This is a genomic window from Luteimonas sp. A277 (assembly GCF_054052045.1).
Map to the genome: position 1 here is coordinate 113,644 of NZ_JBSVRG010000005.1, position 54,755 is coordinate 168,398.

Annotated in this window: 60 protein-coding genes and 1 tRNA gene (2 of these 61 only partly in view); 16 read left to right on the forward strand and 45 right to left on the reverse strand. The window is 66.9% G+C overall.

Annotated elements, in window-relative coordinates; genetic code table 11:
* On the forward strand, positions 1-299 hold the 3' portion of the coding sequence (mnhG, locus tag ACW7G2_RS06550) for a monovalent cation/H(+) antiporter subunit G (protein ID WP_456973944.1). Its footprint begins 70 nt before the window's first position; only the last 299 of its 369 coding nucleotides appear in the window; its start codon lies beyond the left edge, outside the window; it ends in the stop codon at positions 297-299.
* An 11-nt stretch (positions 300-310) separates the two neighbouring features.
* On the opposite strand, the gene ACW7G2_RS06555 is transcribed toward mnhG, so the two are convergent.
* Complete coding sequence (locus tag ACW7G2_RS06555; protein WP_456973946.1) at positions 311-958, reverse strand: hypothetical protein; 648 nt, start codon at positions 956-958, stop codon at positions 311-313.
* Positions 959-1,042: 84 nt separating this feature from the next.
* A complete protein-coding gene (gene hmgA, locus ACW7G2_RS06560; protein WP_456973948.1) occupies positions 1,043-2,356 on the reverse strand; it encodes a homogentisate 1,2-dioxygenase in 1,314 nt (437 codons plus the stop codon).
* Positions 2,357-2,439: 83 nt separating this feature from the next.
* Here hmgA and ACW7G2_RS06565 point away from each other — a divergent pair, with 83 nt between their 5' ends.
* Positions 2,440-2,796, forward strand: a complete 357-nt coding sequence (locus ACW7G2_RS06565; RefSeq protein ID WP_456973950.1) for a DUF5362 family protein — start codon at positions 2,440-2,442, stop codon at positions 2,794-2,796.
* A gap of 52 nt (positions 2,797-2,848) precedes the next feature.
* Here the strand turns inward: ACW7G2_RS06565 and hppD are convergent, their stop codons facing one another.
* Positions 2,849-3,910, reverse strand: coding sequence for a 4-hydroxyphenylpyruvate dioxygenase (hppD, locus tag ACW7G2_RS06570; RefSeq protein WP_456974151.1), 1,062 nt, complete (start codon positions 3,908-3,910; stop codon positions 2,849-2,851).
* A 142-nt stretch (positions 3,911-4,052) separates the two neighbouring features.
* On the opposite strand from hppD, the gene ACW7G2_RS06575 reads away from it, so the two are divergent.
* On the forward strand, positions 4,053-4,538 hold the full coding sequence (locus tag ACW7G2_RS06575; RefSeq protein WP_456973952.1) for a MarR family winged helix-turn-helix transcriptional regulator: 486 nt from the start codon (positions 4,053-4,055) through the stop codon (positions 4,536-4,538).
* Positions 4,539-4,570: 32 nt separating this feature from the next.
* On the opposite strand, the gene ACW7G2_RS06580 is transcribed toward ACW7G2_RS06575, so the two are convergent.
* From ACW7G2_RS06580 to ACW7G2_RS06595, 4 genes are all read right to left on the reverse strand, one after another.
* Positions 4,571-6,121 (reverse strand): peptide MFS transporter, encoded by a 1,551-nt coding sequence (locus ACW7G2_RS06580; RefSeq protein WP_456973954.1) that lies wholly within the window; start codon positions 6,119-6,121, stop codon positions 4,571-4,573.
* 111 nt (positions 6,122-6,232) lie between these two features.
* The gene (locus tag ACW7G2_RS06585; protein ID WP_456973956.1) at positions 6,233-7,816 is read right to left on the reverse strand and encodes an AbgT family transporter; all 1,584 of its coding nucleotides are present in this window, start codon (positions 7,814-7,816) and stop codon (positions 6,233-6,235) included.
* Positions 7,817-7,898: 82 nt separating this feature from the next.
* On the reverse strand, positions 7,899-8,561 hold the full coding sequence (locus tag ACW7G2_RS06590) for an energy-coupling factor ABC transporter permease (RefSeq protein ID WP_456973958.1): 663 nt from the start codon (positions 8,559-8,561) through the stop codon (positions 7,899-7,901).
* Between the two features lie 15 nt (positions 8,562-8,576).
* The gene (locus ACW7G2_RS06595; protein WP_456973960.1) at positions 8,577-9,437 is read right to left on the reverse strand and encodes a tryptophan 2,3-dioxygenase; all 861 of its coding nucleotides are present in this window, start codon (positions 9,435-9,437) and stop codon (positions 8,577-8,579) included.
* 366 nt (positions 9,438-9,803) lie between these two features.
* Here ACW7G2_RS06595 and pdhA point away from each other — a divergent pair, with 366 nt between their 5' ends.
* From pdhA to ACW7G2_RS06610, 3 genes are read left to right on the forward strand one after another with little or no spacing between them, the layout of a single operon-like run.
* The gene (pdhA, locus tag ACW7G2_RS06600) at positions 9,804-10,877 is read left to right on the forward strand and encodes a pyruvate dehydrogenase (acetyl-transferring) E1 component subunit alpha (RefSeq protein WP_456973962.1); all 1,074 of its coding nucleotides are present in this window, start codon (positions 9,804-9,806) and stop codon (positions 10,875-10,877) included.
* Positions 10,874-11,869 (forward strand): alpha-ketoacid dehydrogenase subunit beta, encoded by a 996-nt coding sequence (locus ACW7G2_RS06605; RefSeq protein WP_456973964.1) that lies wholly within the window; start codon positions 10,874-10,876, stop codon positions 11,867-11,869. The genes pdhA and ACW7G2_RS06605 overlap by 4 nt, the downstream gene beginning before the upstream one ends.
* A gap of 57 nt (positions 11,870-11,926) precedes the next feature.
* The gene (locus ACW7G2_RS06610) at positions 11,927-13,327 is read left to right on the forward strand and encodes a dihydrolipoamide acetyltransferase family protein (protein ID WP_456973966.1); all 1,401 of its coding nucleotides are present in this window, start codon (positions 11,927-11,929) and stop codon (positions 13,325-13,327) included.
* Positions 13,328-13,395: 68 nt separating this feature from the next.
* On the opposite strand, the gene ACW7G2_RS06615 is transcribed toward ACW7G2_RS06610, so the two are convergent.
* From ACW7G2_RS06615 to birA, 10 genes are all read right to left on the reverse strand, one after another.
* Positions 13,396-14,337, reverse strand: coding sequence for an MBL fold metallo-hydrolase (locus tag ACW7G2_RS06615; RefSeq protein ID WP_456973968.1), 942 nt, complete (start codon positions 14,335-14,337; stop codon positions 13,396-13,398).
* A gap of 98 nt (positions 14,338-14,435) precedes the next feature.
* Positions 14,436-14,744, reverse strand: coding sequence for a hypothetical protein (locus ACW7G2_RS06620; protein WP_456973970.1), 309 nt, complete (start codon positions 14,742-14,744; stop codon positions 14,436-14,438).
* Positions 14,741-16,078, reverse strand: coding sequence for a tryptophan--tRNA ligase (locus ACW7G2_RS06625; RefSeq protein WP_456973972.1), 1,338 nt, complete (start codon positions 16,076-16,078; stop codon positions 14,741-14,743). The genes ACW7G2_RS06620 and ACW7G2_RS06625 overlap by 4 nt, the downstream gene beginning before the upstream one ends.
* 181 nt (positions 16,079-16,259) lie before the next feature.
* A complete protein-coding gene (locus ACW7G2_RS06630; protein WP_456973974.1) occupies positions 16,260-16,457 on the reverse strand; it encodes a CsbD family protein in 198 nt (65 codons plus the stop codon).
* Positions 16,458-16,662: 205 nt separating this feature from the next.
* Positions 16,663-16,818 carry an entericidin A/B family lipoprotein gene (locus ACW7G2_RS06635; protein ID WP_456973976.1) on the reverse strand — a complete coding sequence of 52 codons (156 nt, stop codon included), beginning with the start codon at positions 16,816-16,818 and terminating at the stop codon, positions 16,663-16,665.
* Positions 16,819-16,971: 153 nt separating this feature from the next.
* Positions 16,972-17,895, reverse strand: coding sequence for an arginase (rocF, locus tag ACW7G2_RS06640; RefSeq protein WP_456973978.1), 924 nt, complete (start codon positions 17,893-17,895; stop codon positions 16,972-16,974).
* 16 nt (positions 17,896-17,911) lie between these two features.
* Positions 17,912-17,987: transfer RNA gene (locus ACW7G2_RS06645), tRNA-Thr, on the reverse strand.
* Positions 17,988-18,072: 85 nt separating this feature from the next.
* Positions 18,073-18,930 carry an SPOR domain-containing protein gene (locus ACW7G2_RS06650; protein ID WP_456973980.1) on the reverse strand — a complete coding sequence of 286 codons (858 nt, stop codon included), beginning with the start codon at positions 18,928-18,930 and terminating at the stop codon, positions 18,073-18,075.
* Positions 18,931-18,947: 17 nt separating this feature from the next.
* On the reverse strand, positions 18,948-19,688 hold the full coding sequence (locus ACW7G2_RS06655) for a type III pantothenate kinase (protein WP_456973982.1): 741 nt from the start codon (positions 19,686-19,688) through the stop codon (positions 18,948-18,950).
* Positions 19,685-20,680: a bifunctional biotin--[acetyl-CoA-carboxylase] ligase/biotin operon repressor BirA gene (birA, locus tag ACW7G2_RS06660; RefSeq protein WP_456974153.1), complete on the reverse strand. Its 996-nt coding sequence runs from the start codon at positions 20,678-20,680 to the stop codon at positions 19,685-19,687. The genes ACW7G2_RS06655 and birA overlap by 4 nt, the downstream gene beginning before the upstream one ends.
* A gap of 223 nt (positions 20,681-20,903) precedes the next feature.
* Here birA and ACW7G2_RS06665 point away from each other — a divergent pair, with 223 nt between their 5' ends.
* Positions 20,904-21,179 carry a hypothetical protein gene (locus tag ACW7G2_RS06665; protein WP_456973984.1) on the forward strand — a complete coding sequence of 92 codons (276 nt, stop codon included), beginning with the start codon at positions 20,904-20,906 and terminating at the stop codon, positions 21,177-21,179.
* A 25-nt stretch (positions 21,180-21,204) separates the two neighbouring features.
* Positions 21,205-21,951: a M90 family metallopeptidase gene (locus tag ACW7G2_RS06670; protein ID WP_456974155.1), complete on the forward strand. Its 747-nt coding sequence runs from the start codon at positions 21,205-21,207 to the stop codon at positions 21,949-21,951.
* Between the two features lie 122 nt (positions 21,952-22,073).
* Here ACW7G2_RS06670 and ACW7G2_RS06675 read toward each other — a convergent pair whose 3' ends face one another.
* The 6 genes from ACW7G2_RS06675 to ku all read right to left on the reverse strand — a co-directional run bounded on the left by ACW7G2_RS06675 (position 22,074) and on the right by ku (position 29,386).
* Positions 22,074-23,450, reverse strand: a complete 1,377-nt coding sequence (locus ACW7G2_RS06675) for an ATP-binding protein (protein ID WP_456974157.1) — start codon at positions 23,448-23,450, stop codon at positions 22,074-22,076.
* A 102-nt stretch (positions 23,451-23,552) separates the two neighbouring features.
* Positions 23,553-24,239 (reverse strand): response regulator transcription factor, encoded by a 687-nt coding sequence (locus tag ACW7G2_RS06680; RefSeq protein ID WP_456973986.1) that lies wholly within the window; start codon positions 24,237-24,239, stop codon positions 23,553-23,555.
* 50 nt (positions 24,240-24,289) lie between these two features.
* Entirely contained in the window at positions 24,290-24,670 is a 381-nt protein-coding gene (locus tag ACW7G2_RS06685; protein ID WP_456973988.1) for a hypothetical protein, read from the reverse strand.
* A gap of 217 nt (positions 24,671-24,887) precedes the next feature.
* Positions 24,888-25,904 carry a tRNA dihydrouridine(20/20a) synthase DusA gene (dusA, locus tag ACW7G2_RS06690; RefSeq protein WP_456973990.1) on the reverse strand — a complete coding sequence of 339 codons (1,017 nt, stop codon included), beginning with the start codon at positions 25,902-25,904 and terminating at the stop codon, positions 24,888-24,890.
* A 119-nt stretch (positions 25,905-26,023) separates the two neighbouring features.
* Positions 26,024-28,420 (reverse strand): DNA ligase D, encoded by a 2,397-nt coding sequence (ligD, locus tag ACW7G2_RS06695; RefSeq protein WP_456973992.1) that lies wholly within the window; start codon positions 28,418-28,420, stop codon positions 26,024-26,026.
* A gap of 3 nt (positions 28,421-28,423) precedes the next feature.
* Positions 28,424-29,386 (reverse strand): non-homologous end joining protein Ku, encoded by a 963-nt coding sequence (gene ku, locus ACW7G2_RS06700; RefSeq protein ID WP_456973994.1) that lies wholly within the window; start codon positions 29,384-29,386, stop codon positions 28,424-28,426.
* A gap of 207 nt (positions 29,387-29,593) precedes the next feature.
* Between ku and ACW7G2_RS06705 the strand changes: the two genes are divergently transcribed.
* Complete coding sequence (locus ACW7G2_RS06705) at positions 29,594-29,773, forward strand: hypothetical protein (RefSeq protein ID WP_456973996.1); 180 nt, start codon at positions 29,594-29,596, stop codon at positions 29,771-29,773.
* A gap of 4 nt (positions 29,774-29,777) precedes the next feature.
* On the opposite strand, the gene ACW7G2_RS06710 is transcribed toward ACW7G2_RS06705, so the two are convergent.
* The 5 genes from ACW7G2_RS06710 to ACW7G2_RS06730 all read right to left on the reverse strand — a co-directional run bounded on the left by ACW7G2_RS06710 (position 29,778) and on the right by ACW7G2_RS06730 (position 32,811).
* A complete protein-coding gene (locus tag ACW7G2_RS06710; protein ID WP_456973998.1) occupies positions 29,778-30,428 on the reverse strand; it encodes a hypothetical protein in 651 nt (216 codons plus the stop codon).
* 146 nt (positions 30,429-30,574) lie between these two features.
* The gene (locus ACW7G2_RS06715) at positions 30,575-31,006 is read right to left on the reverse strand and encodes a hypothetical protein (protein WP_456974159.1); all 432 of its coding nucleotides are present in this window, start codon (positions 31,004-31,006) and stop codon (positions 30,575-30,577) included.
* Between the two features lie 80 nt (positions 31,007-31,086).
* Positions 31,087-31,515: a hypothetical protein gene (locus ACW7G2_RS06720; RefSeq protein ID WP_456974000.1), complete on the reverse strand. Its 429-nt coding sequence runs from the start codon at positions 31,513-31,515 to the stop codon at positions 31,087-31,089.
* A 107-nt stretch (positions 31,516-31,622) separates the two neighbouring features.
* Complete coding sequence (locus ACW7G2_RS06725) at positions 31,623-32,369, reverse strand: HAD family hydrolase (protein ID WP_456974002.1); 747 nt, start codon at positions 32,367-32,369, stop codon at positions 31,623-31,625.
* A 112-nt stretch (positions 32,370-32,481) separates the two neighbouring features.
* On the reverse strand, positions 32,482-32,811 hold the full coding sequence (locus ACW7G2_RS06730; RefSeq protein ID WP_456974004.1) for an EF-hand domain-containing protein: 330 nt from the start codon (positions 32,809-32,811) through the stop codon (positions 32,482-32,484).
* A 315-nt stretch (positions 32,812-33,126) separates the two neighbouring features.
* On the opposite strand from ACW7G2_RS06730, the gene ACW7G2_RS06735 reads away from it, so the two are divergent.
* Together ACW7G2_RS06735 and ACW7G2_RS06740 are read left to right on the forward strand one after the other, a co-directional pair.
* Positions 33,127-34,302, forward strand: coding sequence for a PQQ-dependent sugar dehydrogenase (locus ACW7G2_RS06735; RefSeq protein WP_456974006.1), 1,176 nt, complete (start codon positions 33,127-33,129; stop codon positions 34,300-34,302).
* A 76-nt stretch (positions 34,303-34,378) separates the two neighbouring features.
* Complete coding sequence (locus tag ACW7G2_RS06740) at positions 34,379-36,478, forward strand: PAS domain-containing protein (RefSeq protein WP_456974008.1); 2,100 nt, start codon at positions 34,379-34,381, stop codon at positions 36,476-36,478.
* 25 nt (positions 36,479-36,503) lie between these two features.
* Here ACW7G2_RS06740 and ACW7G2_RS06745 read toward each other — a convergent pair whose 3' ends face one another.
* From ACW7G2_RS06745 to ACW7G2_RS06780, 8 genes are all read right to left on the reverse strand, one after another.
* On the reverse strand, positions 36,504-37,109 hold the full coding sequence (locus ACW7G2_RS06745) for a hypothetical protein (RefSeq protein ID WP_456974010.1): 606 nt from the start codon (positions 37,107-37,109) through the stop codon (positions 36,504-36,506).
* A 55-nt stretch (positions 37,110-37,164) separates the two neighbouring features.
* Entirely contained in the window at positions 37,165-37,557 is a 393-nt protein-coding gene (locus ACW7G2_RS06750) for a host attachment family protein (RefSeq protein WP_456974012.1), read from the reverse strand.
* A 41-nt stretch (positions 37,558-37,598) separates the two neighbouring features.
* Positions 37,599-37,916: a thioredoxin family protein gene (locus ACW7G2_RS06755; RefSeq protein WP_456974014.1), complete on the reverse strand. Its 318-nt coding sequence runs from the start codon at positions 37,914-37,916 to the stop codon at positions 37,599-37,601.
* A gap of 69 nt (positions 37,917-37,985) precedes the next feature.
* On the reverse strand, positions 37,986-38,438 hold the full coding sequence (locus ACW7G2_RS06760; protein WP_456974016.1) for an FKBP-type peptidyl-prolyl cis-trans isomerase: 453 nt from the start codon (positions 38,436-38,438) through the stop codon (positions 37,986-37,988).
* Between the two features lie 28 nt (positions 38,439-38,466).
* Positions 38,467-39,654: an NAD(P)/FAD-dependent oxidoreductase gene (locus tag ACW7G2_RS06765; RefSeq protein WP_456974018.1), complete on the reverse strand. Its 1,188-nt coding sequence runs from the start codon at positions 39,652-39,654 to the stop codon at positions 38,467-38,469.
* Positions 39,655-39,663: 9 nt separating this feature from the next.
* Positions 39,664-41,235: an N-acyl-D-amino-acid deacylase family protein gene (locus tag ACW7G2_RS06770; protein WP_456974020.1), complete on the reverse strand. Its 1,572-nt coding sequence runs from the start codon at positions 41,233-41,235 to the stop codon at positions 39,664-39,666.
* A 90-nt stretch (positions 41,236-41,325) separates the two neighbouring features.
* A complete protein-coding gene (locus ACW7G2_RS06775) occupies positions 41,326-42,117 on the reverse strand; it encodes a lytic transglycosylase domain-containing protein (RefSeq protein ID WP_456974022.1) in 792 nt (263 codons plus the stop codon).
* 92 nt (positions 42,118-42,209) lie between these two features.
* Positions 42,210-43,151, reverse strand: coding sequence for a DUF808 domain-containing protein (locus ACW7G2_RS06780; protein ID WP_456974024.1), 942 nt, complete (start codon positions 43,149-43,151; stop codon positions 42,210-42,212).
* 228 nt (positions 43,152-43,379) lie between these two features.
* On the opposite strand from ACW7G2_RS06780, the gene ACW7G2_RS06785 reads away from it, so the two are divergent.
* The 4 genes from ACW7G2_RS06785 to ACW7G2_RS06800 all read left to right on the forward strand — a co-directional run bounded on the left by ACW7G2_RS06785 (position 43,380) and on the right by ACW7G2_RS06800 (position 46,634).
* On the forward strand, positions 43,380-44,144 hold the full coding sequence (locus tag ACW7G2_RS06785; protein WP_456974026.1) for a YggS family pyridoxal phosphate-dependent enzyme: 765 nt from the start codon (positions 43,380-43,382) through the stop codon (positions 44,142-44,144).
* A complete protein-coding gene (gene pdxY / locus ACW7G2_RS06790) occupies positions 44,141-45,004 on the forward strand; it encodes a pyridoxal kinase (RefSeq protein WP_456974028.1) in 864 nt (287 codons plus the stop codon). Before ACW7G2_RS06785 ends, pdxY begins: the two co-directional genes overlap by 4 nt.
* A gap of 101 nt (positions 45,005-45,105) precedes the next feature.
* Positions 45,106-45,351 (forward strand): DUF2249 domain-containing protein, encoded by a 246-nt coding sequence (locus ACW7G2_RS06795; protein ID WP_456974030.1) that lies wholly within the window; start codon positions 45,106-45,108, stop codon positions 45,349-45,351.
* Between the two features lie 53 nt (positions 45,352-45,404).
* Positions 45,405-46,634, forward strand: coding sequence for a hypothetical protein (locus ACW7G2_RS06800; RefSeq protein ID WP_456974032.1), 1,230 nt, complete (start codon positions 45,405-45,407; stop codon positions 46,632-46,634).
* 13 nt (positions 46,635-46,647) lie between these two features.
* Here the strand turns inward: ACW7G2_RS06800 and ACW7G2_RS06805 are convergent, their stop codons facing one another.
* The 6 genes from ACW7G2_RS06805 to ACW7G2_RS06830 form a co-directional block, all read right to left on the reverse strand.
* Positions 46,648-47,217, reverse strand: a complete 570-nt coding sequence (locus tag ACW7G2_RS06805; protein WP_456974034.1) for a hypothetical protein — start codon at positions 47,215-47,217, stop codon at positions 46,648-46,650.
* Between the two features lie 135 nt (positions 47,218-47,352).
* Positions 47,353-47,670: a hypothetical protein gene (locus ACW7G2_RS06810; RefSeq protein WP_456974036.1), complete on the reverse strand. Its 318-nt coding sequence runs from the start codon at positions 47,668-47,670 to the stop codon at positions 47,353-47,355.
* Between the two features lie 104 nt (positions 47,671-47,774).
* Complete coding sequence (locus ACW7G2_RS06815) at positions 47,775-48,317, reverse strand: hypothetical protein (RefSeq protein ID WP_456974038.1); 543 nt, start codon at positions 48,315-48,317, stop codon at positions 47,775-47,777.
* Positions 48,307-48,810 carry an RNA polymerase sigma factor gene (locus ACW7G2_RS06820; protein WP_456974040.1) on the reverse strand — a complete coding sequence of 168 codons (504 nt, stop codon included), beginning with the start codon at positions 48,808-48,810 and terminating at the stop codon, positions 48,307-48,309. The genes ACW7G2_RS06815 and ACW7G2_RS06820 overlap by 11 nt, the downstream gene beginning before the upstream one ends.
* 3 nt (positions 48,811-48,813) lie before the next feature.
* Positions 48,814-49,545: a hypothetical protein gene (locus ACW7G2_RS06825; RefSeq protein WP_456974042.1), complete on the reverse strand. Its 732-nt coding sequence runs from the start codon at positions 49,543-49,545 to the stop codon at positions 48,814-48,816.
* 90 nt (positions 49,546-49,635) lie between these two features.
* A complete protein-coding gene (locus ACW7G2_RS06830; protein ID WP_456974044.1) occupies positions 49,636-50,004 on the reverse strand; it encodes a hypothetical protein in 369 nt (122 codons plus the stop codon).
* A gap of 213 nt (positions 50,005-50,217) precedes the next feature.
* Here ACW7G2_RS06830 and ACW7G2_RS06835 point away from each other — a divergent pair, with 213 nt between their 5' ends.
* On the forward strand, positions 50,218-50,931 hold the full coding sequence (locus tag ACW7G2_RS06835; RefSeq protein ID WP_456974046.1) for a pseudouridine synthase: 714 nt from the start codon (positions 50,218-50,220) through the stop codon (positions 50,929-50,931).
* Between the two features lie 19 nt (positions 50,932-50,950).
* Here ACW7G2_RS06835 and ACW7G2_RS06840 read toward each other — a convergent pair whose 3' ends face one another.
* From ACW7G2_RS06840 to ACW7G2_RS06850, 3 genes are all read right to left on the reverse strand, one after another.
* Positions 50,951-52,207 carry an MFS transporter gene (locus tag ACW7G2_RS06840; RefSeq protein WP_456974048.1) on the reverse strand — a complete coding sequence of 419 codons (1,257 nt, stop codon included), beginning with the start codon at positions 52,205-52,207 and terminating at the stop codon, positions 50,951-50,953.
* A 59-nt stretch (positions 52,208-52,266) separates the two neighbouring features.
* Positions 52,267-53,304: an NAD(P)H-dependent flavin oxidoreductase gene (locus ACW7G2_RS06845; protein ID WP_456974050.1), complete on the reverse strand. Its 1,038-nt coding sequence runs from the start codon at positions 53,302-53,304 to the stop codon at positions 52,267-52,269.
* A gap of 667 nt (positions 53,305-53,971) precedes the next feature.
* Positions 53,972-54,755, reverse strand: the 3' portion of a protein-coding gene (locus tag ACW7G2_RS06850) for a PD-(D/E)XK nuclease family protein (RefSeq protein ID WP_456974052.1). It continues 131 nt past the right edge of the window; only the last 784 of its 915 coding nucleotides appear in the window; the start codon falls outside the window, past its right edge; its stop codon occupies positions 53,972-53,974.

Here is a 54,755-nt window from a genome sequence, read left to right on the forward strand (position 1 = left end):
CGTTCTCGCTGGTCAAGCTGAGCACCTTCCTGCGCCGGCTGCACGGCCCCACCAAGGCCAGCACCATGGGCGTGGGCTGCATCCTGGTGGCCTCGATCCTGTTCCACAGCTTCTACGGCACCGGCCTGCACCCGCGCGAGCTGCTGATCGTGGTGTTCCTGTTCCTGACCGCGCCGGTCAGCGCGCACCTGATGTCGCGCGCCACGCTGTCGCTGATGGGCGAGCTGCCGCCCACCCCGCCGCGCCCGCCGGATCCGGACGGAGCGGTGCGGGAAGACGTGGACAACCGCAACGCCTGACCCCGCACGGCTCAGCCGCAGCCCTCGACCCAGTCGATCTGCGGAGGCAGCCCGATCCGCCATCGGGTGCTGCGTCCGTCGGCACCGGTTTCAAACAGCAGGACGGCTTCGCCGCCGGCCGGGTCGGCAACGCGCAGATAGTGCCCGCCGTCGATGTACTTGTGCGGACGCTCTTCGACGCCCTCGCCGTAAAGACCGTGGATCGCGTCTGCCGACAGCCCTGCCCGACCCCCACCCGGCGCTTCGATGTCGGGCGCGGTAACGTCGATCCGCACGAAACGGTCGCCGTCGATCATGAAGGCGATGCGGTCACGATCCTCCTGCAGGCGCGCATGCGGCGCCAGGTAATAGCAGCCGCCGGGCTCGGCCGGCACGGCATCGCCCAGATCGCGCCCCCAGGCCATGCGCACGGCTTCCTGATCGGCGCCGAACGGCGCCATGCCGAAGCCCTGGAAGCCGATGGCGCCATCGGCCGGGTACTTGGGAACCTCGGCTTCGTCAACCTCGGGCGTCTGCGCCGATCGGCCAGCCCCGGCGGGATCAGCGCTGGCCTGCGGTTCCGACTCCGGCGCCGGCTCCGGTTGCGGTTGCGCTCCGGGACCGCAGGCGGACAGCATCAGGCAGGCGCACAGGCACAGCGGCAGGGGCAGGCGACTCATACGGATGGTCCGGTCGGGAGGTCCAGCGCAGGGTCACCCGGCCGCCGTCGAGGCAACGCGAAAACCAGCCCCGGGCGAAGCCGGTCAGCGGGGCGGGGTGAAATGGCGGCGCAGTCCCGCCCAACAGGCCTGGTAGTCACGCTGGCGATGGTCCGCCGCCAGCGCCTGGCTGGTGGGACGCAGAACGGCGCGGGTCTCGAACATGAAAGCCATCGTATCCTCGATGACATCCGGCCTGGACAGGTCCGCGCTGGACGCCTTCTCGAAGGTGGCCGCGTCCGGTCCGTGCCCGGTCATGCAGTTGTGCAGCGAGCATCCGCCCGGCGCGAAGCCCTCGGCCTTGGCGTCGTAGGCGCCGTGGATCAGGCCCATGAACTCGCTGGCAATGTTGCGGTGGAACCACGGCGGCCGGAACGTGTCCTGCGCCACCAGCCAGCGCGGCGGGAAGATCGCCAGGTCCATGTTGCTGGTGCCCGGGGTGTCGCTGGGCGAATGCAGCACCAGGAAGATCGATGGATCCGGGTGGTCGAAGCTGATCGAGCCGATGGCGTTGAAGCGGCGCAGGTCGTATTTGTACGGGGCACAGTTGCCGTGCCAGGCCACCACGTCCAGCGGCGAGTGGCCGATGTCGGCCCGCCACAGGTAGCCCTGGAACTTGGCGATCAGTTCGAAATCGCCCTCGTCCTCCTCGTACGCCGCCACCGGGGTGAGGAAGTCGCGCGGATTGGCCAGGCCGTTGGACCCGATCGGCCCCAGGTCCGGCAGCTTCAGCATGGCGCCATAGTTCTCGCACACATAGCCGCGCGCCGCGCCGTCCGGCAACTCCACCCGGAAGCGCACGCCGCGCGGAATGACCGCGATTTCCTGCGGCTCCACTTCAAGCACGCCCAGCTCGGTGGCGATCTTCAACCGGCCCTGCTGGGGCACGATCAGCAGCTCGCCGTCCGCACTGTAGAAGAACCGCCCGCGCATGGACGCGTTGGCGGCATACATGTGCACGCCCACGCCGGTGCCGGCGCGTGAGCCGCCATTGCCCGCCATGGTGAACAGCCCGTCCACGAAGTCCACGGCAGCGTCGTCCGCCGGCATCGGCACCGGGTTCCAGCGCAGCTGGTCCGGGGTGACCGGGCCATCGCCGAAGTCCTCGTGCAGGCGCGGCTGGTGGAACGGCTTGAACTCACCGTGCATCGCCGCCGGGCGGATCCGGTACAGCCAGCTGCGCCGGTTGGCGTGGCGCGGCGCGGTGAACGAGGTGCCGGTCAGCTGTTCGGCGTAGAGCCCGTGCGCAACCCGCTGCGGCGAATTGCGACCGACCGGAAGCGCATCGGCTACCGCCTCGGTGGCGAATTCGTTTCCAAAGCCGGACATGTATCCCTTGGGATTTGCGGCGACAGTCATGGTCTGTTCCTTTGGCAGCGATTGGCGATTAATCTGAATGCGCCACCGATCGGTGGTTTCAACTCACTCAGGGGAAGCTTTCAATGCAATCGAACGACAATCTGCGGGCCGTCATGGCGCCGCTGGTGAACGGCAAGCTGTGGATGAAGCTGCTTGGCGTCATGATGATCATCACCGGCGCGCTGCAGGTGCTGACCATCGTCGGCATCCTCTGGGCCTGGGTGCCCATCTGGCTGGGCGTACTGCTGTTCCAGGCCGCCGGTGCCGCCGAGGAAGCTTCGGCCAGCGGGGATGTGGCCACTGCAACCCGGGCAACCGACAAGCTGCGCCTGTTTTTCATGATCCAGGGCATCCTGCTGCTGATCTCGCTCATCGTGTTCGCACTGATGCTGCTGCTCGGCGGGGCCGCCATGTTCGCCGGTCTTGCCGGCAGCTACTGACACCGGAATGCCGGGGCCGTGCCGCTGAAGCGGTCGGCCCCGGCCTATACCGTCAGAGCACGCCGCGCGCCATCTGGTCGCGCTCGATCGACTCGAACAGGGCCTGGAAGTTGCCCTCGCCAAAGCCCTCGTTGCCCTTGCGCTGGATGATCTCGAAGAAGATCGGGCCGAACGCGTTCTTGCCGAAGATCTGCAGCAGCTTGCGCTGCTTGGTTTCCGGATCGGCATCGATCAGGATCGCATTCTTGCGCAGGCGCTCAACATCTTCGCCGTGGTCGGGCACGCGCTGGTCGATCACGTCGAAGTAGGCGTCAGGCGTATCGAGGAAGTCGATGCCCGCCTCGCGCATCTTCTCCACCGACTCGTAGATGTCATCGGTGAACAGCGCGATGTGCTGGATGCCCTCGCCCTTGTACTCGCGCAGGTACTCGTTGATCTGGCTCTTGTCGTCGTTGGATTCGTTGAGCGGAATGCGCACCACGCCGTCCGGCGCGGTCATGGCCTTGGACAGCAGGCCGGTCTTGGCGCCCTTGATGTCGAAGTAGCGGATCTCGCGGAAGTTGAACAGCTTCTCGTAGTACTCCGACCACTTGCCCATGTTGCCCAGGAACAGGTTGTGGGTGAGGTGGTCGATGAAGGTCAGGCCGAAGCCCTTCGGGTTCTGGTCCACGCCCGGCAGCGGCTCGTAGTCGGCGTAGACGTCGCTGCTGCTGTCGTCGATCAGGTACAGCATGCAGTCGCCGATGCCCTTGATCACCGGGAAGTCGACCACGCGGGTGTCGGCCTTGTGCTCCATCTTCTCGCCGCCGCTGGCCAGCACGTGCTCGAGCACTTCGGCCGGGGCCTTCTTGAAGCGGATGGCGAAACCGGAGGCCGACGGACCATGGTTGGCGGCGAAGTCGGAGGCGAAGGAATCCGCCTGTTCGTTGAGCAGGAAGTTGATGGTGCCTTGGCGGAACAGGGTGATTTCACGCTCGCGGTGCTTGGCGATCGCGGTGAACCCGAGCTTCCCGAGGTAATCGCGCATGCGCGCACCCTCGCCCGCCGGCGCGGCGAATTCGACGAACTCGAAGCCGTTGATGCCCATCGGGTTTTCGAAGGTGGTGACCTCCATGCCGAGGTTGGGGCCCTGCTGGGTCTGGGTAGTCATGGGGGAACTCCGTGTTTGAGGCCGGGCGCGCCGTGGCGACGCTGGCAAATGGGACGAACCTATGGTTATAGTTTCACTTGTAACCATTTGCAAGGCGCAGCGCAGCATGGCAAAGCCCCCTTCCGATGCGCGCAGGCGCAGCAAGGCCGACGCCAGCCGCGTCATCCTGAAGCTGGAACATTTCCTTCCCTACCGGCTCAGCGTGATCTCCAACCACGTCAGCCAGACCATCGCCGACGTGTATGCGGAGCGCTTCGGCATCAGCATCACCGAGTGGCGGGTGCTGGCCGTGCTGGGGCGCTATCCGGAGCTGTCGGCCAGCGCCGTGGCCGAGCGCACCGCGATGGACAAGGTGGCGGTGAGTCGTGCGGTCACGCGCCTGACCCAGGCGGGCCTGATCCAGCGCGACATCCACGACAGCGACCGCCGCCGCTCGGTCCTGCGCCTGAGCGGCCCCGGCCTGGATGTCTACGACCAGGTGGTGCCCATGGCTTTGGACTATGAGCGCGAACTGCTGGCCAGCCTGGATGAAGAAGAGCGGGCGACGCTTGATCGACTGCTGACCCGCCTGGACCTGGCCTCACGGCCCTGACTCCGGTCCAGGCGGTGTCCGCTCCCGGGGAATCAGACCCTGCCGTCCTTCCCCATCACATCTTCGTGCATCAGCTTGCGCACCAGCGGCGAAATCACGATCACGCCGACGCCTACCCCGATGGCCACCCAGCCGATCTGGGAGTACACCTCGACCACCTGGGTGGTGCTGCCTTCTTCGGACCCGCCACCGGCCGTAGCCCGGGCGATCAGGCCGGCGATGAAGTTGCCCGCAGCGCTGGCCAGGAACCAGGTACCCATCATCAAACCCGCCATACGCGCCGGCGCCAGCTTGGTCATCGCCGACAGGCCCACCGGTGACAGGCACAGCTCACCCATGGTGTGCAGCAGGTAGATCAGGAAAATGAAGATCACCGGGGTCATGCCGCTGCCGCTGGCCATGACTCCTGCCACCAGCACCAGGAAGCCGATGCCCAGCTGGATCAGGCCCAGCCCGAACTTGGCCGGCGTGGACGGCTCGAGGTTGCGCTTGGCCAGCGTAAGCCAGAGCCACGCGAACAGCGGCGCAAGCAGGATGATGTAGATCGAGTTCAGCGACTGGAACATCCCCGGCGGCACCTCCCATCCGAAGATCGTCCGGTCCACGTAGCGGTCGGTAAACACGTTCAGCGAGGAACCCGCCTGCTCGAACAGGGACCAGAACAGCGGCTGCAGACCGATCAGGAACAGCGCGGCGAAGATGCGGTGGCGCTCGACCCGGTCAAGCTTGCTCACCGCCGTGAGCACGATGTACAGCACCACCGCACCGCCGAAAACGGCCAGCAGCAGGCCTACGGCCGACTGGTACTGCACCAGGAACCACACCACCACCACGCCGAGCAGACCACCCAGGTACACCCGCCATTCCAGCGGAATGCCCGCCACGCGCTCGCGCAGCCGCTCGGGATCGGGAGCCTCGCCCGCGCCCATCAGCGTAGGCCGGCCCCACACGAACACAGCCAGACCCAGCAGCATGCCCACGCCGGCCGCGCCGAAGCCCCAGTTCCAGCCCCAGGCATGACCGAGGTAACCCACCAGCAGCGATCCCAGCGCGGCGCCGAGGTTGATGCCCATGTAGAAAATGGTGAATGCGGGATCGCGGCGGATGTCACCCTGACCGTAGAGCTGTCCCACCATCACCGAGATGCTGGACTTGAGGAAGCCCACACCCATGATGATGAAGGCCAGCGCCAGCCAGAAGATGTTGATGAACATGCCGCTCTGCATGTCCGCGGCGGTCAGTTCCGGATACTGCGCCGGCCCGGGCCCTTCAAAAGCCATCAATCCATGGCCGATCACCAGCAGGATCGCGCCGAACTGCACCGCCCTGCGTTGGCCCAGGTACCTGTCTGCCAGATAGCCGCCCACCACCGGGGTGATGTACACCAGCGCCGTGTAGGCGCCGTAGATGACGTAGGACTTCTCCTCGGAGAACATCCAGTGCTGGATGAGGTAGAAGATCAGGATCGCGCGCATCCCGTAGTACGAGAAGCGCTCCCACATCTCGGCGAAGAACAGCACGAACAGGCCGCGTGGATGGCCGAAGAAGGTCTTGCCTTCGGCAGGGATGGGGTTGTTGGACACGGATCTGATACTCCCGGACATGCGGGCCCTCGCGGGCATCACTGGAAATTTACACTACCGACGGCTGCGGTTGCGGTTGGGGTTGCGGAAAATCGCACCCGACGGCGGCCGTCAGGTGCCTGGATACACATAGCTGGAGCCCACGCCCAGCGGGATCCCCAGCGCCCAGAAGGCGATCAGGAACAGGGTCCAGACCACCAGCAGGCTGAACGCGAAGGGCAGCATCAATGACAGCAGCGTGCCCACGCCGGCGGACTTCACGTACTTCTGGCAGAACACCACGATCAGCGGGAAGTACGGCAGCAACGGGGTAACGATATTGGTACTCGAATCACCCACGCGGTACGCGGCCTGGGTCAGGTCGGGCGAGATGCCCAGCTGCATCATCATCGGCACCATGATCGCGCCGATCAGCGCCCACTTCGCCGAGGCGGAACCGATCAGCAGGTTCACCGCTCCCGACAGCAGCACGATGCCGACCAGCGTCAACGACATGTGCAACCCCAAGGACTGCAGGCCATTGGCGCCCTTGATGGCCAACAGCACGCCCAGGTTCGACTGGGTGAAGGCATAGATGAACTGCGCGGCGAAGAACGCCATGACGATGTAGTAACCCATCCCGCTCATCGACTTGCTCATGCCCTCGATGATGCCGCGATGGCTCTTGACGGTACCGGCGACGTAGCCGTACACCACGCCGGGGATCAGGAAGAAAATGAAGATCAGGGCGACGATCGACTGCATCAGCGGCGCGGTGAATGCCAGCAGCGGCTGGGTGCCGGGGGCAAGCGTCGCCGGATCGGCGGCCCAGGGCGTGCCCGCCGGCAACAGGGTCAGCACGAACAGCAGGATGGCAACGGCCATCGCCGCCACCGAGGCCACCAGACCACGCCGCTCGTTGGGCTGAAGCGCCTCCATGGTCGGCATGTCGCCGATATCACCATCCACCTTGGTCGCCTTCAACCGGGGCTCGATCACCCGGTCGGTCAGGAACCAGCCCACCAGGATCACCAGGAAGGTCGAGGCGGTGGTGAAAAAATAGTTGTTGAGCGGGTTGATCTCCATGGCCGGATCCAGGATCCGCGCCGCCTCCTGGGTCAGGCCGGCCAGCATCGGATCAAGGCTGGAGGGAACGAAGAAGGTCGCTGAAAACCCGCCAGAAACACCTGCGAATGCCGCTGCGATGCCGGCCAGCGGATGCCGCCCGGCGGCGTAGAAGATCACCGCGCCCAGCGGGATCACCAGCACGTAGCCGGCGTCAACCGCGATGTGGCTGAGGATGCCCACGCCGATCAGCGCAGGGGTCAGCAGCATCTTCGGGGTCACGCTCAGGATCGCCCTCAGCAGCGCGTTGATGAAGCCGGTGTGCTCGGCCACGCCCAGGCCCAGCATCGCCACCAGCACCACGCCCAGCGGGGCGAAGTTGACGAAGGTCTGCACCATGGTGGCCATGAACGCGGTCAGGCTCGCACCCGACAGCAGGTTGTTGACCGCAACCGGATCACCGGTGCGCGGATCGATCTCGCTGAAGGACCAGCCGGACATCACCGCCGAGACCACCCAGGTCAGCAGCATCAGGATCAGGAACAGCATCGCCGGATCCGGCAGCCTGTTGCCAACGCGCTCGACGACGTCGAGCATGCGCGTCACAACGCCACGGGGCGCGGGCGTGACATCGGGGTCCGGGTGGCTCATTCATGACTCCTGGCTGAAGGTGAATCCGCCGCATGCTAGCAGCCCGGGCGCGTCCGGGTACCCCCCAATAGCCACATTGCAGCTACATCGGCCGCTCCGGCCACAGGTACACCTTGTCGTCAAACGACACGCACCACTGCGGCCGGTACACCACGATCACCGCCATCAGCGTGCCGGTCAGGAAAGCCTCGGCCAGCGCCAGCAGGGGAGTGGCCACCAGATAGGCTGCTGCCGAGCGGCTGCCCAGCCAGGCGACCAGCGCAAACTTGGCCAGCACCGAGGCCGCCATGGCCACGGCGGCGGCGAAGAAGGCATTGCCCATCACGTACACGACGATGTTGTGCGGCAGCCAGCGCCGCACCGCACGCGAGAACACCGCGGTCACCGCCACCGGCAGCGCACCGGTCACCAGGAAATCCATCGCCCAGCCGTGCCAGGCCGCTCCCATCAGCACCCCGGACAGGCTCGCCACAGCCATCACCCAGCACGCCGGGCCCGCGCCCACCAGCAGGGTGGCGATAGTGGCCCCGGTCAGGTGCAGCATCACCCCCTGCAGCGGCGCGGTGTTGAACCAGCGCACCGCCATCAGTACCAGGGCCAGCCCCAGCAATACCCGGACCGCTTCCGGCCCGGCCCCGTGCAGGCGCCGCCACAGCGGCCGCCCCTGCCAGGCCAGCACCAGCGCCGCCAGTGCCCAGGCGACTGATTGCACCCAGAACGGCAGGCTCGGCTGCGTGACTTCCATGGCCGCCAGCCGGACTCAGCCGCCCTGCCCGATCCGCGTGCGGGCATCGAACAGTTCGGGGAAGAAACTGAGGTCCAGCGCCTGCTTCAGGAAGCCGACGCCGCTCGAGCCCCCGGTGCCGCGCTTGAAGCCGATGATCCGCAGCACGGTGCGCATGTGCCGGTAGCGCCACAGCTGGAACTGGCTTTCCAGATCCACCAGGTCTTCGCACAGCGAGTATTCGCGCCAGCAGCCGTCGGTGTCGGCATAGATGGCCGCGAAGATATCCACCAGCGCGTCATCGTGAACGTGCGGCTGCGTCCAGTCCCGCTCCAGATGGCGCTGCGGCACCGGATGTCCCTGACGGGCGAGGTAGCGCAGGAACTCGTCGTACAGCCCCGGCGCTTCCAGCGCTGCGCGCAGGCTGGCCTGGCCCGCAGGATCGTAGGAAAACACCTTCAGCATGTCCGCGTTCTTGTTGCCCAACAGGAACTCCACCGTGCGGTACTGCAGCGACTGGAAACCGGAGGACGGGCCAAGGAGGTTGCGGAACTCCGCATATTCGGCCGGGGTGAGCGTCTCCAGCACCGACCACTGCTCGGTCAGCTGGTGCAGCACCTTCTTGCAGCGCGCCAGCACCTTCCGGCACGGCCCCCGCTGGTCGTTGCGCAGGTATTCCAGCGCGGCGCGCAGCTCGTGGATGATCAGCTTCAGCCACAGCTCCGACACGTGGTGCTGCACGATGAACAGCATCTCGTCGTGGTGCTGCGGCTCCGACACCGGCTGCTGGGCAGCCAGCAGCAGATCCAGGCGCAGATAGCCGCCGTAGGTCAGGCTGCCATCCAGATCGGTATGGATGCCCTCTTCAAGCGGGCGCTGATTGCGGTCTTCAGTCATGCCCGCAGATTACCCGAGTGCCCCGCCGCCACGCGAACACCAGTTCACGCCCCCGGTGCCGACCGTTGCCCCCTCTCTCCGGAGCCGAGCCCCGCCGTGGCCGGGAGGCCTTCGCAGCGAAGTAAAGGAGGAGGCCTCCGCCGCAGGCGGAGGCCGGGGGACATGAGCAGCGAAGGCCTCCCGGCCGCGGCGGGGCCCCTCAAGTCACAGCACACCAGATCACCGCGCAGCAAAAAAGTGCCCACCCCCAGCGCCCCAAAACCCCAAACCAACCAGATTCCGAACCTGAAGTCATGCCGCACCGCGCAATATCGCCATAACCCGGACCAGCTATCATTGCCGTCTTGTCCCGAACTCGTTGATTCCATGACTGTCGCCGCTAAATTCGAGATCGAATACCTGCAATACCTCGGCCAGGACGGCAAACTCGTTGCCGAACTGCCCGAAGCATTCCGGGATCCCCAGACCCTCGTGCCCATGTTCAAACAGATGCTGTTCGTACGCACGTTCGACAGCAAGGCCATCAAGCTGCAGCGTACCGGCAAGCTCGGTACCTATGCCGCCAGCCTTGGCCACGAAGCCGCCCACGTCGGAATCGGCGCCGCCATGCGGCCCGAAGACGTCTTCGCCCCCAGCTACCGCGAATACGGCGCGCAGTTCATGCGCGGCGTGAAGCCCCGCGACGTCCTGATGTACTGGGGCGGGGACGAGCGTGGCAACGACTTCGAAGTGCCGCGCAACGACTACCCGTGGTGCGTGCCGATCTCCACCCAGTGCCTGATGGCCGCCGGCGCCGCCCTGTCGTTCAAGCTGCGCAAGCAGGACCGCGTGGCCGTGGCCTGCTGCGGAGATGGCGGCTCGTCCAAGACCGACTTCTACGCCGCCGTGAACTCCGCCGGCGCGTTCAAGGCGCCGCTGGTGCTGTGCGTGATCAACAACGGCTGGGCCATCTCCGTGCCGCGCTCGGCCCAGACCGGTGCCGAGACCCTGGCCCAGAAGGGCCTGGCCGGCGGCCTGCACTGCCTGCAGCTGGACGGCAACGACCTGATCGCCGTGCTGGAAGGCATGCGCCGCGCCACCGAGCGCGCCCGCAAGGGCGAAGGCGGCACCGTCATCGAGATGATGACCTACCGCCTGCACGACCACACCACCGCCGACGACGCCAGCCGCTACCGCGACGAGGCCGAGGTCAAGGACGGCTGGACGCGTGAACCCATGACCCGGCTGCGCACGTACCTGACTGATGCAGGCGTGTGGAGCGAAGACGAGGAGAAGGCCTGGCTGGCCGAGTGCGAGGAGAAGGTGGACGTGGAAATCAACGCCTACCTCAGCACCCCGGTGCAGCCGGTGGAAGCCATGTTCGACTATCTGTATGCCGATCCGCCGGCCGACCTGCTGGCCCAACGTCAGGAAGCCATCGAGCGGGAGGGCCGGGCATGAGCACCACGCAGGCCAATCCGATCACGTTGATCGAAGCACTGACCCAGGCCATGGCCTACGAAATGCGCGTTGATGAGCGCGTCGTGGTGCTGGGCGAGGACGTGGGCGTGAACGGCGGCGTGTTCCGCGCCACCGCCGGGCTGCACTCCGAGTTCGGCAGCGAGCGCGTCATCGACACCCCGCTGGATGAAACCACCATCGCCGGTCTGACCGTGGGCATGGCCAGCCAGGGCATGCTGCCCATCGCCGAGGCCCAGTTCGACGGCTTCATGTACCCGATGGTCGACTTCATCGTCAGCCATGCCGCGCGCATGCGCTACCGCACCCGCGGCCGCCTGACCTGCCCGATGGTGCTGCGCGTGCCGTGGGGCGGTGGCATCCGCGCGCCGGAGCACCACAGCGAGGCCAACGAGTCCATCTTCACCAACGTGCCAGGCCTGCGCGTGGTCATGCCATCCTCGCCGCAGCGCGCCTACGGCATGCTGCTGTCGGCGATCCGCGAGCCGGATCCGGTGATCTTCTTCGAGCCCAAGCGCATCTACCGCCAGTACAAGGAAATGGTGCCGGACGACGGCGAAGCCCTGCCGCTGGACGTGTGCTACGTGCTGCGTGACGGTACCGACGTGACCCTGGTGACCTGGGGCGCGCAGGTGAAGGAAGCCCTTGAGGCCGCCGACAAGCTGGCCGGCGAGGGCATCAGCGCCGAAGTGATCGACGTGGCCACCCTGCGTCCGCTGGACTTCGTCACCATCGCCGAGTCGGTCAGCAAGACCGGCCGCTGCGTGATCGTGCAGGAAGCCCCGAAGACCGCCGGTTTCGGCGCCGAGATCGCCGCGCGCCTGGCCGAGGAGTCCATGTTCGACCTGGTCGCCCCGGTCGAGCGCGTCACCGGCCCGGACACGCACATCCCGCTGTTCCGCCTGGAAATGAAGTTCCTGCCCAGCGTGGAGCGGGTGGTCGAAGCAGCCAAGCGCGCCGTGTCCCACGGCTGATCCATCCGGACCCTACAACCTGTCGGCGGGCCACGGCCCGCCCTATGGATAAACGCCATGAGCAACAAGAAGACCTTTTTCCTGCCCGACCTGGGCGAAGGCCTGCCGGACGCCACCATCGTCGATTGGAGCGTCAAGGAAGGCGACACCATCCGCCTGGACGACCCGTTGGTGTCCATGGAGACCGCCAAGGCCGTGGTCGAGGTGCCCTCCCCGGTCTCGGGCAAGGTGCTGAAGCTGTCCGGCGAGTCGGGTGACGTGATCATCACCGGCGCCATGCTGGCCGAGTTCGAGATGGATCCCTCCATGCCGCAGCGCGCCGAAGGCCAGGACACCGGCCACAATCACGGCGGCGGCGACAAGGGCGTGGGCAGCCAGGATCCGGCGCCCGATGACCGCGTGGTTGCTTCAGACGACGGCGGTGCGATCGAGGCCGAAGGCGAGCCCGCGGCCAAGGGCGAGGTACGCCAGGATGCCGGCACCGTGGTCGGCGCCATGCAGTCCTCCGACCATGTCCACACCGAGCAGGCCGTGGCCGTTGGCGGCGTCAAGGCGATGCCCGCCGTGCGCGCCATGGCGCGCAAGCTGGGCGTGGACCTGAGCCGGGTGACGGCAACCGGTCCCAACGGCGTGGCCAGCCTGGCCGACGTGAAGAAGGCTGCTGCCGACGGCACCGCCAAGGCTGGCGCCGCTCCGGCGCAGCGCGCGGTGGACCGCGCGGCCCAGGCACCCGCGCCCGCGCCTGCCGCGGCTGCACAGCGTGGCCCCGTGTCGCAGTCCGGCCGTCCGATGCGCACCCAGCCGCCAGGCGTCGCCGCCACCGGCCAGCCGGAGCAGCTCAAGGGCGTGCGCCGCAACATGGCCCGGGTTATGGCCGATGCGCACAGCCAGGTGGTGCCGACCACCCTGGTGGACGATGCCGACCTGCACGCCTGGATCGGCAAGCAGGACATCACCGGACGCCTGATCCGCGCCATCTGCACCGCCGCCAAGGCCGTGCCGGCGCTGAACGCCTGGTTCGACGGCAAGAACCTGACCCGCACCATGCACCCGCACGTGGACATCGGTATCGCCGTGGACACCGATGACGGCCTGTTCGTGCCGGCCCTGCGCAATGCCGACGTGCTTGACGCCACCGGCGTGCGCTCGGCCATCCAGCGCCTGCGCCAGCAGGTCGAAGACCGCAGCATTCCCGCCAGCGAGCTGTCGGGCTACACCATCAGCCTGTCCAACTTCGGCATGTTTGCCGGCCGCTACGCCACTCCGGTGGTGGTGCCGCCGTGCGTTGCCATCGTGGGCGCGGGCAAGCTGAGCCACGACGTGGTGGCGGTGATGGGCGGCATCGAAGTGCACCGCCGCATGCCGATCTCGCTGACGTTCGACCACCGCGCCGCCACCGGCGGCGAAGCCGCCCGCTTCCTCAAGGCGCTGCTGGACGATCTGTCACTGCCGCAGTAAGCCACGACCGGCCCGCCCCGCACCGGGGCGGGCCCCGTCTCCAGGGTTTGAGCTTCAAGCCTTGATCTTCAGGCCGTCGCCGTCTTGCGGCTGCGGTCCAGCCACACGCCCAGCCCCTGGGCGTTGAGCTCGATATCCATCGCCAGAAGCTCCGGCACCAGCTGTTCGGCGCGGTCGATCCCTTGTCTCTGGGCCCGTTCCACGTACAGCCGCGACAGCGCACGGCGCAGCCGGACATTCCGTTCCGGACTGTCCTCCAGTCCGCGGGCCAGATCCACCATCGCATCCACCTGGGCGATCAGACTGGTGCCCAGCTGCTGTGCACGCGCCACCCTGCCGTAATGGGTCACGTACACCGCCTGCGGTGCCTCCGCCAGGATCCGGCGGATGGAGCCGCGCAACGCATCCGGATCAAACTGCACCGGCGAGGTGCTGGGCACGATGAAGGCACCGCGGTCTGAATCCAGCTCCCGGTAGGAGATGCCGAAGGTATCGCCGCAGAACCAGCTGCGGCTGCGCGCATCCCAGACCGAAAGGTGGTGCCCGGCGTGGCCGGGCGTGTGCACGCAGCGCAGCGGCCTGCCGGCGAGATCCAGCACCTGGCCGCTGGCCAGGATGCGCATTCGATCCTCGGCGATGGGCGTGAGCGACCCGTGGTGCAGGTCGTACTCATCGCCATAGACCGCCCGCGCGCTGGCCTCCAGCCGGGCGGGATCACGCATGTGCCGCGCACCCCGTGGATGCACTGCGAAGGTGGCGTTGGGCAGCTGCTGCATCAGCGGCCCGGCGCCGCCCGCATGGTCCAGGTGCACGTGGGTGGCAATCACCCAGTCCACGTCGGCGGGCTCTAGCCCTTGCTCCTGCAGCGCCGCCAGCAGCCGCGGCACGCTCTTGCCGGTGCCGGTGTCGATGAAGGCCGCGCGCCCGTTTTCGATCACCAGATAGGCGGCACAGAACCCCGGCCGCACATAGCCGGTATCGATCGTGACAATGCCATCCGGGGCAGACATGCCTGACTGGAACTCCAATGATCTGCTGAACTGGAAGTCAGTCTAGGCCGCGCCAGCCAAAGCAGGGATCCTGCTTTGGTCGCAGTCGGCGCGTGCGCTCAGCGTTTGCGAAGGATCCGCGGGCGCAGGAAAAAGGCGGCCGTCATCACCGCCAGGTACACGGCATAGCCGATCGCCGTGGCCAGGATCTGGCCCCACATGCGTCCGTAGTCCGGATCGGCCACTTCCAGCGCCCAGTACTGGCTGTATGCAAACGCGACTATCGCCAGCAGCAGGGCCAGCACGTCGTAAACCCGTCGCGCGCGGCCGCGGGGCTGGCGCGGATAGATCCAGAACAACGCACCCAGGATCAGGAACCACGGCACGAACAGGATCAGCGCCAGGTTGAGCTCAACCAGCGAGTTCAAAGCTCGGCCTCGGCAAAGCGGGCGAGCGCCTCCATCAGCTGCTCCACGGCGACCGCCTCGCCCAGCCGGCCGATCAGGTCACCGCCCAGGTGCACGCCCCCCTCCTCCACATGGTGCAGGCCGGCACCGGCCTCGCGCTTGAGCCGGGCAATCAGCTGGCCCGCCCCGCGGGGGGACTCGTGGCCTTCGCTCTGCAGCAGCAGGCGTTCGCCATCGACCAGCTTGAAGTAGAAGCGGCCGTCATCTTCGCGGTACTGCTTGAACTGGGGCGGTGCAACAGGCGCCGCTTCCCTGGCCTCTGCTTGCGCGGCCAGCGGCTGCGACAGGTCGTGCAGGCCTACGGCCGAGCGCAGCTCGCGCAGGAACGGCGCGGCCACCTCTTCGCGCAGGCGTGCCGCGCCCTCGCGCAGCTGGCGCTCAATCGCGGCCGGATCAGCCACCAGCGCGTTGTAGCGGTCGCGCAGCGGCGCCACCTCCACGTCAATGCGCTCGAACAGGCGCTCCTTGGCCTCGCCCCAGGCAATGCCGGCGGCGAACGCCTCCTGCATCGCCGCGGCTTCCGACCCGCTCGCGAACGCGCGATACAGCTCGAACAGCGCCGAGCCTTCAGTGTCCTTGGCCTCACCCGGCGCGCGCGAGTCGGTCACGATCGAGAACACCGCCTTGCGCAGCTGCTCGCGCGGAGCAAACAGCGGGATCACGTTGTCGTAGCTCTTGCTCATCTTGCGGCCGTCCAGGCCGGGAAGCGTGGCCACCTGCTCCTCCACCAGCGCCTCGGGCAGGGTGAAGTGCTCGCCGTAGAGATGGTTGAAGCGCTGGCCGAAATCACGCGCCATCTCGATGTGCTGGATCTGGTCGCGGCCCACCGGCACCTGGTCGGCGTTGAACAGCAGAATGTCGGCGGCCATCAGCACCGGATACATGAAAAGCCCGGCGGTCACCCCGGCGTCGTCGTCCTCTCCGTCCTCCCGGTTGCGGTCCACTGCGGCCTTGTAGGCGTGGGCGCGGTTGAGCAGGCCCTTGCCGGCCACACAGGTCAGCAGCCAGGTCAGTTCGGTGGTCTCGGGGATATCGGACTGGCGGTAGAACGCCACCCGCTCCGGATCCAGGCCGCAGGCCAGCCAGCTGGCCGCGACCTCCAGGGTGGAACGCTGCACGCGGGCCGGGTCATGGGTGCTGATCAGGGCGTGGTAGTCGGCGAGGAAGAAGAAGCTCTCCACGCCTGGCGCTTCACTGGCAGTGATCGCAGGGCGGATGGCGCCCACGTAGTTGCCCAGGTGCGGTACGCCGGTGGGCTTGATGCCGGTAAGGACGCGAAGCGGACGTTGGCTCATTGCATGCTGTATTGCGGACGGCCCAGCAGTTTAACCGGTGCCGCGGAAGGCCTGCACCGGCGCTCTGGACATGCACTCTGGGCAGGCGCCCTGAACAGCACGGGGGCCGGCATTGCCGGCCCCCGTCCATCACTCCGTGGCCCGCGGTCCGCACCATTGGCGCTCACGGTGGGCGTCAAGATCAGAGCGTGCGCTCGAAGTCCTTGACCTCCTGCTCGGCGCGGTCACGGCCCCAGCCGTACTGCTCCTGCAGCTTGCCGGCCAGGTACTCGCTGTTGCCTTCGGCCACGTCGAACACGTCGTCGGTCAGGTCGCCCCACTTGGCCTGCGCCTTGCCTTTCATCTGGGACCACTTGCCGGAAATGATGTCTTTATTCATGGGTCTTACCTCGGTTGTGGGGATCGACGCGGTTGTTGCCGCGCACCTGCACTTTGCGTTGGGCGGCTTGAAGGCGGGGTCAAGGTTTCGTTGTGCGGCGTTGACATGCATGAACGACGGGGCTCGGCTTGCGGTGGTGCAAAAAGAAAGCCGGCTTGCGCCGGCTTTCTTCATCTGTCCGCGTCGTGCGCGGCCGATCAGGTAATCAGATCGGATCGGTGGCCCCGGTGTCTTCCGCCGCCTCTTCCACCTTCTCACCGACCTTCTGCACATCCTGACCCGCACCGCGGACGGTGTTGCAGGCCGTGAACGTGCCGGCAGTGAACAGGGCGAGCAGCAGCAGTGCAGTCAAACGCTTCATGGATGTCTCCTTGGTAAGGGGTTGGGCAACGCGTGATGTGAAGGCGTGGCCCGTGGGACCCATGAAACCCCAGACTGATGTGAAGCCCATGCGAACCCTTGTCTGCAGCGGCGTCTGCCAGCCGGGTCCATTCAGCCTCGCAGCGGAGCCGCGTCAGTCGCGCATGAGGGTGGACTTGCCGAACAGGCTCTCCACCATTTCCACAGCCAGCTCCGCCGTGGCGTTGCGGATATCCAGCGTGGGGCTGACTTCCACGATGTCGAGCGAGGCCATGCGGCCGGTATCGGCGATCATTTCCATTACCAGCTGCGCCTCGCGGTAATTCAGGCCGCCCGGCACGCGGGTGCCTGTGCCCGGGGCGATGGACGGATCCAGCATGTCCACGTCGAAGCTCACGTGCAGGTGCACGTTGTCGTCCAGGTCTGCCAGCGCCTGCTGCATGGTGCGCTTCATCCCCACTTCGTCGATGAAGCGCATGTCGTAGATGTCCAGACCGTATTCCTTGACCAGGCGTTTTTCCTCCTGGTCCACGGAGCGAATGCCGATCTGTTTGACCTGCGAGGGCAGGATGGCCGGCACGTGGTCGCCGATCCCGGTCAGCACGTCCGGGCCAAGGCCGCACAGACAGGCCACCGGCATGCCGTGGATGTTGCCCGACGGGGTGACGTTGCTGGTGTTGAAGTCCGAATGCGCGTCCAGCCACAGGATGCGCAGCTCACGGCCCTGCTCACGGCAGTGGTCGGCGACCGCCGAGATCGACCCGATGGCCAAACAGTGGTCGCCGCCGAGCATGACCGGCATCCGTCCGGCGCGCAGTTCGGCAAGCGATGCCTCCCGCACCGCGCGGTTCCACGCCACCACTTCATCCAGATGGCGATAGCCCTCCACCGGGGGCTGCCACGGGTTGGCGGGACCATCGAGATTGCCGCGGTCCACCACATCCACGCCGCGCCCGCGCAGGGCCTCGGCCAGTCCGGCGATGCGCAGGGCCTCGGGCCCCATGCGCGTGCCCTGGTGCCCGGCGCCCACATCGGTAGGCACGCCAAAGATCGAAACGGGAGGATGTTTCCTGATCATCATGTTTGCCTGGGTCTGGTGCCGCTTGTCCGACTCGAACGGACGACCTACCGCTTACAAGGCGGTTGCTCTACCAACTGAGCTAAAGCGGCTTGAATCCGGCCAGGGCCGCGCAGTCCGCGCCTGGACTGCCCTCCCCGGCTGAGGCAGGCATTCTAACGCGCCGTGGGCCTGGCTTCACTGCAGGGGCGCGCAATTGATTGCGGTGGCCTGCGCGGCCTGGGTCGCAGCGCGCGCGGATTCGGCATCGAGCTGCACTGCAGCCACGTCCAGCCACAGCACCGGGCCGCTTCCGCCCAGTGGCTCCACCCTGACCTCGAAACCGGCCTCACCCAGCGCCGCCTGGTGGCGCCGGGCCCTGTCCTCGGCGGTGAACCGGCCCAGCGCGATGGCATTGGCCTCGTCGCCCTGCCCCACGATGAAGTGGTCGTTGAAGCCCGCTTCTTCCAGGCGGGTCACCATGGCCTGCGCCTGGTCGCGGTCGGCCAGCGGCGGCAGCATTACCCGCCAGCCGGACGGGTCGTGCGGCACTTCGCGCCGCACGATGCGCTGTACCCGTGGCTGCAGTGCAGTGCTTGCAGCTGCCAGCTGCTCCTCCTGCTGCCAGGGGCCCAGCCTGAAGCACGCCAGCGCCGGAGCGGCGGCGATATCCACATCGCCGGCATCGGCCCTGCCGTCATTGTCCGCGCCGCCAGCGGCCCCGACGTTATTGCCCGCGACGTCATCGGCCCCGACGTCATCGGCCCTGCCGTCATTGCCCGCGCCGCCAAGCGCACCGGCCCCGTCGTCTTCACCGGCCGGCATCCCGTCGGCCATCGCCCCTGCGAACGTCGATCGGGTATCGAACACCCGGGCTGCGCCCAGCGCAGCCGCCTCCAGCACATCGGGGCCGGCTTCCGACGCCAGCAGCAGGCGCGGCACATCGGCCGGCAGCTCCGGCAGGGGCGTGGGCTCCGGCGCGGGACGCGCGGCCCACCACAGGGCCACCCCCAGGTTCATTACCGCCAACAGGACAATCAGTGCGCGCAGATGCATGGCCGGATTCTAGGCGTTCAGGACGACTCTTCCATCCTCAGCCATCGTGCCAGCCCTTCCAGCACCAGCTGGGGGGCGAGCAAGGCGCCTTCGATGCCCGCCGCCAGTGGCCCGGCACCACCGCCATGCATCAGCAGCACGGGCGCCTGCCCCAGCTCGCGCGTGGCCACAGTGCGGCTGCGTTCGATCAGGGCCAGGGCGGCCCCTTCGCAACCGGAAGCCAGGGCGTCATCGGTGTCGACAGCAAACTCCACATAGGCGCCGCCTTCATCGGGCAGCTGCGCAGCGCGCGCGTGCAAGGCCTGCCGCATCAGCGCCGGTGAGGGGGCAATGCGGCCGCCATGGTGGCGGCCACGATCATCCAGCAAGTCGATAGTCAGCGCCGTGCCCACGCCTACCAGCAGCCAGGGCCCCGGGCCGCGGGCGTGCGCGCCAAGCAGGGTGAGGAACCGGTCCACGCCCAGCCGCTCGGGGCGCGGGTAGGCAACCCGCACGCCGTCGCAGCGGGCAAGCGTGCTGGCCACGGAGATCCTGCCGCTGCGGGCGGACAACGCGTCCAGCAGGATCGCGCGCAGCGGTGCGGCTGCCACGCTGGCAACCGCGGCAGACTCGATCCGCTCCGGCAGCAGCGATTGCCAATCCGGCGCGAACGCGCTGCCGTCATGCCCGATCGCCCGCACTTCGCCGATTCGCCCCTGCGCGTCCATCGGAGCCAGCTTGAGCCGGGTGTTGCCGAGGTCAAACAGCCAGCGGCTCATCGGCGCACCCCGCCCGGGCGGATGCTCACCTCGCCGGCATGCACGGCCTGTTCGCCGTCGTCCATCTGCACCCTCAGCGCACCGTCGGCAGCGATACCCAGGGCGATGCCCTCGCGGATGCCGTGGAAGCCGTGTACTTCGACGTGCTGCCCGGCCAGTACATCCAAGGCGGCGTAGCGCTGCAGGAACGGCGCCAGCCCTTCGCGATCGAACTGCACCAGCGCCGGCAGCAACCGCGCCAGGCAGCCGGCAACCAGATGGTTGCGGGAGGGAAGCCGATCTCCGGCCACTGCGTGCAGGTCGGTCCAGGGCTGATCAATGTCCGCCGCGGTCTGCGCGGGCATGCGTACGTTCAGCCCTGCCCCGATGACGGCGCGGACGGGGCCGGCGTTTTCACCGCCTCCTTCTACCAGCAAGCCACCCAGTTTGAGCAGCCCGCCTGCGGGCGCGGGAACCACCAGGTCGTTGGGCCACTTCAGCCGCACCTGGTCGATCCCGGCGGCGTGCAGCGCTTCGGCCACCGCCAGGCCGGCCACCAGCCCCAGCCCCCCGAGTCGCGCCAGCCCGGCATCGAACCGGCGGGCTACCGACAGGTACAGGTTGGCGGCCAGCGGTGACTCCCAGTTGCGGCCGCGCCGGCCGCGGCCGCCGCTCTGGCGTTCGGCCAGCAGCACCTGCACCCCGTTCGCCGCAGCGGGCCGGCGGAGCAGTTCGGAATTGGTGGAATCAATCAGCCAGGCCACATCGAGTTCCGCCACCTCGGCCCGTACCGTCTCCGGCAGTTGCTCAAGGATCTTCTGCCCGTCCAGCAGCTCCAGCGGTCGCGACAACGCATAGCCGCGGCCGGGACTGGCCTCGATCTCCACGCCGGCGGCGCGCAGTGCTTCGATCCGCTTCCACACGGCGGCACGGGTCTGCCCGCTGGCCTGGGCCAGGACATCGCCGGACACTGGACCGGCCCGCAGCCGCTCAAGCAGCGCGCGATCAGACAGGGGCTCCGGGACGGAGCGGAGACTGGATGAAGACATGGCGGGCGCTGCAGCGAATTCCAGGGTCTTGAGTCTATCGCCCACTTCGCCCATTCAGCCGGACCGCGCCCGCAAACGGTGTTGCAATGCAACACGAAACATGCATGCAGAGCCGCGTGGTTGACTGTTATAGTCCGGGGCTCGCTCCAGGTTTCGGTTCCGCCGATTCCGCCAACCGGGCACCACCATGATTTACCGCATTGCCATCCTGTTGCTGTTCTGCAGCGCAAGCCTGCCGCTCCTTGCGAGCGAAGAGAGCGTGGCCAGCCCGGACGGCAGCGGAGACTGTGCCTCCGTCATGTCCCCTGAGGCGCCCGGCGACAGCTCGTCGATCGCCGGCATCCAGGGTGATGTCGAGGCCGCCGGCACGGACAAGACTTCTTCCGGAAGTCGCGGTGGCAACGCCGAGAACAGCGTTCGCACCCCGCGCATGCACAACCTGCTGCCGGGCATGTTCCGCTGAGCCTGGCATCAGGCGCGTGTTCGGCCTGATCCGGCGCCTGCGCCGCGAACCCCCAGCCCCGGATCCATCCCTGTGGCACGCAGTGCGTGCGCGCACTCCGTGGGTCGCCCGCCTGGACGATGAACGTGATGCCCGCCTGCAGCGGCTGGCAGCGTGCTTCCTGGCGGAAAAAGCCATCACCCCCATCAACGACCTGCAGCTGGACCCGAGCCAGCGGATGCAGCTGGCGGCGCTGTGCTGCCTGCCGCTGCTGGAGTTCGGCCCCGCAGGGCTGCAGGGCTGGCGCGAGCTGATCGTCTACCCGGACGCATTCCGGGTGAACCGGACCCACATCGACGCCGCCGGCGTGATGCATGAGTGGGACGACGAGCTGATTGGCGAAGCCTGGGAATCCGGCCCGCTGATCCTCTCGTGGGCCGACGTGGAGTCGGACTTGGCCGATCCACGCGCGGGCTTCTGCGTGGCGGTCCACGAAATGGCCCACAAGATCGACGCCCTGGACGGTGTGCTCGACGGCACGCCGCCGCTGCCGCGCGCCTGGCAGCAGCAGTGGGCGCGCGACTTCCAGCGCAGTTTCGACGCGTTCGTTGTCCAGGTGGAGCGCGAGGCGGAAACCGCCATCGACGCCTACGCTGCCGAAGCTCCGGAAGAGTTCTTCGCCGTGTGCAGCGAGTACCACTTCAGCGATCCGGCCACCCTGACCCGCGAAATGCCCGAGGTGGCCGCGCACCTGGAGCGCTTCTACGGCCCCTCACCCTTCGCTCCCCTGTAGGAGCGCGCCATGCGCGCGAAACCGCGTGAACCGGGTTACGCCGCAACGCTTCGGTCACGTAGCTGCAGCCGACGCCCCGTGTGCCGCCAGATGTCACGCGGCTTCGCGCGCATGGCGCGCTCCTACAGGCCCGGGGGCAGGACGACTTCGAAGCGGGCACCGCCCAGCTCTTCGGAGGCACCCACGTTCAATTCGCCGCGGTAGCTGGCAATGATGTCCTGCACGATCGACAGTCCGATACCGTGACCGTGCACGCGCTCGTCGCCGCGCACACCACGCTGCAACACCGCCGCGATCCGGTCGGGGGGAATGCCCGCGCCATTGTCTTCCACCGTCAGGATCACGCCGGGGCGCCGATTGGCCGCAGAGGCTCCCGGCTTCACCGTCAGCAGCACCCGCGAGCTGGCCCACTTGAAGGCGTTCTCAAGCAGGTTGCCCAGCAGCTCCTGCAGGTCTCCGGGCTCGCCGTGGAAGCGCGCCTCCGGGTCGATCTCGAACTCGCACAGCACGCCCTTGCTGGCGTAGATCTTCTCCAACCCGCGCACGATCTGCTCCGCATGCGGCTCGATCTCGACCGGCGCGGCAAACAGCTTGTGGCCGCGTGATGAAGCCCGCCCGAGCTGGTAGCCGACCAGGTCGTTCATGCGCCGCAGCTGGATTTCCAGATCTTCGCGCAGTTCCGCATCGCTGGCATCGGAGTCCAGGCGGGTGCGCAACACCGCCAGCGGCGTCTTCAGGCTGTGGGCCAGGTCGGCCATGGTGTTGCGCTGGTGTTCAAGGCTCTGGCGTTCGCTCTCGATCAGGGCGTTGATGCTTTCGGTCAGCGGCTGCAGCTCGCGCGGGTGCAGGTCGCCCATGCGGTTGAGCTGTCCGCGCTGCACCCGGGTCAGCTCGTCGATCACCCGCCGCAATGGCCACAGGCTCCAGCGCAGCACGCCGGACTGCAGCAGCAGCAGCACCGCCCCGGACACACCCAGATAGCGCCACAGCGCCTGGCGGAACACCTGCACCTGGCTGGGCAGGGTTCCCGCGTCTTCCATGATGTAGACGCTGAAGGGGGTTTCGATTTCCTGCCCGCCCATCTCGCGCACCAGCACGAAGCCGCGGCCGTAGCGGACCACTTCGCCGTCCAGACCGGCGCTGTCGGTCATCGGCAGCGGCCCGTCGATCCGCTCCTGGCCACCCTCCAGCAGGGGCATGTCCGGCAGCTGTGGGCCTTGGGCTGAACCCGACAGCCACTGCGAGTCGGTCATCACCACCACGGCGTACAGGTCACCACCCGGGCGCTCGAAGCGCTCGTCGGGTGGATACTCGGGCGGGATCAGGGTGTCGTCGCGGGCGAACTCGATGGTGCCCGCATAGAATTCGGCAAACACCCGCAGGCGTTCGCGCTGGCCCTGGCTGGCCACATCCACGAACGCACGATCCAGGGCGAAGCCGGCCAGCGCCAGGAACGCAACCAGGCCGACGCTGGCGGCCAGCAACTGGCGCACCTGCAGAGAGCGCGGCCGCCACGACATGCGATATCCCCGGACGTTCCCCATGGCTTCAGCCTACTCCGGCCGGGCCGCCTGCGCGGACCCCGGCCATCAGGCGCCCGCTCAGCTTTCGGCGTTGCGCGGGATCGCGAAACGGTAGCCGCGACCGCGCACGGTCTCGATCGGCTTGAGCGTGCCTTCCGGGTCCAGCTTCTTGCGCAGCCGGCCGATGAACACCTCCAGCACGTTGGAGTCGCGGTCAAAGTCCTGCTGGTAGATGTGCTCGGTCAAATCGGCCTTCGAGACCAGATCGCCGGCATGCATCATCAGGTATTCGAGCACCTTGTACTCGTAGCTGGTGAGATCGACGTTCTTGTCGTCCACCGTCACCGTCTGCGCTGCAAGATCAAGCGTGACCGGTCCGCATTCGAGCTGCGGCTTGCTCCAGCCGGCCGCACGCCGCACCAGCGCGTTGATCCGCGCCAACAGCTCCTCGACGTGGAAAGGCTTGACCAGATAATCGTCGGCGCCCTGCTTGAGGCCGTCCACCTTGTCCTGCCAGCTGGAACGCGCGGTCAGGATCAGCACGGGAAACTGCTTGCCTTCGTCGCGCAGGGCCTTGATCAGCTCCATGCCGGACATCTTCGGCAGGCCCAGATCGATGATGCCAACGTCAAACGGCATCTCACGGCCCATGTAGAGGCCCTCTTCCCCGTCCTGGGCGGCGTCTACCGCGAACCCCTCACGCTTCAGGCGCGCGGCAAGAGTCTCGCGCAGTGGGGCTTCGTCCTCGACGAGCAGAATCCGCATTCCTATCTCCAGTCACTGGGCCTTGCGGCCGTTTGTTCAAGTATCTGAACTCAATCGTCATCGCCGCGTGAGCGCTGGCTGCGGCGCCGTTGTGGATCGTCTTCGAAGACCCGCACCCGGCCCCGGTCATCAACCATCTTGATGCGGTTGATCTCGCGCCCGCCCGAGTGCATGCGCTCCGCGCTCAGGATCTGGCCGCGATTGGCCTGGCGTACATGGCGAATCGAATCAGCCATCGAATCCTGTCGCTCCGCTTGGCGGCGCGGGGACTGCTTCTGGCGGGACGGCTGGGGCTGTTGCTGCCGGGCGCGCTCTTCTGCCAGCCGCTCCATCCGCTGCTCGTGCAGCCGCTGGGCATGCGCCGGCGGGCCAAGCAGCAGGACGGCGGCAATCGGCAACAACCACAGCAATTTCGTTGAAAACAGTGGCATGGGCAGCAGAATTATTGTGATGGGCTGGTGAAACAAGCTGCACGTGCCTGGATCCTGCCAGGCCCGGAGCCCCTAAATTGTTGATTTTTCGGGGTGAATCCGTCCTTAATCCGCCCCGGCACGGAGCCGTCCCGTTCAGGTAGGACCTGTCCCGATTCTGCCCGATCAGGTTCTTTCCGCAACATGTCGCCGGTTGCGGCAGGCCAAACGCGTGCATTCAGGCTGCTGACGCGCTCCGCCGGGTGGCATCCAGGGCCTGCTCCACCAGCGCCCAGCCGGCATCCGGCAGGTGCGCGCCTTCGCTGAGCACCCGGCGGAAGGCACGCCCTCCGGGCTGGCCCTGAAACAGTCCCAGCACATGGCGGACGATGTGTTTGAGGGCAAGCCCGCCAGCCAGCTGCGCCTCCACATGCGGACGCAGCTCGCGCAGCAGTTCCTCCCGGTCCCGCAGCGGACTGCCGGTCCAGGCTGCGTGCAGGCGGTGCAGCAGGTAGGGGTCGTGGTAAGCCGCACGGCCCAACATCACCCCATCCACGTGTTCCAGGTGGGCTGTCGCGGTATCCAGATCGGCAATGCCACCGTTGAGCCAGATGGTCAGCTCCGGACGCTCACGCTTGAGCCGGTACGCCCACTCCGGGCGCAGCGGCGGGACCTCGCGATTCTCCTTCGGGCTCAGGCCCTTCAGCCAGGCATTGCGGGCGTGCACCACGAAAGTGTCACAGCCTGCCGCAGCTACCGTGCCGATGAAGTCGGCAAACCGCTCCCACTCGCTGTCGTCATCCACGCCCAGCCGACACTTCACGGAGACCGGCACCGGGGTGGGCAGGTCCGCGACCGCCTCGCGCATGGCCACCACGCACTCGGCCACCAGCGCCGGCTCACGCATGAGGCACGCACCAAAGCGCCCCGCCTGGACGCGGTCGGACGGGCAGCCGCAGTTGAGGTTGACCTCGTCGAAGCCGTGTTCGGCACTGATCCGCGCCGCCTCGGCCAGCAGCCCCGGATCGCTGCCGCCCAGCTGCAGGACCACCGGATGTTCGCCGGGATCCATCGCCAGCAGGCGCCCACGGTTGCCATGGATCACGGCATTGGCGTGCACCATTTCGGTGTACAGCAGCGCGTTGGGCGCCAGGATCCTGTGGAACACGCGGCAATGGGTATCCGTCCACTCCATCATCGGCGCGATGGACAGCGGGAAGGCGGAGCCGGGTTGGATCGGAAAGGAAGCGGTCACTGCACGAAGGCCAGGAGCCTGAAGGGCCGGATCAGCCCGCTATTGTCGGCGCTCGCGGGCGCGAGGTCCAAACGCACCCGCTGCGGGGTTCAGCAAACAGGCCGCGCCGCGATGCCGCTTCAGGTGCCAGGCAGTTGCTGGCGCGATTCCACGTAGCCCTGCCAGGGGTCGCTGCGCAGGCTGGCCGCACGGCGTCTGGCCCGGGTCATGTCGTAGTCCCCACCCGACCGGGTGCGGCCCAGCTCTTCCCAGCGCACCGGCATCGCTACTGGCGCACCCTTGCGCGCCCGCAGGACCCAGCTGGCTACGCTGGTCGCGCCGCGGGCGTTGCGCAGCCAGTCAATGAAGATCCTGTCGCGCCGCGCCTGCTTGGATGCAGTGGCCACGTAGCGCATGGGCGAGTGCGCCGTCATGGCCTTGGCGAATGCCCCGCAGAAATCCTTGGCGGTCTCCCAATCGGGGCCGGGCCGGATTGGTACGCACACGTGTACGCCCTTGCCTCCCGACAGGCGGGGCCAGCTCTCCAGCCCCACTTCGGCGAGTCGGTCGCGCACCTCACGCGCGGCACGGATGACTTCGTTCCACGGCACCCCGTCCGCCGGGTCCAGATCAAACACCAGCCGGTCCGGCTTCTCGGGTGTCTTGCGTCTCGCGCCCCAGGGATGGAACTCGATCGCGTTCATCTGCACCAGCGACAGCACGCCCTGGATGTCGCGCACATAGATGTATTCGTCCTTGCCCTCGCGCTCGCGCAACATCACCGGATGCACACCCGGGCCAAGGCTGTCAGCGTGGTGTTTCTGGAAGAAACATTCTTTGCCAATCCCGCCCGGACAGCGCAGCAGCGACAGCGGGCGCTCGACCATTTCCGGCAGCAGCCAGTCGGCTACCGCTTCGTAGTAATCGGCCACGTCCTGCTTGGTGACGCCCTCGCCCGGATAGACCTCGCGGTCGGGGCTGGTCAGGCGGGTGGAGGCCATATCGTTCTCCTTTGTCGGGCGGGCCCGGCGGAGTGGTGCATGCGGCGCATCGAGGTCCTCGCGCAGACCCACGAAGCTGGCCTGGCGCACGAGCCCCTCCTTGCCGCGACCGCGGGTGTGCACGTCAACCATGAGTTCCGGTCGCACCCAGCGCACGCTGCGCAGCGGAAAAGGCACGTGTGCAGGCAGCTCCACCACGGCTTGTTCCGCATGCAGCCCTTGCAGCCGCTTGTGGATGGCGCGCAGCGAGTCGTCACTGAAGCCACTGCCCACCCGGCCCATGTATTCGAGCCCGGCGTCCGCGGTCCGGGCCTGTGCCAGCAGCAGCGAGCCGAAGCCATGCCGGCTGTTCTTTGGCGGCGTGTAGCCCACCACCACGAACGACTCATCGGCCACGTGCTTGAGTTTGATCCAATCGCCCTGGCGGCCGCTGCGGTACGGCGAATCCGCGCGCTTGCAGACAATGCCCTCCAGTCCGGAACCGACACTGGCCTGGAAAGCCGCAGCGGCGTCGCCTTGCACATGTTCACTGAAGGCCAGCACCGATGATCCGGTCGCTTCGATCAGCTGGCGCAGCAGCGCGCGGCGCTCACGCAGCTCGCACCCGCGCAGGTCCACGCCGTCCAGGTACAGCAGATCGAAGGCCACGTACCGCAGCTGCGCTGTATCGCCGCGTTCGAGCAGGCCCTGCAGCAGGCCGAAATCGCTGCGCCCGCGCGCATCGATCGCGATCAGCTCCCCATCCAATACCGCCTGCGCCACCGGCATTTTTCCAAGCGCAGCGACCAGCTGCGGCAGCCGCTCCGACCACCGCAGCTGGTTGCGCGAATACAGCTCCACTTCGTCATCGCGGTAGGCCAGGAGTCGATAGCCGTCCCACTTCACCTCGTGCTGCCAACCGTCACCGCGCGGTGGCTGTGTGCGCAGGGTCGCCAGCTGCGGCTCGATCCCGCGGGGCATTGCGGCCTTGCGGCCCCCTGCAACCAGGGCCAGCTTGCGCCATCCATCCTTGCCGGCAGGTTCGTCCAACAGGACGTCGGCGTCCACATCCCGCGCGTGGGCGTCGGTGCGCTTGATCAGCAGCCACTGTGGCTGGCGCTCCTGGCGCCCGGTGCGCACCAGGGTAAAGCGGCCCTGCAGGCGCACGCCGTCGAGCGAAAAATCCAGCTTGCCCGCGGCGATCGCCTCAAGCGGATCTCCTTCGGCCACCCAGGTGCCGCTGTCGAAAATCTCCACCCTGCCTGCGCCGTATTGCCCCTTGGGTATCTCCCCTTCGAAGGTGGCGTAGTCGAGCGGGTGGTCTTCCACCTCCACCGCCAGGCGCTTTTCCCCGGCCCGCAGCGAGGGACCCTTCGGCACCGCCCAGCTCTTGAGCGCGCCGTCCGCCTCCAGGCGGAAGTCGTAATGCCTGCTACTGGCGTGGTGCAGCTGCACGACGAAGATCGGCGCACCTTGCTTCCCCCGCCCCCGGTCTTCCCCTGAGGGCTCCGGCGTGGCATCGAAGCTGCGCTTGCGGACGTAGTCGCGCAGGCTCACGGCTCAGCCCGCCTTGCGCGCCGCCGCCTTCCTGGCGGCCTTTTTCCCGCCGGATCCGGTGGATGACTTCCTTGCCGCCTTTTTTGCGGTTTTCCTGGCTGCTTTCTTCGCCGGCTTCTTGGTGACCTTGGCACCGCCATTCCCGTTGCCTCCGCCGCGCTTGCCACCCTTCTTTTCCAGACTGCGCTTGAGCAGCTCGGCGAAATCGATGACGTTGGTGGCCGCGCCCTCCGGATGCCGTTCCTGCTCGGGCTCGTCATCCTGCACCACCTTCTTAGAGCGCACCCGCTGTTCAATCACCTGCTGCAGGCGGATCCGGAAGTCGTCCTTGAACTGCTCCGGCTCCCACTCGCCGGCCATCGAAGTGATCAGCTGCTCGGCCATCTCCACCTCGCGCGGGGTGATTTTCCACTTGTCGGATTTCCCCTCGGGCAGGCGGTACTCCTCAGGGTCCACCAGCTCCTGGGAAAAGCGCAGCACCATCATCACCAACGCGTCCCCGCGCGGCAGCACCGCAGCCAGGTATTCGCGGGTGCGGATCACCACCCGGCCGATGCCCGCCTTGCCGGTGCGGGCCAGCACATCGCGCAGCAGCACATAGCCTTTCTCCGCCTTCGCCGCGGGCTCGAGCACGTACGGCTTGTCGAAGTATTCCACCCCGATCGATGCAACGTCGACAAAGGTATCGATATCGATCGTTTCCTTGCGGTCGGGCGCAGCCGCGGCGATATCCTCTTCCTCGATCACCACGTAGGCGCCCTTGTCGTACTCGAACGCCTTGACGATCTCCTTCCACGGCACTTCCTCGCCGGTTTCCTCGTTCACCCGTTCATAGCGAACGCGGGCATTGTTGCGGCTGTCGAGCATGCGGAAACTCAGGTCCACGCGACGTTCGCCGGCCATCAGCCGCACCGGGATGTTGAGCAATCCAAACGACAGTGTTCCAGTCCAGATCGGCCGGGCCATGGGGCGCTCCTCGGGTCAGTCAATGTGATCGCGCGGCTGTGATGCCAGGCGTGCGGCTCAGGCGCTGATATGCCCCGCCGTTGACCGGGACAGAAACGATGGCAGGGCCCGCGTGGATGCCGCGTCACGGCCGTGTGGGCCCACGGTCACGCCACCACAACGTCAAGCGGCAGACGATTGTCATCCCAAGTCAGCGAGGTGCTTCCCATGGGTCGAGATCGCAAGGACCTGCCGGCTGAAGACGGTGGGCGCGGCAATGCCGAAACAGCCAGTGAGCGTCGCGCGCGCCATAGCCACGCTGACAGCAACCAGGACGAGGCGCTGGAGGAAACCTTCCCCGCCAGCGATCCGGTGTCGCCATTCGTGCCGGCCAAGCCGCGCAAGTGATCTGCTAGAACGGCTCCCCGTCGCCCAATGCCGGCTGGATGGGCGGCTGGCCGTGATCCGGGAAGGTCCGCGACAGCTCTTCATCCAGTTCCAGCGGCCTGCCCCAGCGCTGGTAGCTGTGGACTACGCCGCGCTTGAGGCGGGCAAAGGCTTCGCTCCCCGGACCGGCACCCAATCCGGCGGCCAGCGTGTTCCAGCTGGCGGCCGGCTGCTGTTCGCGCAGGTCAACGATCAACCCGCATGAGCGGCCGGTCACCCGGGCCAACGAGCAGGCGAAATACACATCGCCCGGCTCCCATTCCGACTCGTCCATCAACGCAGTCAGCGGTCCCCGCGCAGCGCCGAGATACCGCACCATCTCATCGATAAACGCTTCGCGGTGGCGGCCCGCATAGCGGCCGACATCTGCCAGGCGGGCGTCAAGCCAGACGTCACCGGTGGCCGACACTTCTTCCGGTCCGGCTTCTTCCTGCCCGTCGTCCTCATCGGGATCCGCCGGCTCCTGATCCAACTGCTCTTGGTCCAGCTGACCCTTCTGCTGCCGTTCCGGCGGCGGCGGGACCGTCGCGGTGTCCTGGGCGCTGGCATTGGCCGTGAGTGCCATGCCCAGGCACAGGCCAATCAACAGGGCATGTCTGCAATATCTGTCCATCATTCCTCGCTCACCGGCTACTGGCCCACCACCGTCCCGGGCGCCAGGGTACCGGTCAACCGGACTCCAGCCAGCACGAGCAGCTCGCCCGCGGCATACGTGTTTCGCAGCGGCCGATTGTGCCGCAACAGCGCCAGGAGCGCCGCCGATCAACGCTCGGAAATGATGAACGAGCCGAACGCGACGCCCACGTCCCAGCCATCGCCGGTGCCGGCCAGGGCCAGGCTGACCGGCCCGTTGGTCACCACCCGGGCGTTGGCTGAACGCACCGCGCCCGCGTGCGCTTCGGCCGACGCATAGCCGCCCAGCACTTCGCGCATGCTTTTGACGCCGGAAAACGTGCCGCTGCCGTTGTCGATCCGCGACTTGCCGAAACTCAGTCCGCCACCGCGGGCTTCGATCGTCACCGGCATGCTTTGCCCGTTGTTGCAGCTCACCGTTCCGGTACCGCTGGCGGTCTTGTAGAACACCGACCAGCCGCTCATGTTGAAACTGAGCCGGCAATCCAGCTCCGCTTGCGCCTGCGCCGGGCCTGTAGGCAACGCGGCAAGCAGGGCGGCGACGGCCGCCGCGGCAAGCATCTGCAATGCCCTGCTGCCGGAGCCCGCTTGCCCGCGATGCATGGCGTCGGTACCCGCCAGCGGTTGTCGCCTGCGCCCGCTCACCAGCGGTTGTCCCGGCGGTTGCGCTTGCCGCGGTTATCGCGGTCAAAGCGCGGGTCGTAGTAGCGCACGCTGCAACGGCCATTGCGGTCGCAGTTGCCGTTGCGCTGCTTGGCGTGGCCGCGGGCACGGGCGTGCGGCGGCGGGCCACGGAACTGCGACGGATGGTAACCGGCACGGTAGTTGCGGGGCACTTGGCGGTAATACACCGGCCGCCCGTGGCGGTCGCGAACCATCACCAGCCGGTCGTTGTGCCCGTAGTTGCCATGGCGGTAATAAGGCGAGCCACCGCGCAGCACCACATCGGCCACGTCGACAATCACGCGGACCAGGTCGTCACTGGCACGGGCCGGGGCCGGAGCCAGCGCGGCGGCGCCGAAACCGGCGGCCAGGATCAGGGGAGCAAGCCAACGGAAGGAAATGGACATGTGCGGACTCCTCGCATGGTTCCCCGGCGGGCGGCGGGGCGATGGATCCACCATGCCCCGGCAATGGTGAACCGGCTTATAACCCACAGGCCCCCGCTGGCCCGGGTTCAGGCCGCGGCAGCACCGGCTGCGGCGGCAATCTCTTCCACCACTGCGGGGAGGGAAGCAGGGTTGGGGGCTTCGCGCATCCGCGCGGCGTGCCCACCCAGATCCGCCTCCATCTCGTGCTCCCAGGTCACGTGGTAGGGCATGTGGACCGCCCAGCCGCCCAGCTCCAGCACCGGCGCCACATCCGAGCGCAGCGAATTGCCGATCATCAGGAAGCGGTGCGCGGGCAGGCCAAATTCGCCCAGCACCCGGGCATAGGTCTGTGGATCCTTTTCGCTGACGATCTCGATCCGCGGAAACAGCGCCGCCAGACCCGATTCACGCACCTTGGCTTCCTGGTGGAACAGGTCGCCCTTGGTGATCAGCACCACCTCGTAACGGGCGGCCACCGCCTCCACCGCTTCGCGGATGCCCGGCAGCAGTTCCACCGGGTGCTGCAGCATGTCCTTGGCCAGGCGCAGGATGCGGCCGATGTCGGCGGCGTCGATGCGCGCTGTGGTGATGTCGATGGCCGCTTCGATCATCGACAGCGCCATGCCCTTCACGCCGTAGCCGAACAGCGCGATGTTGCCCTTCTCCACCGCATACAGGCGCTGGCGCGCACGGCTGTCGTCAAGGTCCACGTAGCGGCCGAGGATGTGCTCGAACTCCAGCTGCGCCTGATCGAAGAAGTCCTGGCTGCGCCAGAGGGTGTCATCGGCGTCGAAGCCGACCAGGCCGATGCTGGATTCGCTTTGTTCTGTCATCCGCGCATTTTACGGGACAGAAAAAAGGCGGGGCGACCAGATGGCCGCCCCGCCCGCATGAAGCCAATGCTTCATCCGCCGGATCAATCCTTGCGGGATCGCTCTGGCGGGTTCAGTCTTCCTGAGGCGGCGGGGCGCCTGCGCCCTGCGAAGCGGCCCAGGCCTGGTACTCCTGCGGCGTCAGCACGCCGTCGCCGTCAGCGTCGGCCTGGTCAAAGACCGAGGCCAGCTGCGCCAGGCCCGCGGCTTCGGAGCGGCTGAGGTTGCCGTCACCATCGCTGTCCAGGTCATTCCAGCTCACCTGGCCCTGGGGGGCAGGCTGGCCGGTCGGCGCCGTCGGCTCCTGACCGAGGTCGTCGGCTTCCTGGGCGAAGGCCATCGGCATGGCAAGGGCAAAGCCGAGGGCGAGAAGGCCGGTCAGGGGCTTGCGTACGTTGTTCATGCAGTCTCTCCAGTTGAAATCAAAAGCGCGGACCGTGTCGCTCCGCACGGCGCCGAGACTGCTTGGGCCCAAATGAACCGCGCGGGGGCCGGCGTTCGCACTGTCCACGCGCTTTTAACCAAAAGCCGCCGGACAGCAGCTAGGTCCCGACGTGACCGGGTCGGCATTGGAGCCAATAGAGCGCGCCACTGCGCGCCGACGCTCGCAGACGCCGTTCCGGGGAACGGAGCGCGGAGGACTGAATACAACACAACCTTTACTTGCCGGTATCTTATGCGCTCCTGTCATTTCACCCGTCCGGATACGGAGAGCACCATGACCCGACACCTGCTGGCGGCCGCCTGCGCCGCCCTCCTGGCCAGCGCCTGCGGCGGCAACCAAGTGCCCGTCAACTTGGAAGGGCCGGCTGCCGAGGCGGCGGAACGCGCCGCGGCCAGCTCCGGGCGCCCCTTTACGATGGAGGAAATCAGCCGCTTCAATGAGCCATGGGCCATGACCTTCCTGCCCGATGGCCGCCTGCTGGTGACGGAGAAGCCGGGCACGCTGCGCCTGTACGACCCCCAGCGCGACATCACCGGCCAGATCCGCGGCGTCCCCGAGGTGGTGCACGGCGGCCAGGGCGGCCTGGGCGACGTGGTGCTGCACCCTGACTTCCAGAGCAACCCGCTGGTCTACATCAGCTATGCCGAGGCCGGCGAAGGCAATACCGCCGGCGCGGCGGTGGCCCGTGCGCGGCTGGTGCTGGACGGCAGCGGCGACGGCTCGCTTGAGAATCTGGAAGTGGTGTGGCGGCAGGTGCCCAAGGTCAGCGGCCAGGGCCACTACGCGCACCGCATCGCTTTCCACGACGGCATGCTCTGGATCAGCTCCGGCGACCGGCAGAAGTTCGATCCGGCCCAGGACATGCAGTCGAACATGGGCAAGATCCTGCGCCTGAATGAAGATGGCTCGGTCCCCGCTGACAATCCCTTCGCCGACCAGGGCGGCGTGGCCGCGGAAGTGTGGTCGCTGGGCCACCGCAATCCGCTCGGCTTCGTGTTCGATGCCCAGGGCCGGCTGTGGAACCACGAGATGGGCCCCAAGGGTGGTGACGAACTGAACCTGGTGGAGCGCGGCGCTAACTACGGCTACCCGATCGTTTCCAACGGCGATCACTACGACGGCCGCCCGATCCCCAACCACGACACCCGCCCCGAGTTCCGCGCCCCGGTGATCACCTGGACCCCGGTGATTTCTCCGGCCGGCTTCATCATCTATGACGGCGGGATGTTCCCGGACTGGAGCGGCAGTGGCTTCATCGGTGGCCTGTCCTCCGAGTCGCTGGTGCGGATCGAGTTCGACGGCGAATCGGCGCGCGAAGCCGAGCGCTTTGACATGGACACCCGCATCCGCGAAGTGGAACAGGGTCCGGACGGCGCGATCTGGCTGCTGGAAGACGGCGGGCAAGGTGCCAACGGCAAGCTGTTCAAGCTCACGCCTGCCGGCTCCTGATGTCCCCGGCCGCCGGCGACGCCTGGATGACCCACGCCCGGCCCGATTGCCGGCACGTGGGGTAGGATCTCGCGCGATGGGACAGGCCGGGACGATCCTGCTGGTAGACGACACGCGCAGCGATGCCGCGCTGTATTCGGCCCTGTTGCGTCGCGCCTCCAATCCCCCGCGCGAGGTGGAACATGCGCAGTCGCTGGAAGCGGCGCTGCGGATGCTAGAAAGCGGCCGCTACGCCGCGGTCCTGCTCGACCTCGGACTGCCCGACTGCGAGGAACTGCAGGGCCTGGAAGCGATCGTGGGTCGCTACCCGGAGTTGCCGGTCGTGGTATTGACCGGGCGCGACGAGGACCTTGGCGAGCGGGCCATCGCCGCCGGCGCCCAGGACTACCTGCGCAAATCCGAGGCCAAGCCTGCGGTGATCGACCGCGCATTGCGTCTGGCCCAAGCCCGCCAGGAACTGGAAAACCGCGATCGGCAGGCACGCGAAGAACTGCTGCAATCACGCAGGCAGCTGGCGGAAAGCGAGCGCCGCTACCGCGACATCTTCGATCACAGCATGGGCCTGATCTGCACCCATTCGCTTGGCGGCATGCTGCTGTCGGTGAATCCGGCGGCGGCAGAAGCATTCAGCCTTGCACCGGAAGCGCTGGTGGGACGGCGGCTACATGGATTCGTGCCCGCGGCCGCCCACGACCAGGTCGACGCCTACCTGGGGCGCATCCACGAACGCGGCGCGGACCACGGCCTGGTGCCGGTGATAGTCGACGGTGAGCTGCGGATCTGGCGCTATCACAATCGCCTGATCGACCGCGAGGGAGAGCAACTGGTGCTGGGGCTCGCCCATGATGTGACCGACCGGCAGCGCATCGAACGCGAACTGCGCGCCAAGACCGCCGAACTGGAAGCGGTGAACGACGCCGCCCCGCTCGGCCTGATGCGCACCGATGCCCAGGGCCGCTGCACCTATGTCAACCGTACCTGGCAGGCGCTGGCCGGAGTCTCCCAGGAGCAGGCTTTGGGCAATGGGTGGCTGGAAGCAGTCCACCCGGAGGACCGTGAGCGGGTGGCAGAACAGTGGGAGCGCACCTGGCGCGCCGGCGAGAAGTTCTCCGGCCGCCAGCGCTACATGCATATCGACGGGCGCACCGTCTGGTGCACGGTGCATGCCTCGCCGATGATCATCGACGGTCGGATCAGCGGCTATTTCGCCACCGTCCAGGACCTTACCCGCGAACACCTGGCCGAGTTGGCCCGCCGCCGCGGCGACCGGCGCCTGGCCACCCTGGCCGATGCGCTGCCGCTGCTGCTGATGTTCGTGGACCGCGACATGCGGGTGGAGTTCATCAACTCCGGTTGGACGGACGAGCTGCAGCGGTCGGTCGAGCAGATCATCGGTCAGCCACTGGTTGAACTGATCAGCAACTCGGTGGCGAAATATTTCGCCGAGGGCCTGGAGCGGGCCCGCGCGGGAGTCGAACACAGCGTGGACTTCGACGATCCGGGCGACACGGCTATCCGCACCTGGAATGCGGTGTTCATCCCCCAGCGCGACCAGGACGGGCACGTGGATGGCGTGCACGTGATGCTGCGCGACGTGACCCTGGAAAAGGCCCATCGTCAGGAACTGGTGCGTCGCGCCGAACAGGACCCGCTGACCGGTACGTTCAACCGTGCCGGCTTCGAGGCGCACGGCGGCCACGCCTGGAAGGAAGCCGCACGCCAGGGACGCCCGCTGGGCGTATTCTTCTTCGATCTGGACGACTTCAAGGAAATCAACGACAGCCTGGGCCACGCATCCGGCGACGGGCTGCTGCAGGAAGTAGCCACCCGGGTCCGCGAGAGCCTGCGGGCGGACGACATCATCGGACGCCTTGGCGGGGATGAGTTCGCGGTGATCGTGCGCCATGTGTCCGACGCGGGCGCGGCCGAAACAGTGGCCGCGAAGCTTATCGGCGCGGTCAGTGCTTCCACGCGGCAAACGGCCGCGGGCGCCGCCGACCAGACCCGGCATGCCTCCTGCAGCCTGGGCTATTACATCGCCGACGCGGCGCAAGTGTCACTGCAACAGGCCCTGCAGCGCGCGGACCAGGCGCAGTACGCAGCCAAGCGGGCCGGCAAGGGCCTCGCCGTGCAGTGGCAGGCACGCGGCCTGCCACAAGCACGGGACCGCAGGTAACACGCGCCAGGACCCCCGGCGAAGGTCAGTCTTCCCAGCCCCAGGGAGCTTCAGGCGCAGGCACTGCCCGGGACAGATCAAAATCCACCTGGAACCCGCGCTCTGTACCCACCCGGTTGCCCGCATAGACAAAGCGTCCATCCGGGTGGATCTCCATCAGCCACACGCTGCGCTGACCGCTGCCGGGGATGACCTCGCGGGTCTGGTCATCGGCGGCGAACATCTGGGTATCGGCGCTGCCGGTGTTGGTGGTGATGCCGCCATACATGGTGACCGTATCCGGGCTGCCGTCAGCCTGGCGGTGATCGTGGCGCAGCTCGATTCCGTCAGCGCTGCGGCTCAGCACCCAGGTCCGCGAGCGGTCATCGTCGATCACCAGCGGGATCCGTACCCGGTTGCTGCTGCAGTCACGCACGTGGATGACCACATTGCGATCGCGGAAGGTGTCATCCCCTTCCGGCGCCCGTACCAGCTGCCCGGCGTAGGCCTTGCCGCACAGCGCTTGCAGCCGCTCCCACCACTGGTCCTGCGGATCGCCTGCGCTGGCGCTGCCGGCCACGGCCAGTGAAAGGGCCAGCGCCAACGGCGGCAGCGCGCGGTTCAACATCTTCCGGTCAACAACGGTCTGCATCCTCGACTCCCCGACAGGCATGACCCGGAAGTATCGCCGCATCCGGGCGCCGGGGTCAGGACAGGGCCCGGACGATGTCCGGAATCGGAGCGTTGGTCAGGTTTTTCGGAATCTCCGCAAGCAGCCGCTCGCTGGCCTGCTTGTGCAGGCTGGGGCGAATCTGCCCAAGGGTCTGGGGATCGGCGATCAGCACCGCGTGCTCGAATCCATTCTTCAGCACCAGCGCATTGAGATGGTTGGCCAGCTGCTTGGCGAAGGTGGCCTCGTCCATCTCTTCGCCACGGGTTTCGGTCGGCATGGAGCCCGCGGGGCCGTCGTCATCCAGGTTCTGCGGGGTGAGGCTGTCCACCTGGACAAGCTCGTGCTCAAACACGCCGCCCACGCTGCGCAACAGCCGCGCGCCTCCGCCGTCGGCGACGATGATCAGGGTGTCCTTGGGAATCCTCATTCGGGTGCGATCTCCTTCATCCAGATATCGACGGCTGCGGTTTACAGCCGTCCCAGTTCGTGTTCGATCTCGTTGGGCGCCGGACGGACCAGACGGGCGACGATCGCGCCATCGCGCAGCACCACCAGCGTGGGCCACAGCTTCACCTGGAACGAGCGCCCCAGAGGCCGTCCGCTGCCGTCTTCGATCTTCAGGTGCGCCAGCTCGTCGCGCCCGGCAAGGGCGCGCTCCAGTGCCGGCTGGGCGGCCTGGCAGTGTTCGCACCACGGCGCGCCGAATTCCAGCACGGTGATGCCGTCCAGCACGTCGACTTCGGATCGGCTGGGCTCTTCGGCGGCGTAGTCACGGGTGTAGGCCATGGAGTGATCCTGCCAGCGGCCAGGTGAAGCTGCAGCATACGGCCGGCCCTTGCCGGCCCCGGACCGGGGTTACTGGCCCTTGAGGACCTCGAGCAGCTCGACCTCGAACACCAGCGAAGCGTTCGGCGGGATCACAGCGCCGGCGCCGCGGCGGCCATAGGCCATCTCCGCCGGGATGCGCAACTCACGCTGGCCACCAACGCGCATGCCGGCCACGCCTTCGTCCCAGCCGCGGATCACGCGGCCGGCGCCCAGCGGAAACACGAACGGCTGGTCACGCTCGAGCGAACTGTCGAAGGGTTCGCCGCGGCGGTCAGCCTCGCGCTCGTCGTAGACCCAGCCGCTGTAGTGCACCGTCACCTCATCGCCGGCTTCGGCCACATCGCCCTGCCCCTCGCGGATCTCGATCTGCTCCATCTGCGCCACCGTGCCGCCGGGCGGCGGGCCGGGATCGGCGCAGCCGCTGACCAGGGCAGCGGCAAACAGGCTGGCGAGCAGGATCCGGACGGACGCGATGGACATGGCAGTCTCCATAACAGGGGACCGAAGATTACACCGCCTGCCCCGCCGCATGGCCCGATGCCCAGGCCCACTGGAAGTTGTAACCGCCGAGCCAGCCGGTCACATCCAGCACCTCGCCAACGAAATGCAGCCCCGGCACCCGCCTGGATTCCAGGGTGGAAGACGACACCTCGTCGGTATCCACCCCGCCCAGGGTCACCTCGGCGGTCCGGTAGCCCTCGGTGCCGCTGGCCACCAGCGGCCAGGCCGACAGCGTGGCGGCCATGTCTCCCAGCTGCGCCGGGGTGTAGCGGCGCATCGGCTGGCTGGTGAACCAGTGTTCGCACAGGCGCTGGGCAAAGCGGCGCGGCATCACCTCGCCCAGCAGGGTTTTCAGCTCCGCGTCCGGGCGTTTGGCCTGCCAGTGCTGCAGCAAATCAAGCGCATCGGTGCCCGGCAGCAGGTCCAGGCGCAGTTCATCGCCGGGCTGCCAGTACGAGGAGATCTGCAGGATCGAGGGCCCGCTGACCCCGCGGTGGGTCAGCAACATGGCGTTGCGAAAGCTCTGTCCGTTGCTGTGGGCCTCAACCGGCAGGGCCACCCCGGCCAGCTCGGCCAGCCGCTCCTGGTGGCGGCCGCTCAGGGTCAGCGGCACCAGCCCGGCGCGGGTGGGCAGCACCTCGTGGCCGAACTGCCTGGCCAGCTCATAGCCGAACCCGCTGGCGCCCATGCTGGGGATGGAAAGCCCGCCACTCGCCACCACCACCCGGTTGGCCACTGTGGTGCCCAGCCGGCTGCGGATATCGAAGCGGCCGTCGTCCTGCACGTTGACCGCGGTGATGTCGCAGCGGGTCTCGACGCGCACGCCCACGCGCTCGCACTCGTCCAGCAGCATCTTCACGATCAGCTTGGACGACTCGTCGCAGAACAGCTGGCCCAGCTCTTTCTCGTGCCAGGCAATGCCGTGCCGCTCCACCATCTCCAGGAAGTGCCACGGCGAATAGCGGGCCAGCGCCGACTTGCAGAAATGCGGGTTGGTGGAGATGAAGTTCTCGGGCCCGGTGCCGGTATTGGTGAAATTGCAGCGCCCGCCGCCGGACATCAGGATCTTCTTGCCGACCCGGTTGGAGCCTTCCAGCACCAGCACCCGCAGGCCGCGCGCAGCAGCGACCTGTGCGCACATCAGGCCGGCGGCACCGCCACCGATCACCGCCACGTCTATGTGCTCTTTTTGCATCGGCGCATTCTATCGGGCCGCGCGCGCATCCCCATGCCTCAGCATCCGGCCGGCGGCCGCAATACGCTCGCCGTCCTCGAATGCCGGAACGCCGTTCACCACCACCAGGTCGAAACCTTCGGCCTGCGCGGTCGGGTCCACGTAATCCGCCCGCGCCCGCACCCGCGCCGGGTCGAACAGCACCAGATCGGCCACTGCGCCCTCGCGCACCACGCCGCGGTCGGACAGGCGCAGGATCGATGCCGGCAGCCCGGTGCACTTGCGCACGGCCTCTTCCAGCGTCACCAGCCCATCGCGCACCGCGAACTCCTCGATCCACTTGGCGAACGTGCCCGCGCCGCGCGGATGGCTTCCGCCGGGAGAGCCGTCGCTGGCGATGGCCACGTAGGGATCCAGCATCAACCGTGCCTGCAGCGCCTCATCCATCACAAAGTGCGCCGCCCTGCCGCCGCGCGGACCGATCTCCAGCAGCACATCCGGAAACGGCTGGCCGGCGGCTTCGGCCACCTGCGCCAGCGTCCGGCCCGCATGGGGACCGCTGCCGAACAGCAGCGCTTCCGGTCCGCCACGACGGATCATGCGTGCTTCCAGCGCCGCGCGAAGTTCGTCGCGCCGGGAGGCCAGCACCTCGGTGTAATCGGTGGGCGGCATCGCCCATTCGGGAAACAGGATGCCAACGCCCGTATAGCTGGCCGTATACGGGTAGGCATCGGCGGTCAGTTCCACGCCCGCGCTGCGATATTCCTCCAGCGTCTGCAGCAGCCGCTCAGCGCGCTCGACCCCCTGCCCGTACACCACCTTCAGATGCGAAATATGGGTGCGGGCCGGTCGGCTGGCTTCGATGTGTTCGCGGATGGAATCCTCCACCCGGTCATCGTCTTCCGAGCGCATGTGACTCATGGCCACGCCGCCGTGGCGCGCCACCGCCTGGCCCAGCGCCGCGATCTCCTCCGGTTCGGCGTACATGCCGGGCACGTATTCCAGCCCGGTGGAGAGCCCGAACGAACCCGCGGCCATGTCTTCTTCCAGCAGCGCCACAAGCTGCGCAAGTTGCGCCGCGGAGGGCACGCGGGTGTCATCGCCAATGCCCGCCTGGCGCCGCAGGGTGCCGTGTCCGGAACAGGTGGCCACGTTGATGTCGGGGCCGGCCGCTTCAACCTCCGCCATCCAGTCCGGCAGCCGGCGCCTGCCATCGCTGCCGGCGCCCGGGCTGCCGCCATCCTGGCCCAGCACCACCGTGGTCACGCCCATGGCGAGGAAGGGCTGGTAGGAGCGCTGCAGCGGATCGCCGTGGGTGTGCAGATCGATGAAGCCCGGCGCCAGCACCCGGCCGCCGCCGGCGATCACGCGCGCGCCGCGGGACTCGCTGCGGCCCACACGACCGATCTGCACGAACCGGCCATCCTTCACCAGCACATCGGCGTGGCGGGCCGGTTCACCGGTGCCGTCGATCACCCGCACATCGCGCAGCAGCAGCGGCGCGGCGTCCTGCGCCCGCACGCGCCAAGGCACCAGCCCTGCTGCGGCGCCCGCCGCCATTGCCGCCAGTACTTCGCGCCTGGACCAGCCGCCATCAACCATGGTGATCACTCCCCAAACCCGGACAACGCCCGAGTATGCGCGGGAAGCCGGGAACCCTCCAACAGCCGGTGCCCGCAGCACCCGCGGCCATCACTGGGCCACGCGCAATGGCCCCTTCCCCATTGCGTCGCGGTAACGCAGGCGCAGCGCCTGCACCTTGCCCAGGTAATCCTGCGTTTCCCGGTAGGGCGGCACGCCCCCGTATCGGGCCACGGTACCGATCCCGGCGTTGTACGCGGCCAGTGCCAGCACCTCATTGCCGTCATATCGGCGCACCAGGTCGCGCAGGTAACGCGCCCCGGCGCGGATCGACTGCCCGGCGGAAAACGGATCATCCACTCCGTAGTCAGCGATCACACCGGGCATCAACTGCATCACGCCCGCCGCGCCCTTGTCCGACACCGCATCGGCGCTGAATCCACTCTCCGCGTGGGCAACGGCGCGCAACCAGGACTCGTCCAGCCCGGTTGCCTCCGCCGCCCGGCGGAACTCCTCTGCAAACGTGCGCAGCTGCGGAGGCCCCAATCTTCCCAGGCCGGCGTGCGCAGTCTCGCCCGGCGGGGTCTGCACGGTGAAGCGCAGATAGGGCCGGGCCCCGGGCAGCTGGCGCGTGGTGTAGATAAGCACCCCGTCCTGCTCCAGCTCATACAGGGTGCCGCTGACCTCGCCCATCGCGCCCCACAGGTTGGGCGTCTGCACCGGATCGTCCTCGATCACCAGCGCCTCGCACTGCGAACCGGGTTCCGGCGCCGTGGCCATGCTGACCGTGCCATCACGCACGCAGCGCCACACCGTGCGTGCATCGGCGGGCGCGCTCCAGGCCAGCAGCAAGATGGACAATGCTGCGCCCACCGCCACGCGCCGGACGGCGGAAACAAGCATGGATAAGGGCGCAGAGATGAGCATGATCTTTCGAGCCTAGGCCCGTCCCGCGGGCACGCCGGTGAACGTCGACGCGGCGCGAAAGCAGCCGTTCAGCCGGCAGGCGTCACGTCCGGCGAAGGACCCTCCGGATCCTTGCCGCCCCGGCGCAGCCGCCCGAACAACTCCACCACTGCCAGCACCACGGCGCCCACCACGATGCCGACCACGCCGTTGCCCAACATGCTGACCAGCGCGCCCGCAGCGCCATCGGGTGAGAGCTGGTCCAGCAGCGCCTGCAATGCGCCAATGCCGTGCACGAAGATGCCGCCGCCGACCAGGAACATGGCCGCCGTGCCCACCACGGTCAGCGTCTTCATCAGCCAGGGGGCGGCGGTCACGATCCAACGCCCGAATCCCGCCAACGCCCCCTCCCGGCGGCACAGCCACAGGCCGAAATCGTCCAGCTTCACGATGCCCGCCACCAACCCGTACACGCCCACCGTCATGCCCAGCGCAATCGCCACCAGGGTCATGGCCTGCTGCGAGAACGGCGCGCCGCCCACTACGCCCAGCGACAGCACGATGATCTCCGCCGAAAGGATGAAGTCGGTGCGGATCGCGGCGCGGATCTTGTCCTTCTCCGCCGCCACCCGGTCCACCGCCTGGTTGGCGTTATGTTCCGCATGCTGTTGCCTGCGCTCCTGCACCTGCTTGGGATGCAGGAACCGGTGCGCCAGCTTCTCCGCACCCTCGTAACAGAGGAAGGCGCCGCCCGCCATCATCAGCGGCGTGATCGCCCACGGCAGCCACACGCTGATCGCCAGCGCCGCTGGCACCAGGATCGCCTTATTGAGGAATGAGCCGCGGGCCACCGCCCATACCACCGGCAGTTCGCGGTCGGCCTGCACCCCGGTCACCTGCTGGGCGTTGAGGGCCAGGTCATCGCCCAGCACCCCGGCGGTTTTCTTGGCCGCGGCCTTGGTGAGAATGGAGACGTCGTCGAGGATCGAAGCAATATCGTCGAGCAGGGTGAGCAGGCTGGCACCGGCCATGGCGTCCCATCCTTCGCGGAAAACAAGAGTGTGCCGGAACCCATGTCAACGCCTACACACACCCCGCGTAGGAGCGCGCCATGCGCGCGAAACCGCGTGACACATGGCATTGCCGCGAGGCGTCGGTAACCGCGTCGTGGCCGGAGCTACCCCGCATCGCCGGGATTCACGCGGCTTCGCGCGCATGGCGCGCTCCTACCCCAAAGGGTGGGGGCGTAAACTTGGGGAATGACCAATAACGATCCCGCTGCCAATCTCGGGGCCAATCTCGACGCGATCCGTGCCCGCATCGCCGCCGCCTGCCAGCGCGCCGGCCGCGATCCTTCCGAAGTCCGCCTGCTGCCGGTCAGCAAGACCGTGGATGAAACCCGCCTACGCGACATCCACGCGCTGGGCATCCATGAGCTGGGCGAAAACAAGGTGCAGGAAGCCCAGGACAAATGGGAAGCCATGGAAGACCTGGCCGACCTGCGCTGGGTGCTGATCGGCCACCTGCAGACCAACAAGGCCAAGCACGCGGCGCGCTTCATCAGCGAGTTCCAGGCCCTGCACAGCACCCGCCTGGCCGAAACGCTGGACCGCCGCCTGCAGATGGAAGGCCGTGCCATCGACGTGCTGGTGCAGGTGAACACCTCGGGCGAGGAATCCAAGTTCGGCCTGCCGCCCGAGGAAGTGGAAGCTTTCGTGCGCACCTTGCCGGCCTACTCCTCGCTGCGCGTGCGCGGGCTGATGACCCTGGCCCTGTTTTCACCGGATGAATCCCTGGTGCGCCCCTGCTTCGTGCGCTTGCGCGAGCTGCGTGACCGCCTGCGCCAGAGCGCGCCCGACGGCATCGTCATGGACGAGCTGTCCATGGGCATGTCCGGCGATTTCGAAATGGCCATCGAGGAAGGCGCCACCACCGTGCGCGTGGGCACCGCGATCTTCGGCACGCGCCCCACCGCCGACAGCGACTACTGGCCCGGCTTCGCCGGCAGGAAGGCGGGCGAGTGAGCCGCCCGCCAACTCCGCCGCCCCCCGTGGGCGAGCGCATCATCGATGTGGTCTCGGTGCAGTCGCAGGTGGCCTACGGCAACGTGGGCAACAACATCGCCGTGCCCGTGCTGCAGGCGCTGGGCCTGCACGTGGCGCCGGTGCCCACGGTGGTGTTCGGCAACACCCCGCACTACCCCACCATGCATGGCGCCCCGCTGCCGCTGGACTGGTTCCAGGGCCTGCTTGATGACCTGGAAGCGCGCCAGGCCGCCACCCGCGCCCGCCGCGTGCTGGTCGGCTATCTCGGCTCTCCCGAACAGGGCATGGCCCTGGCCGCCTGGGTGCAGCGCATGCAGCGCATCAATCCCACGCTGCGGCTGCAGATCGATCCGGTGATCGGCGACCACGACTACGGCGTCTATACCGATCCGGCCCTGCTGCCGGTGTGGCGCGACCACCTGCTGCCGCTGGCCGAGGGCCTGTGCCCCAACCATTTCGAACTCGGCAAGCTGACCGGCCGCAGCCTGCGCACCCTGGATGAGTGCCTGGACGCGGCCGAAGCCCTGCTCAACGACACCACCCGCTGGGTGGTGGTGACCAGCGCCGCGCCCGAGCTGTGCCCGCCGGACCGGATCCAGGTGGCCATCGTGGGTGACGGCGTGCGCGAGGTGCTGGAGCACCCGCAGGTGCCGCATCCGGTGAAGGGCGTGGGCGACATGTTCGCCGCGATGGTGGCCGGGCGGATCGACAGCGGTGTGCCGCTGCTTGATGCCGTTGACCGCACCTGCGGCGATGTGGTCGACGTGCTGCGACATGTGCAGGCGCAGGGCTGGCAGGAACTCGCCCTGCCGCGGCATATCGCCCGCCGCCTGGAATAGCCCGTGCCTTCACGCTGCGGCACGCGCGCTTGATGCACATCATGGAGCCGCCGACGCTGAACCGGCATTGTGTCCCCATCGGACAACTATCGGATCCCTGCATGCCCATCCAACTGGACCTGCGACACCTGCCGGCGCCTGAGCCCATGGAGCGCCTCCTCAACGCGGTCGACGCGCTCACTCCGGGTGATTCCATCGAGGCCCTGACCCCGTTCTGGCCCACTCCGCTGCTGCCCATCCTCGAGATGCAGGGCTGCGCATGGCGCCGTGAACCCAGCCCGGACAGCCACGCCCGCATCCTCATTTTCCTGCGCGAAGACGCGGAGCGCTTCCCCGCCGTGGCATGAGCGGCCTGGATTTCGCCCAGGCGCCCCCGCCGCAAAGGCCCCTGCGCTGGTTGTTGAGCGTTCCCGTCTGGGGAATGGTGGCCGGCGCATTCCTCCTCGCTTATGGCGAGACCGCCCTGGCCAGCCGCTGGTCGCCGCACACCGTGGCGCTGGTGCACCTGTTCACCCTGGGCGTGCTGGGCAACGCCATGCTCGGCAGCCTGCTGCAGTTCCTGCCCGTGGCCGCCGGCACGCCCATGCCGCTGGGGCGCTCGGCCGCCTGGCTGCATGTCGCGTTCAACCTCGGATTGGCGATGTTTGCCGTCTCCATGGTGCAGATGCATCGCATCGGCCTGGGCGTGTCCAGCGTGCTGCTGGCCGTGCCGATCCTGGTGTTCGCCGCGGCTGCCCTGCCCGGGCTGCTGAAGCGCGGCGCCCAGCAGGTGCTGCGCTCCGGCCTGGCGATGGCGGTACTGGCGCTGGCCGTAACCGCGGTGGCCGGTGCCGTACTGGTCGCCATTCTCCGCGGTGACGCCCCGTTGCCGCTGGAATCGATCACCGATGCCCACGCCACCATCGGCCTGCTCGGCGCGGTGCTGGGCCTGATGGCAGCCGTGGGCAGCGTCACCCTGCCCATGTTCCAGGGCACCGAAAAAATCCCGGACCGGTGGCTCGGAGGCTGGATCGCACTGACCGTGGTGTCGCTGACCATCGGCGCCACCCTGCGGATCTACACCGGCCTGCAGCAGCCGCTGGTGGTCTCCGCCCTGCTGCCCGCGCTGCTGTTCGTGGGCACCTCGCTGTGGCTGCCGCTGCGCCGGCTGTACCGCCGCAACCCCGCGCTGGTATGGGCGTGGCGACTGGGCACGCTGGCCGTCGGCGCCGCCTGCGCCATCACCCTGGCCGGCACCACCGCGCCGCTGTCGTCGGAGGGAGTGTTCCTCGCCGGCACGCTTGCCATCGCCATCGGCCTGCCGATGATGCTCACCGGCATGATGCTGGAAATCATCGGCTTCCTCGCCTGGATCAACCTGCGCCGCGACTGCCCCCGCGGCATGCGCGTGCCCGGCGTTGGCACCCTGGTGCCGGACAGGGACAAGTGGATCGTGCTGGGGATGCACCTGCTGACAGCCGCGGTGCTGATCGGTGCCGTGCTGGAGCCTGCCCTGCTCGCCCGCCCGGCCGGGCTGATGCTGGTGCTGTCGTGGGCGGCCGTGCTGGCGGTTCAGCTGCGTGGGATGGGCAGGGCGCGGACATTCCGGCGGGAGAACTTCCCGGCCGGAAACGAAGCTTCCAGCCCCTGATCACGCCGACTTCCTATTCGCGTTCACCACAGCCGATCCTTTTCATCGACGCCAGGATCGCATCCGCACTTTCAGGACTATCTGTCAACGCGAACTTCAGCTCCCCGCACATCCTGTTCTTGCTCATACGCTGCATGGTCCCCCCAAGCGACCGATCCACGAACACAAAACGTGCGCGAGGCTCGGGAGCCGAGGGCAGTGAGGGGCCAGGCGCGTAGATCCTCCGGCTGGAATAAACCAGTTCGCCACCTGGTAGCGAAAGGTCAAGCGTTTGGGTGCCATTCCCCGACTCTGCCTCCACCGCTTCAAGTGGCTTGTCAAACATTGGAGCCGCCTTTTCGGCTTCCCTCGCACTGCGGTTCGACTGCTTCGGGACGGCCACCTCCGTGGAAGGGGGCAACGCATCCGGTGCCTCTTCGATCCAGACCAACTGGATGACGTCATGTGCCGGAGCCACGTGGGGGCCAGGCGACCGCAAACTGGCATTGAGAAAGCACAGCAACACCAAGTTGAACGACACGGACACCAAGGCTGCCGCGCCGCGGTCAACCCGCTGCAACCCTTCACCTCCAAGACGTTCCATCGTCATATGTTCCATTCGTTGTCCGGGACGAAGTTCTCCGCGGGCGGGCACATAGAGCTGCAACTCTGCGCCGTGAGCATACTGGCGACCAGTCACTTCCATTGGCCTTGGCGGCGGTGCTGGACGGACCGATCATTACCCGGCTTGGGCACCCCCATCAGGGACGGTGACGGTGTCCGCCGCATGCGGCGAATCAGGCGCCATGCCGCCCCCGGCAGTGAGGCCGGCAAGCGCAAGGCCGCCCAGGACCAGGACGAACCCGATCGCGATCGCCACGGCGGGTCGTTTGACCGGACGCGCCAGGCGTCCGAGAAGGTTGCCGACCGGCGGCAGCACCACCAGGGCGCCGGCAAACATGGGAATGGAAGGGATCGTATCCCCGGCCGAGAAGGCACCCCAGGCGATGAATCCAAGCATCAGGGCCAGCACCCAGCGCACCAGTGTGATCAGCATCTTGAAGCAGCTCCCGATTCGACTTCAGGCGGGACTTTAACCAAATTTTCCAGCGGACGAAAAAGCCCGCCTGGTGGCGGGCTTTTGGGCCGGGGTGCAGCACGTCATCCCATGAGCCGGTCTCGCTCCGCCCGCAGGCTCGCCATCTTGCGGACCAGTCGCCAGGTCCGGAATACCACGTACGGAACGTAACCCGCGGCGGCAATCAGGAATCCGGAGCCCAGGTGCTGGTGATGGATGGCCGGAAGCGTCAGGAACACCAGCGGGATCAGCAGCACACCGCCGGCGAGGCCGAACCAAAGCGTCGCCACCACGAATTTCGCGCGGCGCACCTCCGCATCAATCATTCCCACAAGCCCGCCAGCGGGGAGGCCGAACAGGCGATAGCGCTGGCGTATCAGCAGGTATCCCACCTGCCACGCCACCACCACGGTGCAGGCGACCACCAGCCATGACCGCAACTCGGACTGCCGGCTCCACGCCCATGCCGACAGCACCAGCACCGCCAGTACGCCGAGAAATTCGCCCACCAGGCCGATCCGATTCCGCCACCGGTATCGCCGCATGCGCGACCGCAATACACCGGGATCAGGCGCGTCAGTCGCGCTCCACTGAGCAACAAGATCACCCCAGTCGTCATTTCTCATTTCGGTCTCCAAGCATGCCCCGCAATTTCTGCCTTGCCCGACTCAGGCGCTGGTCCACAGTGTTGTCGGCCACGCCCAGGATTACAGCGATCTCGCGGTTGCCAAAACCTTCCAGCACAAGCAGTACGCATTCCCTTTGCCCGCCGGGTAATCGGCGTACCGCCTCCAGCAGCCGGTCGCGCTCCTGCAGCCCATCGGCGTACTGCTCGGGGCGCAGCGCAGTGGATTCCAGATGCTCGTCCAGGCTGGCGGAGTCGGTGCGGTTGGCCCGGCGCCTCACGTGGTCGAGCGCGGTGAACTGTGCGATACGGGCAACGAAAGCTTTCAGCGGACCATCGCCGCGGTACGCCGGCAACGCCTTCCACAGGGCGACCGACATGTCCTGCACCAGGTCGTCGCGGGCAGCACTGGTCCGCGTGTACCCCGCTGCGATGCGGAACAGCATCGAACCGTGGTCGCGCAGAACAACATCGATGTCAGACGGCGACTTCACCCTTCAGGCGTCCAGCACCGGAGCGAAAACGTCCCGATACGCCGCATACCCGATGCATAGGCCTGCGGGCAGAAGCACCAGCAGCAGCAAGGGCATCCAGACCAGCCCGGCCAGCATCATCGCCATGACCAGCGAGTGGAGCACCATTGGCTGCCAGCAGCGCTTGAGAAGCCGGGCGTTCTCCTTGATCGCCGGCCACAGCCGCATTCCATCCAGGACCATCCGTGGACCGACGAAAAACAGGAACAGCATCAGACCCATTCCCGAAGCAAGGATGCAGGCCATCTGTGCCCGGGAGAACGTAATACCGGCAACATCCCCCATCACCAGCGCAATTGCCTGCGTCTGGTTGCCGATCAGGGCGGCCACCGACGCCTGCAGGCCGAACACTGCAAGGCTCGCCAGCGCCAAACCCGCAACCTGGCGCCAACGCAGCGCTGTCTGCCAGCCGGTGATCCGGGGCGAGAACCGGTGATGGCGCACCTTGTGGTCAAGCATGACCAGCACCCAAGCGGAGACAGCTGGCGTGAGGAGCTTGGAGAGCACCATGCCCGCCGCCGGAGTCAACTGGACAAGCGCTTCGAACAGCACGGGCAGCAGCGCCAACACCAGAAGCCGCAACGGCGCTACGCGATATATCCGCCAGCCCTGCTTCCACCACGCTCCAACCCGGGTCCATCGCAGCACTGCCTGGTCATAGCCAAATACGTCACCCCGCGTGCCTGTCAGTTCCATGTCCATCCCCGTCACAGCCCAAGTTATGGAATACAGACGAGCGGGCCAGGGAGAACCTGACAGACGTTACAGCGGCAAGGGGCTGCCCTCTCACCCAGCCGCCCACAAAGCCAGGCCGCCGACGAAGAACAGCACGACCCACGACAGGTGGCGCCCGCGGGTCATCACCAGCGGCAGCATTCCCGACAGCAGCATCGTCCAGCCCAGCACGGTCAGCAGCTGGCTACGCCCCAGGTCACCCGACGCGGCCTGCCAGAGCAGCACCGCCATGCCCCACCACGCCACCGTGGTGATGTGCCAGGCAAAGCGCAGCGTGCGGATGGTGAACGCGGTACCGCCGAACAGCCTGGGCAGGTGGTCGCGGCGAAACAGGCGGATGAGAATGTAGCGCTCGCCCAGCAGCGAGTGGGCCAGGCCGAGGAGGAAGAGCAGCACTGATCCAACATGCAGAGTCGTCATGGCCCGTCTACTCGTAGTGCGTCCACATTCTCAGGACTTTAACGGTGTGCTCGGCCTGGAGCACTTGATAGACCAGACGATGCTGGATGTTGATTCGCCGGGAGTAGGCGACGGCCAGCCGTTCCGGTGTGGTCGCATGCCCGCGCCCCATGACCCCGCGCGCGCGATCTGCCAGACTTCTCGCCCTTCAAGATTTCCGGTAACGCCCGCAGCATGCGCCTGAACAAGTACATCAGCAACACCGGCGCCTGCTCGCGCCGCGAGGCCGACCGCCTCATCGGCGAAGGCCGGGTCACGGTCAATGGCCAGCGCGGGCGCGTGGGCTCGGAAGTGGGCGAAGACGACATCGTCGCAATCGACGGCCAGACGCTGCAGACGCGAACCGTCGCGCCCGGCAAGCGCCGCCACGTCTACATCGCGCTCCACAAGCCGGTGGGCATCACCTCCACCACCGAGTCGTCGGTGAAGGGCAACATCATCGACTTCATCGATCACCAGGAACGGATCTTCCCGATCGGCCGGCTCGACAAGGATTCCGAAGGCCTGATCCTGCTCACCAGCAACGGCGACATCGTCAACGCCATCCTGCGCGCCGAGAACAAGCTGGAGAAGGAGTACCTGGTGAGCGTGAACAACGCGGTCACCCAGGAAGCCCTGCGCGGCATGGCCCGCGGGGTGCCCGTCCACGGCAAGATGACCTTGCCGTGCCGGACCAGCCCGCTGGGCAAATACGGCTTCCGGATCGTCCTGGTCCAGGGCCTCAACCGCCAGGTCCGCCTGATGGCGGCGCACTTCAAACTGCGGGTCAAGCAGCTGGTGCGGGTGCGGATAGGACCGGTCAAGCTGGCCCATCTCAAGCCCGGCCAATGGCGCAACCTCACCGAAGCCGAGCTGCGTGCGCTGCTGCCGGGCCAGACGGAATTCTGATGCGCGATCAACCCTGCCGTCAGGTTTCACAGGCCGCAGCGGCGGTCGGCACCGTTGCCGCCGTGCGCGCGGTCACCCGCGCCGTCCTGCTGGCCCAGGCGTAGATCATCAGTCCAACCACGGCGGTGGCGGCACCGACATAGCCGGTCGAGGTCCAGCCGTAACCGGCGGTGATCGCCATGCCGCCCAGCCATGGCCCCAGCGCGTTGGCCATGTTGAACGCCGCATGGTGCGAGGCCGCGGCCAGGGTCTGCGCCTCGCCCGCCACGTCCATCAGATGCGACTGCAGGATCGGCCCCAGCGCGCCCAGCAAGCCAATGGCGACAGTTGCCAGCAGGATCGTGGGCAGGCTGCCGGCCATCACCGGAAATAGCAGCAGCGCCACCACGGCCCACGCCAGCACCACCCAGACGCTGCGCAGCCCGTAGCGGTCGAACAGCCATCCGCCGGCGAAATTGCCGATCACCCCGCCCAGGCCAAACCCGGCCAGGCCCAGCGGAATCCACCCCGCCGACACCCCGGTCACTTCCAGCATGGTGGGCGCCAGGTAGCTGAAGACCGCGAACATGCCGGCGAAACCGATCGCTCCGATGCCCAGCGCCTGCCACACCGGCGTGCGGTTGAACGCGCGCAGCTCGGCCAGCGGATTCGCCTTCGGACCGTTGGCCTGCACCGGCAGCCACACCGCCAGGAGCACCGCGGTGACAACCGAGATCACCGCCACCGCCACGTAGATCCAGCGCCAGTCGACCACCTGGGCTGCCCACGTCGCCAGCGGATTGCCGGCCAGGATCGCCAGGGTCAAACCCAGCATCACCAGGCTGACCGCGCGCCCACGTTGGTGCGCCGGGCTGATCGCCACCGCCGTCAGCGCCGCCACGCCGAAGTAGGCGCCGTGCGGCAAGCCGGCGATGAAGCGGAACAGCAGCAGGCTGCCGTAGGTCGGCCCCAGCGCGCTGGCCAGGTTGCCCAGCGCGTAAAAACCAATCAGCGACAGCAGCAGGGTCTTGCGCTTCCAGCCCGCGCCCAGGATGGCCAGCACCGGCGCACCAACCACCACGCCCAGCGCGTAGGCGCTGATCAGGTGCCCCACCTGCGGCTCGGTCACGCCCAGCGAGGCGACCATATTGGGCATCAGCCCCATGCCGGCGAACTCGCCGGTACCGATGGCAAAGCCGCCCAGCGTCAGCGCGAACAGGATCAGACCGACCTGGCGTGGGCTCAGTGCGGGGGCAGTCTGGGGTGGGGTGAAATCAGGAGAGGGAGCTTTAGGCATCACCCATTTTGCTGCATTGCAGCAGAGAGATTCCAGCTACGGGCGTAACGATGCGTTTGCTACAAGCCAGCGGCCAATTCACGGGTGAGTTGCGCGGCTGGTATCTCCTTGCATCCACTCGCATTCTGACCAGACCATAGACGTAAGAAATCACCGGAGCCTCGACTCTCGGCCTTGGCGCGCAAGGGAGCAATGGCGGCGGTAGCCAAAGGAAAATCGGGTGTAGTAGTACTGATGGGACCAAGCTCATTCATGACGCGGTTCACGATGGCACGCGCGGGTCGACCGGAGAAAAGGTTGGTGACCGCCGTGTGGCGGGCGCGCTCGCTTTTCAGTGCGGCGCGGTGCACCGCGCTGGTGGTCGCTTCAGGACAGAGCAGATAGGCCGTCCCGACCTGCACGCCAGCGGCACCAAGCGCCAGGGCGGCCGCAACGCCTTTCGCACCCGCGATGCCACCGGCAGCAACGACCGGGAGCTTCACCGCGTGCACGATTTGCGGCACCAGTACGAACGTTCCGGCCTGGGTAGTCAGGTCGTCTGACAAGAACATGCCGCGGTGTCCGCCCGCCTCAAGACCTTGCGCAATGATGGCATCGACTCCCTGTGTCTCGAGCCAACGCGCCTCTTCAACAGTCGTTGCCGAACACAGCACCTTCGCGCCCCAACCGCGCACCCGCGCCAGCAATTCGGCCGAAGGCAAACCAAAATGGAAGCTGACCACGGCGGGCTTGAATTCTTCCAGCACGTCCGCGGCCTCCATATTGAAAGGCGCGGCCCCCGGTCCGGTGGGAATGGTGTCTACGTCAATTCCATATTCTTCGTAATAAGGCGAAAGCGCAGCTCGCCACCCCGCCTCACGCTCGGCACCGGGTACGGGCGGCGTATGGCAGAAGAAATTCACGTTGAAAGGCTTGTCTGTTTTGAGCTTGATCCCCGCCAGCTCATCGCGCATGGAATCAAAACTGAGCATGGCACAGGGCAGTGATCCCAGCCCGCCAGCGTTCGACACGGCCACTGCCAGTGCACTTCCTTGCACGCCCGCCATAGGTGCCTGAATGATCGGCAGCTCTATACCCAGGAGTTGTTGAAGGGACATTGTTGGAACTCCGGTTTCTGAACCTAGATCTATTGTTTCCTGCTCGCGGCACCTACGGAGTTGCTGGAGCAACCGCTGGGATCACGCTGGTGATGCGCTGCCAATTAATGTCGTTCCAATGAACCACTGCACCAGTGCCTAGTGGACAGAACTGGATCGCACCATCGGCCCGGTCCCATACGCTACAGTTTTTATCTTTTCTTGGCCTCCCATAAAGGCGAGTGAGATCTCGAAGAATCAGATCACGCCGTACACCATCGTCCCTAGCGACATTAAAATAAAAGGCCAGTTGGTTTATTTTTCCTTCACCGATACTCACCCATAACGTTCCTGGGTGGTCTAGGTACACAATTGTTCGGTCAGCGCAGGAAGACTCACATTCCATTTGGGGAAACATGCGGCGCATGGCCCAGTAGTCTTGGCCCATATGTGCTCCGGCGACGGTGAACTCGGAGCGTGATTCCTTCGGCGAGCCCGATCTAGCGCTCGCTGTTTGGGCTATGGATGCAGCCAGCAGACCAACCATTAGAATGAGTAGGTGGTTCATCGAGGCTCCCTAAGGTCTAACACCTAAGTTAAGCCGAGACGCGTAGCGGAGCCAACCACATGGCAAGCTTTACCTGCCATGTGGTTGGTGGAACGAAGCGGCTTCGGCTTGAACGCATGGTTAGATTTTATTGCCCAAGCTCTTGGCCAGAGACAGCAGCTCCTGTGCAGCGCGTAGGGCTGCGATCACCTTTGACTGTTGAGCCTGGAACGACACAAAACGGTCAACCTTAGGAACCACAACGCGGATAGCGGCCGACTTGCCCGCGGTCACCACCTGCAACTTGGGATCTCGGACCAGCCGCTTTATCTCATCAACCCTTCCAGCGGCGTTCCTCATTTGGAGATCAACGTACCCATGTGCCATCTTGTGAACGATGTTGAATCGGCTATCTAACTCTCTCGGTCGAAAGTCTGGCCAATCGGAGTTGACTGGCTTATTTCCCGGTCGAGGCATCTCAAGTGATGGGAAGCTTTCACTTGCCAATCGCCAGTAAGACAGCCAGAACTCCGTCACATCATCATGGGGGAGTGGGCTGTAACCCCTGCGATTCTGCTCAATTGCAGAATTTAACATGCCTGCGCGAAAATCTGACCTTTCATTGCTCTGAGCTAAGAGCCAGTCTCGAATTTCCTCGTAACTAATTCTTGCGTCGTAACTTTTAGATTCCGCATTGCTTTGCAAATATCGTGCGGGCGCAATAATGCAACATATGTAACTACTCCAGCTGCCCGCAGTAAGCCCCATCTCTCCGCGCTTCTGATAACGAGCGCTTTGATCAGGTTGAGCAGGGGCGTCAATCTTATTCTCGATCAGAATTGCATACCCGGAACTAAACTTCAAAATCAGATCGGACTCACCAAACTGGGCGTGCGTGACAGAGTGCCAAGCACCCGCGGAAGAA

Coding starts and splice junctions, on each gene's coding strand:
- ACW7G2_RS06555 (WP_456973946.1), bottom strand. CDS start 958: ATGAGTCGCCTGCCCCTGCCGCTGTGCCTGTGCGCCTGCCTGATGCTG.
- hmgA (WP_456973948.1), bottom strand. CDS start 2,356: ATGACTGTCGCCGCAAATCCCAAGGGATACATGTCCGGCTTTGGAAAC.
- ACW7G2_RS06565 (WP_456973950.1), top strand. CDS start 2,440: ATGCAATCGAACGACAATCTGCGGGCCGTCATGGCGCCGCTGGTGAAC.
- hppD (WP_456974151.1), bottom strand. CDS start 3,910: ATGGAGGTCACCACCTTCGAAAACCCGATGGGCATCAACGGCTTCGAG.
- ACW7G2_RS06575 (WP_456973952.1), top strand. CDS start 4,053: ATGGCAAAGCCCCCTTCCGATGCGCGCAGGCGCAGCAAGGCCGACGCC.
- ACW7G2_RS06585 (WP_456973956.1), bottom strand. CDS start 7,816: ATGAGCCACCCGGACCCCGATGTCACGCCCGCGCCCCGTGGCGTTGTG.
- ACW7G2_RS06590 (WP_456973958.1), bottom strand. CDS start 8,561: ATGGAAGTCACGCAGCCGAGCCTGCCGTTCTGGGTGCAATCAGTCGCC.
- ACW7G2_RS06595 (WP_456973960.1), bottom strand. CDS start 9,437: ATGACTGAAGACCGCAATCAGCGCCCGCTTGAAGAGGGCATCCATACC.
- pdhA (WP_456973962.1), top strand. CDS start 9,804: ATGACTGTCGCCGCTAAATTCGAGATCGAATACCTGCAATACCTCGGC.
- ACW7G2_RS06605 (WP_456973964.1), top strand. CDS start 10,874: ATGAGCACCACGCAGGCCAATCCGATCACGTTGATCGAAGCACTGACC.
- ACW7G2_RS06610 (WP_456973966.1), top strand. CDS start 11,927: ATGAGCAACAAGAAGACCTTTTTCCTGCCCGACCTGGGCGAAGGCCTG.
- ACW7G2_RS06615 (WP_456973968.1), bottom strand. CDS start 14,337: ATGTCTGCCCCGGATGGCATTGTCACGATCGATACCGGCTATGTGCGG.
- ACW7G2_RS06625 (WP_456973972.1), bottom strand. CDS start 16,078: ATGAGCCAACGTCCGCTTCGCGTCCTTACCGGCATCAAGCCCACCGGC.
- ACW7G2_RS06630 (WP_456973974.1), bottom strand. CDS start 16,457: ATGAATAAAGACATCATTTCCGGCAAGTGGTCCCAGATGAAAGGCAAG.
- ACW7G2_RS06635 (WP_456973976.1), bottom strand. CDS start 16,818: ATGAAGCGTTTGACTGCACTGCTGCTGCTCGCCCTGTTCACTGCCGGC.
- rocF (WP_456973978.1), bottom strand. CDS start 17,895: ATGATCAGGAAACATCCTCCCGTTTCGATCTTTGGCGTGCCTACCGAT.
- ACW7G2_RS06650 (WP_456973980.1), bottom strand. CDS start 18,930: ATGCATCTGCGCGCACTGATTGTCCTGTTGGCGGTAATGAACCTGGGG.
- ACW7G2_RS06655 (WP_456973982.1), bottom strand. CDS start 19,688: ATGAGCCGCTGGCTGTTTGACCTCGGCAACACCCGGCTCAAGCTGGCT.
- ACW7G2_RS06665 (WP_456973984.1), top strand. CDS start 20,904: ATGATTTACCGCATTGCCATCCTGTTGCTGTTCTGCAGCGCAAGCCTG.
- ACW7G2_RS06680 (WP_456973986.1), bottom strand. CDS start 24,239: ATGCGGATTCTGCTCGTCGAGGACGAAGCCCCACTGCGCGAGACTCTT.
- ACW7G2_RS06685 (WP_456973988.1), bottom strand. CDS start 24,670: ATGCCACTGTTTTCAACGAAATTGCTGTGGTTGTTGCCGATTGCCGCC.
- ku (WP_456973994.1), bottom strand. CDS start 29,386: ATGGCCCGGCCGATCTGGACTGGAACACTGTCGTTTGGATTGCTCAAC.
- ACW7G2_RS06705 (WP_456973996.1), top strand. CDS start 29,594: ATGGGTCGAGATCGCAAGGACCTGCCGGCTGAAGACGGTGGGCGCGGC.
- ACW7G2_RS06710 (WP_456973998.1), bottom strand. CDS start 30,428: ATGATGGACAGATATTGCAGACATGCCCTGTTGATTGGCCTGTGCCTG.
- ACW7G2_RS06715 (WP_456974159.1), bottom strand. CDS start 31,006: ATGCTTGCCGCGGCGGCCGTCGCCGCCCTGCTTGCCGCGTTGCCTACA.
- ACW7G2_RS06720 (WP_456974000.1), bottom strand. CDS start 31,515: ATGTCCATTTCCTTCCGTTGGCTTGCTCCCCTGATCCTGGCCGCCGGT.
- ACW7G2_RS06725 (WP_456974002.1), bottom strand. CDS start 32,369: ATGACAGAACAAAGCGAATCCAGCATCGGCCTGGTCGGCTTCGACGCC.
- ACW7G2_RS06730 (WP_456974004.1), bottom strand. CDS start 32,811: ATGAACAACGTACGCAAGCCCCTGACCGGCCTTCTCGCCCTCGGCTTT.
- ACW7G2_RS06735 (WP_456974006.1), top strand. CDS start 33,127: ATGACCCGACACCTGCTGGCGGCCGCCTGCGCCGCCCTCCTGGCCAGC.
- ACW7G2_RS06740 (WP_456974008.1), top strand. CDS start 34,379: ATGGGACAGGCCGGGACGATCCTGCTGGTAGACGACACGCGCAGCGAT.
- ACW7G2_RS06745 (WP_456974010.1), bottom strand. CDS start 37,109: ATGCAGACCGTTGTTGACCGGAAGATGTTGAACCGCGCGCTGCCGCCG.
- ACW7G2_RS06750 (WP_456974012.1), bottom strand. CDS start 37,557: ATGAGGATTCCCAAGGACACCCTGATCATCGTCGCCGACGGCGGAGGC.
- ACW7G2_RS06755 (WP_456974014.1), bottom strand. CDS start 37,916: ATGGCCTACACCCGTGACTACGCCGCCGAAGAGCCCAGCCGATCCGAA.
- ACW7G2_RS06760 (WP_456974016.1), bottom strand. CDS start 38,438: ATGTCCATCGCGTCCGTCCGGATCCTGCTCGCCAGCCTGTTTGCCGCT.
- ACW7G2_RS06765 (WP_456974018.1), bottom strand. CDS start 39,654: ATGCAAAAAGAGCACATAGACGTGGCGGTGATCGGTGGCGGTGCCGCC.
- ACW7G2_RS06770 (WP_456974020.1), bottom strand. CDS start 41,235: ATGGTTGATGGCGGCTGGTCCAGGCGCGAAGTACTGGCGGCAATGGCG.
- ACW7G2_RS06775 (WP_456974022.1), bottom strand. CDS start 42,117: ATGCTTGTTTCCGCCGTCCGGCGCGTGGCGGTGGGCGCAGCATTGTCC.
- ACW7G2_RS06780 (WP_456974024.1), bottom strand. CDS start 43,151: ATGGCCGGTGCCAGCCTGCTCACCCTGCTCGACGATATTGCTTCGATC.
- ACW7G2_RS06785 (WP_456974026.1), top strand. CDS start 43,380: ATGACCAATAACGATCCCGCTGCCAATCTCGGGGCCAATCTCGACGCG.
- ACW7G2_RS06795 (WP_456974030.1), top strand. CDS start 45,106: ATGCCCATCCAACTGGACCTGCGACACCTGCCGGCGCCTGAGCCCATG.
- ACW7G2_RS06805 (WP_456974034.1), bottom strand. CDS start 47,217: ATGGAACGTCTTGGAGGTGAAGGGTTGCAGCGGGTTGACCGCGGCGCG.
- ACW7G2_RS06810 (WP_456974036.1), bottom strand. CDS start 47,670: ATGCTGATCACACTGGTGCGCTGGGTGCTGGCCCTGATGCTTGGATTC.
- ACW7G2_RS06815 (WP_456974038.1), bottom strand. CDS start 48,317: ATGAGAAATGACGACTGGGGTGATCTTGTTGCTCAGTGGAGCGCGACT.
- ACW7G2_RS06825 (WP_456974042.1), bottom strand. CDS start 49,545: ATGGAACTGACAGGCACGCGGGGTGACGTATTTGGCTATGACCAGGCA.
- ACW7G2_RS06830 (WP_456974044.1), bottom strand. CDS start 50,004: ATGACGACTCTGCATGTTGGATCAGTGCTGCTCTTCCTCCTCGGCCTG.
- ACW7G2_RS06835 (WP_456974046.1), top strand. CDS start 50,218: ATGCGCCTGAACAAGTACATCAGCAACACCGGCGCCTGCTCGCGCCGC.
- ACW7G2_RS06840 (WP_456974048.1), bottom strand. CDS start 52,207: ATGCCTAAAGCTCCCTCTCCTGATTTCACCCCACCCCAGACTGCCCCC.
- ACW7G2_RS06845 (WP_456974050.1), bottom strand. CDS start 53,304: ATGTCCCTTCAACAACTCCTGGGTATAGAGCTGCCGATCATTCAGGCA.